Source organism: Streptomyces sp. 147326, from assembly GCF_045000215.1.
Classification (GTDB): domain Bacteria; phylum Actinomycetota; class Actinomycetes; order Streptomycetales; family Streptomycetaceae; genus Streptomyces.
The window spans coordinates 4,805,001-4,861,238 of record NZ_CP134201.1 but is presented as its reverse complement, the minus strand read 5'-3'; the positions used below and the strand labels follow the sequence as shown (position 1 = coordinate 4,861,238).

The following is a 56,238-nucleotide window of genomic DNA, read 5'->3' as shown; positions in this document are numbered from 1 at the left end:
CCGCGTGCAGCTCCACCCCGCCCGGCACCTGCGCCGCCACCGCCGCGCCCAGGGCGCCGACCCCGCAGCACAGGTCCAGCACCACCGCACCGGGCCGGGCCAGCACCACCGCCTCCTCCACCAGGAACTCGGTGCGCCGGCGCGGTACGAAGGCCCCCGCGCCCACTTCCATGCGCAGACCGCAGAACTCCGCCCAGCCCACCACGTGTTCCAGCGGCTCGCCGCCCACCCTGCGGGCCAGCAGCTCCGCCAGGTGGCCGTCGTCCCGGGCGGCGCCGGTCAGCAGCTCCGCCTCCTCCTCCGCGAAGACACAGCCGGCCGCGCGCAGGGACTCCACAAGTGACGTCAACAACCTCAGTCCTCAGTTTTCCAAGACGGTGACCTCGATGCGCTCCGGCCGGACCGGATCCGCAAGGAGGTCCATGGCGACCATACGGTCGCCATCGACCACGAACCCCATGACCGCAACGGCCTTGCCGCCCGGCCGACGATCTCCCGCTGCCGACCCCTACCGGAGGGGCGCCGGCGCCCCTCCCCGCACCCGCCGCCGCGCGCACCCCGCCAGCTGCCGCGCGGCGGCCGGGCTGCACTCCACGACCGGCGCGATCTCGTCGAAGGGCAGGCCGAACAGGTCGTGCAGGACGAACGCCAGCCGCTCGGCGGGCTCCAGTTGCTCCAGTACGACGAGCAGCGCGAGCCCGACCGAGTCCGCCAGCAGCGCCTCCCGCTCCGGGGCCGGCGGCGGCTCCGCGGAGCCGGCCGGGGCGGTGCGGGAACGCAGCCGCTCCAGGCAGACCCGGGCGACGACGGCGGTCAGCCAGCCCCCCAGATCGTGCGCCCGGCCGGGGTCCGCCCGGGCCAGGCGCGACCACGCCTCCTCGACGGCCGCCTCCGCCGCGTCCAGCGAGCCGAGCATCCGGTGGGCCACCGCCCGCAGGTGCCCGCGCCTCTCCTCGAACCGCGCCGCAAGGTACTCGCCGTCGCCGGTCATGCCGGGCTCCCCTCGTCCGTACGTCCACATCCGCCACCACGCTGACCGCACGCGGCCCGCGATTGTGACCGGAGGGGAAAGGGACGGTACGGGTCAGAAGATGTCCGGGCACCACGGCCGGCGGGCCGTACGGAACACCGCGTCCGCCAGGGCGACCGCCCCCGGCCGCTCCTGCGTCACCCGGCCGAGCGCGGCCAGCCGCACCGCGGACTCGTCGCCGAGGTACAGGGAGCCCAGCGCGGACACGTCCAGCCGCAGGTCCGCCGCCGCCTCGGTCCGCTCGCACGCGCCGGTGCCCGCGTCCAGCCGGTAGCGGCCTGCCGCCGGTCCCGTCCCGTCGGTGACCTCCAGTACGAGCACCCCGGGCGCCTCGTACGTCCGTGCGCTCAGCGCCCGTACGACGTCCAGCACCCGCACCCACAGGAAGTCCGCGGAGGTGACGATCCGGGCCGAGCGCGGGTCGGGCAGCAGCTGCGGGACGAGGTCGTCGGGGGCCCGGTAGCCGGTGCGGACCTTCAGCACCCAGTCGATCGAGCAAAGGAACTGCCACAGCGCCCGCTCCGCCTGCGGGGTGAGCGCCAGCAGGTCGCGGACCTGCACGGTGTTCTGCGGGACCTTCGCGTCCGTCCAGTGGTCGTCGGCCCGGTACGAGGCCAGCCCGGCCACCTCGCCCGCCGCCGTGCGGTACACCGCGAAGAACTTCTCCTTGTGCGGGCGGTACGAGATCTGCTCCAGGCCGGTCACCAGCCGCCACCAGCGCTCGTTCCGGCCGATCATGCCGGGCGTGCGCGCCCGCAGCCGCTCGTGCAGCTCCGGGCCGACCTGCCGGACCTCGGCCTCGTCCACGAGGTCGATCCGCCCGCCGTCCGCGGGCGCCGACAGCCGCCGGTCCAGTCCGGTGCGCGGTACGTCGATCTCCCATTCCGCGAGGGAGGTGGCGGGCCCGAACCCGTACCGCCCGTAGATCGGGTACTCGGCGGCGATCAGCATCGCCAGCACGTCGCCGCGCGCCCCGGCCGCGGCGAACTCGGCCGCCATCATCCGGGTCAGCAGGCCCTGGCGGCGGTGGGTGGGCAGCACGCCCACGTTGGATATCGCGGTGGAGGGGACGGCGGCCCCGCCGGGCACGGTCAGCTCCTTCGCGAAGGAGCGGAAGGCCGCCACGCAACGGCCGGTGCCGGTGTCGAACGCGCCCTGGGTGCGGGCGAGATCGGTGTGCTTGGCCCGCTGGGCCACGTCCGAGTCGGTGTCTCTGGCCGTGTTCAGGAACCCGGTGTTCACGGTTCGCAGCCAGTCGGGGAGTTCGGATTCGGCGATCGGCCGGACGTCAGCACTCATAGCGGGCCACGCTAACCGCCCGACCGGCGCCAGTCGCCCGAATTTTTACGCCAGCAGGTCGTCCACCTGCGCCTCTCCCTCCCGGTACCGCCGGGTGATCTCCGTGCTGCAGTCGTCCGCCGTCCGCTGGAGCTGCTGCCGGCGCCGCGAGACCTGCTGCTCGTACCGCACCAGCCGCCCCATCCCGTCGTGGAGTTCGCCGTCCGTGCGGGCACCCAGGTCCGAGAGCTCCACGTCGGACAGCATCTCCGCCGCCAGCAGCCGGTACTCCTCGCTGTGCGGGGTGCCGAGCGTGACGTGCCGGGCGGAGGCGCTGCGGCTGGAGGGAGCGTCGGCGAGGATCACCGAGAGCCGGTCCACCACCGGCGCCTCGAGGTCGGTCCGGCGGGCGAGCTCGGGGTCGCTGCGCCGGGCGAGCTCGGCGCGCAGGATGTCGATGCGGCCCTGGAGCAGTCTGCGGACATAGCTCAGATCGGCCTCGTCGCGCTGCGCGTCACGGCGCAGCGCGCGCAGCTCCGGCAGCCCGAGCGCGGTGGTCGGGGCCGGCGGGCCCTGCGTCTCGGCCGTGCGCTGCGCGGGCGGTCGTACCGCGGCAGCTGCGATGGAAGCGGGTGATGCAGGTACGGAGGTACCAGAAGTATTCATACGAACGAGTCCGTCCCCTCGACCGGTGCGGCGCACCCGCACCGCCTGCGTGCATCGTGCCACTCTCCGTGGCCCCGATGCAGTCCCACTCCACCCGATCGGCCCCGGACGGGTGCACGGCTGGTACACAGGTGGTATGCGAGCTGTGGTGCAGAGGGTGGACGGCGCGAGCGTCGTCGTGGGCGGCGAGACCGTGGGCGAGATCGTCGGCGAGGGACTGTGCGTGCTGGTGGGGGTGACGCACGACGACACGCCGGAGAAGGCGGCGGTGCTGGCCCGCAAGCTGTGGTCGGTGCGGATCCTGGAGGCGGAGAAGTCCTGCGGTGACGTGAACGCGCCGCTGCTGGTGATCTCCCAGTTCACGCTCTACGGCGACGCGCGCAAGGGCCGCCGCCCCACGTGGAACGCGGCGGCGCCGGGCCCGGTGGCCGAGCCGCTGGTCGACGAGGTCGTGGCGCAGCTGCGCGCGCTGGGCGCGACGGTGGAGACGGGCCGGTTCGGCGCGGACATGCGCGTCTCGCTGACCAACCACGGCCCGTTCACCATCGTCATCGACGTCTGACCGTCGTGGCCCCCTCAGGGACCCTTCGGGGCCCCTCAGGGGGCCACGACGACCTCCTGTGCGGCGGCCGTCTTCCCGGCCAGCAGCGGGGCGTCGACCGGCACGTTCCGCTTGACCAGCGCGAGCGCGATCGGGCCCAGCTCGTGGTGGCGGACGGCGGTGGTCACGAAGCCCAGCTGGCGGCCCTCCTCCCCGTCGGCGGCGAGCCGGACCGGGGTGCCGTGCGCCGGGAGCAGCACCTCGGAGCCGTCCAGGTGCAGGAAGACCAGGCGGCGCGGCGGCTTGCCCAGGTTGTGGACGCGGGCCACCGTCTCCTGCCCGCGGTAGCAGCCCTTCTGCAGGTGCACGGCGGTGCCGATCCAGCCCAGCTCGTGCGGGATGGTCCGGTGGTCGGTCTCCAGACCGAGCCGCGGCCGGTGCGCCTCGACGCGCAGGGCCTCGTAGGCGAGGAGGCCCGCGGCCGGGCCGTGCGAGGCCGCGAAGGACTCCAGCTCGGCGCGCGGCAGGAAGACGTCGCGGCCGTGCGCGGTCTCCCGTACGACGTGCTCCTTGGCGACCTCGGCGATGGAGCCGGCCGGCAGGTGCACGACCGCGAACTCCTCGGTGCGGTCGGCGACTTCGACGCGGTAGAAGAACTTCATGGACTCCAGGTAGGCGATCAGCTCGCCCTGGGTGCCCGGCTCCACGTGCGCCCACGTGGTCTCGCCGTCGTCGACGAGGTACAGCGCGTGCTCGATGTGGCCGTTCGCGGAGAGGATCAGCGCCTCGGTGGCCTGCCCGGCCGGCAGCCCGGTCACGTGCTGGGTGATCAGCAGGTGCAGCCAGCTCAGCCGCTCCGGCCCGGTGACGGTGACGACCCCGCGGTGCGAGAGGTCGACGAAGCCGCGCCCGTCGGCGAGGGCGCGCTGTTCGCCGTACAGCTCGCCGTAGTGGGCGGCGACGCCCTCGTCGCGGCCTTCGGCCTGCACGGCGCCGGGGAGATGGAGCAAGGGGCTGCTGGTCATGGGACCAAGCGTACGACCCGGCTACGCCTGGGCGGCACGCTGTCGGGCCGCGCACTTCTTGCACAGGCCGAAGATCGCGAAGTGCTTCATGTCGGTCTCGAAACCGAAGGTGGTACGGAGCTTCGCCGTGAACTCGGCGGCGATGTCCACGTCCGCCTCGATGACGTCGCCGCAGTCGCGGCAGACCAGGTGGATGTGGTGGTGCCGGTCGGCGAGGTGGTAGGTGGGGGCCCCGTGCCCGAGGTGGGCGTGCGAGACCAGCTTGAGCTCCTCCAGGAGCTCCAGGGTCCGGTAGACCGTGGAGATGTTGACCCCGGAGGCGGTCTTGCGCACCTCCACGAGGATCTCGTCCGGAGTCGCGTGCTCCAGGGCGTCGACCGCTTCCAGCACGAGCTGGCGCTGCGGTGTCAGCCGGTATCCGCGCTGCCGCAGGTCGCTCTTCCAGTCAAGGCCTGGAGTTCCATCGGTGCTCTCGGTGCTCACCACCCCGCCAGTGTATGTGTGCGAAGGGGACCGCGGGCGAGCCCGCGGTCCCCTTTCGTGCACAGCCTGTGGACGCCGCGCTCAGCGGAAGAAGGCGATGCCGTCGTCCGGCATGTCCGGGAGGTTGCGCGCCATCTCGGCGACCTCCTCGGGCGTGACGACCTTCTTCAGCTGGGCCGACATGTACGGACGCAGCTCGACGTCGGGGGTGGCCTTCTCGCCGACCCACATGAGGTCGCTCTTCACGTAGCCGTAGAGCCGCTTGCCGCCGCTGTACGGGCCGGAGGCCGCGGTGCGGGCGACGGCGTCGGTGACCAGGTCGATCTGCGGCTTCTGGTCGGCGAGCTCGCCGTACCAGACCTCGACGACGCCCTGGTCGCGGACCATGACGATCTCGACCTTGCGGTCCTTGTCGATGCGCCAGTAACCGGACTCGGACTCCAGCGGCCGCACCTTGTTGCCCTCGGCGTCGAGGACCCAGGTGTGGGAGGTGTACTCCAGGAAGTCCCGGCCGTCGTGGCTGAAGACGACCTCCTGGCCGAAGTTGCACTTCTCCTCACCGGGGAAGTCGAAGACTCCCGCACCCTCCCAGTTGCCGAGGAGGAAGGCGAGGGGGACGAGGCCCGGGTTCAGGTCGGACGGGATCTGGATCATGAATGGCTGCTCAGGCGATCTGTGGGAGGGGTTCCGGGGCGGTCTGCCGAGCCGACGCTCAGCGCTGACCCTGGTACAGCTTCTTGACGGCCAGGCCGGTGAAGGCCATGACGCCGACGCAGACCAGGACCAGCAGGGAGGTGAAGACTGCCTCAAGCACGGGGTGCTCCTCGGAATCGTTTCGGGGCTGTACGGGGCCGGTCCCCAAGCCTACTGGCCCGGGGACCGGCGCACGGTGTGAGGTGGGCCGTACCGGTCACCCCCCGGCGGTCGGCCCGGCCGTCAGCTCAGCAGCTGGCTCTGCAGGATCACCGTCTGGTGGAAGGGGACGGGGGCCACCTCGCCCTTGCGGGACTGGATGACGACGGCCAGGACGTCACCCGCCTGGAGGCAGCCGAGCTCCGTCTGCTCGTCGCCGAGGACGGGCTTCGCCTCCTGGTACACGCTGATGTCGTTGTTGTCGAAGACGGCCGCGCCCGGGAAGTCCAGGAGGAGGGTGTTGCTCTGCGTGTTCTTGGCCTTGTTCCAGGCCTCGTCCAGCTCCAGGACCGAGACGTCCTTCAGCCGCGTGTTGGTGTCGCACCCCTTGAAGGCGTCCGCGAAGCCCGACGCGTGGAAGCGCAGCAGGTACACGCGGGTGCTCGTGCCGTCCGGCATCGTCCAGCCCCGGCCGACGATCTGCCGCAGCCCGTCCCATTCGAAGGACTGCTTCAGCTGCTCGCGCGCATCGGGCGCGTACTCCTCCAGGAAGGCGTCGGGCGACACCATCCCGTCCTTGTCCGCCTTGAGCGCGCCCTCGGGCTTGGCACCCTCGGGCGCGGACAGGAGGAGGCCGTTCAGCGCCGCGTAGTGCGTCCCGTCCTTGTTGTCCGAGCCCTGGGCCAGGGGCGCGCCGGCGGGCAGCGCCGGCTTGGAGAGCACCGGGAACGTCCAGCGGCCGTCGCCCTCGGTGGACAGGCCGGGGATGTCGGTGCGCTCGGGCCGGGCGATCCCGTACGCGGCCCCGGTGCCGACGGCGGCGAAGACGGTGACGGCGGCGGTCCAGCGCAGGGCGGCGAACAGCTTGCGGCGGTCCTTGGGCGGGGCCGGCGGAGCCGCCCAGACGTCGGGCGCGTCCCCGGGAGCCACCGCGGGCGAGCCCTCGGGGGCGGAGGCGGCCGGGACCTCCGGCGTGGGGGCGACCTCGGGAGCCGGCTCGGGAGCGGCGGCCTCCGGAGCGGTGGTGTTCTGCTCGGTCACACGGACTCCCCGGGGGACTTGAGGTGGTTCATCTGCTGCTGGAACAGGCCCGCGGCGTCCTTCACCGCGAATCCCTGGGACCCGTACATCCGGAAGCTCACCAGCACGTCTCCCTGGACGGCCACGCAGTCGAGAGCGTCGACCTTCTCCTTCTGCGCCTCGAAGATGGAGTCCAGTGAGCATTTGGCCTCGGGGAACCCGTCCACCTTCGGCGCGTCCTTGTCGCCGCCGGTGAGGTCGAGGAGCTTCTTGGCGAACTCGCCGAACTTCGCGAGCTGCTGGGGGTCGGCCTGGACGAGCTGGACCTCGGCGACCGAGCGGCCGCCGCCGTCCCGCCGGGCGTAGCTGCGCCCGGCCAGTCCCTTGAGCTTCAGGTCCGCCAGCGCCTTGTCCCGCTCGTCGCGCTCGCTGCCGGACAGGCCCGTGTGGGCGTCCTTGAAGATCTGCAGCGCCCGCTCGCCCGAGACGTAGTAGTCGTTGCCCTCGGTGTCGACATCGGGGCCGAGCCAGTAGCCGACGGGCAGCGGCAGCAGCTTGCCCGTGAGGTCGTTGGGCGGCACGGACGGCACCGGGGCCGCCGAGCCGGTGGACGCGCGGTCCGCGGGCATCCAGTACCGCGTCTGCGCGGTCCGGTCGGCGTCCGCGAGCACGGCCGCGCCCCAGAGGGCGGTGCCCGCGAGGACGACGACGCCCACGGCCGCCGACACCAGCGCAACCGTCCTGCGGTTCGCCTTGCGCGCCGGCCCTGCAGCGGCCGACGGCTCCTGCCCGGCCTCCTGCCCCGCCTCGGGCTCGGCCGGCACGGCGTCCGGCACGGCGGCCGGCACGGCGTCGGTCACGGCGGCCGGCACGGCGTCGGTCACGGCGTCGGTCACGTTCTGCTGCTCGCTCACAGCCGCTCCATCTGTCGCTTGGCCAGCTCGACCAGGTCGTTCTCGTCGATGTCGCCGCGGTTGTTCGTGTACTCGATGCTCATGACGATGTCCCCGCGGCGGACCACGGCACGGGAGCCGCGGACCGGGTGGTAGCCGGGCTTCTCGTGCGCTTCGGAGTCGATCCACAGGTGACCGAAGTCCGCCGGAACGCCCGGCACCTCCTTGCCCGCGTTGCCCGCGAACTTCTTGTTGGGCATGTAGCGCCCGATGCCCGCCTGGAAGTCCTCGGCCCCTCGGCGGTCCTGGAACTGGAGCAGGTGGATCTCGACGAAGTTCCGGTCCGCCTCGGACCACCGCACGGTGGCGATGCCCTTGATCTGTTGGCTGACGAGGTTGGCCAGGCCGTTGGCGGGGTTCTCGAAGTAGTCCACGGCGAACTCGTCCGTGGATCTGGCGCCCGAGAAGCCGTCCTTCGCGCCGCCCGGAGCGTCCAGCAGCTTCTTGGCCAGCTCCTCGTCCGCCTTGTGCCAGCGGTTGGCGTTGATGGAGCGCCGGCTCGACGATGCGTTCATCGCCTGCGGCTGCGGCGCGGCCATCACCTGCTGGGCCAGCGGCGGCAGCGGGGTGGGCTCGCGCTGGTACTGCACCGCGTATCCGGTGATCGTCCCGGCGAGGACGCCGAGTACGGCCGCGCCCGCGATCAGGAGGGTCGCCCGCCGCCCGCGGCGCGTGTCCGCAGTGCCCGGGTCCGGCGCGCTCTCCTCCTGTTTCGGCTGGTCAGGAGCGGTCTGTTCGTGTTCCAAAGGGGTCCCCCCGCAGGGCTGGAGGCACGGGTGGAATACCCGTGCGCTCCCATGACCCGTACCGGCGGGTAGCGGTTGTATGACGGCTTATTACATTCTTATCTCGCGAGCGCGTCAGTCCTCGTGGCGCCGCTTTCCGTCCAGTTCGTCCCACCACTCGTCGGACTTCGGATCGCCCGAGGGGTCGTCCCACCAGCGGTCGTCCGGGCCGCGCCGGTTGGCGACCATCGCGGCCACCGGCGGGATGACCATGGCGACCACGCACAGCGCCACCGCGGCCTCGACCGACAGCAGGCGCACGAAGGTCCAGGCGGAGACGAAGAGGACCAGGCATCCGCCCATGAGCAGGAAATAGGCGCGCCGGCGCCGGGCGTACATGACTCCAGCGTAGAGCGGCCGCCCGCGAACACAAGGCGGACGGCACGAAGGGCCGCACCCCGTCCAGTGGCGTCCAACCCCCTGGGGTGCGGCCCTCCGGCCGATCTATCGAGCGATCACACGTGCGGTGCTCAGACCGCGATCGCCACGTCCGTCACGCCGCCGGCCTCGGCGACCACGACGGCACGGTCCGCCTGGGCACCCGGGACGAGCGCCCGCAGCGTCCAGGTGCCGGGAGCCGCGTAGAAGCGGAACTGGCCGGTCGCCGAGGTCGGGACCTCGGCGGTGAACTCGCCGCCGCCGTCCAGCAGCCGCACGTAACCGCTGATGGGCTCACCGCCCTTGGTCACCTGGCCCTGGATCGCGGTCTCACCGGGCTTGAGCGTCGCGAGGTCGGGCCCGCCGATCTGTGCTCCACACATGTTCTCTGTCCTGTCCTAGAGAGGTCGTACTACGGGGCGTCGCGTGCCCGGGATTACTTGTTGGGGCCGAGCTCGATCGGCACGCCGACGAGCGAGCCGTACTCGGTCCAGGAGCCGTCGTAGTTCTTGACGTTCGTCTGGCCCAGGATCTGGTGCAGCACGAGCCACGTGAGCGCGGAGCGCTCACCGATGCGGCAGTAGGCGATGGTGTCCTTCGACAGGTCGACGCCCTCGGCCTCGTAGAGGGCCTTGAGCTCCTCGTCGGACTTGAAGGTGCCGTCGTCGTTGGCGTTCTTCGACCACGGGATGTTGCGGGCGCTCGGCACGTGGCCGGGGCGCTGCGACTGCTCCTGCGGGAGGTGCGCCGGGGCGAGCAGCTTGCCCGAGAACTCGTCGGGCGAGCGGACGTCGACCAGGTTCAGGTTGCCGATCGCGGCCACGACGTCGTCGCGGAAGGCGCGGATGGAGGTGTCCTGGGCCTTGGCCTTGTACGCGGTGGCCGGGCGGCTCGGGACGTCCTTGCCGTCGACCAGGTCGCGGGAGTCGAGCTCCCACTTCTTGCGGCCGCCGTCGAGGAGCTTCACGTCCTGGTGGCCGTAGAGCTTGAAGTACCAGAAGGCGTAGGACGCGAACCAGTTGTTGTTGCCGCCGTAGAGGACGACGGTGTCGTCGTTGGAGATGCCCTTGGCGGAGAGGAGCTTCTCGAAGCCCTCCTGGTCCACGAAGTCACGGCGGACCGGGTCCTGGAGGTCCTGCTTCCAGTCGATCCGGACGGCGTTCTTGATGTGGTTCTTGTCGTAGGCGGACGTGTCCTCGTCCACCTCGACGACGACGACGTTCGCGTCGTTCAGGTGGGCCTCGACCCAGTCGGCGTCTACGAGGACGTCGCTGCGGCTCATGATGTTCTCCTCCGGGGCAGTGTGCGGCGGGGTGGTGCGGGTGACGCGTGCTGCGTGCCTAGCGGGTGCGCTCCGGATCCTGCGCGGGGAGGCGTCAGGTGATCAGGAGGCGGGTGCGGTCACGCGGGAAGGGCCGTAGGGCCGTCGTCCGGCTGATGGAGCGGATGCGCTCACAGGTCACATGGATCGACAGAGCATGGCGGCGACGCGACACAGGTCTACTGCCCGTCGCTTCGTGAGGTCCGCCTGCTGATGCTTCATAGCCATGGATCGTAGGGACGAATCGGCCGCCCTGTCACCGGTGTGTCATATTCCGAGACAGGATCGTCCGGATTCTGGGATGCAGGACCCCCGGGCGGCCGCCGCGCCGCGTCCGGGGGCCGCCGTACGGCCCGTCCTTCTGCGGATCGGACCGCACTGTCTCACGATCCGGCCACCACCACGTTCGAGCCGCCCAGCGTGAGGTGCACACCGGCCTCGTCCGAGGTCAGGGCCGAGAGGTGGAGCCCGGCCGGCATGCCGACCTCGAGGTTGCGCTCGAAGTCGGTCTTCTTGCGGATCAGCTTCTCGACCCCGGGTATGCCCGAGCCCGGCACCTCGTCGGCGCGCACCCGGACGAGCTTGCCGCCCTTTCCGTCCGGCGCGTCCACGAGGGAGATCGTCGACACCACGCTGTGCGTCACGGTCTTGCCGAGCACGTCGACGGCGGCACTGACCTTCACCTTGCCCGGCGCCCCGCCGTAGGTGAGGGTCGCGCCGGTCTGCGAGGCCGCGGTCAGGTCCGCGTACGTGATGCGCCCGGTGCCCTCGGCCCGCTCGGCGGTGCCGCCGCTGTAGTCACTGTTCAGCTTCACGCTGCGGAAGCTCGCGTCGAGCTCCGAGAGCCGCGTCTTGCGGCCCTCGGCGACGACCTCGACACCTCTGAGCTTCAGGTCGACCCGGTCCAGTTCGTGGCTGAACGCCTGGGTCAGGAAGGGGAATCCGCGGATCTCCACTTCCGAGCTGCCGGCCAGGCCCTGGCGGGCCTGGATCTTGTCGGCCAGCTGGTTCTCGACGTAACCGGCGGCCCATCGGTCCACACCGGCGAAGATCGCCCCCAGCACCACTCCGATGATCACAACGATCCGCAGAGCACGCACGTGCCCTCCCCCTACTAGTCGGTACGAGCGATCTAGTGGACCATGTGCGCCCGTCAGCGGAACGTCAGCCCACCACCCGGCCGATCAGGTACGCGGCGGGAGCGGCGGCCGCGAGCGGCAGCGCGACACCGGCCGTCATGTGCACGAACTTCGACGGGTAGTCGTACGCCGCCACCCGCAGCCCGATCAGCGCGCACACGCCGCAGACCAGGCCGAGCAGCGCCCCGCCCACCCCGACGGAGGTCATTCCGCCGACCGCGATGCCCGCACCGGCGGCCGCGGCCAGCGAGACGCCGACCGAGGGGGCGGTGGGCAGCGGCAGCGCACGGGCGAAGACGGCGACCGCCACGGCGGCCGCGCCGACCGTGACGGCGGCGGAATCGGCGGCCAGGTAGCCGGCGCAGATGATGGCGAGCGCGGCCGAGGCCACCGAGGCCATCAGCCCGTACATCCGCTCGTCGGGATCGGCGTGGCTGCGCAGCTGGAGGACGAGGGTGAGCAGCACCCAGGCGCCGAGGGTGCCGACGATCGCGCCGGGGCCGTACGTACGGTCCACCGCGAGCACGGCCGCGTCGGCGACCAGGGCCCCGGCGAAGGCGAGGGCGATGCCCTGCCGGGCCGGCCACATGCCGTTGAGGCGGAACCAGCCGGCCGCGGTGAGCCCCTGCAGGGCGATCAGCGGCACGAGCAGGGCGTACTGCCCGAGGGCGGCGGCCACGGCGAGCAGCAGGCCGAGGGCGGCGGTCAGTAGGGCCGACTGCGGGCCGGGGTCGATGATCGGCGACCGGCCTTCGGCGCGGGCCTGGGCCGGGTCGACGGCGCGCAGGGTGTTCCCGGCGAGCGTGGGCGGGGACCAGGCGGTGACCTCCACCGCTTCGGCGCCGTCCTCGGCCGGGGCCGGGGCGGCAGCCGCCTGCGGCGGCAGGTAGGCCGTCTGCTCGGCGGCGGCCTCGTCCATGCGCTCCGCGCCGGGCACCGGCGGCAGGTACGCGGTCTCCTCGACGGGGGCCTGGGACTGCGCGGGACCGGGATACGGCGGCAGATAGGCCGTCTCGGCGGCCGCGGCGGGCACCGCCCCGCCCTGGCCGCCCTGGGACCAGTCCTGAACGGCGGCCGGAGCCGGGGCCTGCACCTCGTCGCGGAACCAGCCCTCCGGGGCGGCCGGCTGCTGCGCCGGGCCGGGATACGGCGGCAGGTACGCGGTCTCCTCGACGGGGGCCTGGGACTGCGCGGGACCGGGGTACGGGGGCAGATAGGCCGTCTCGGCGGCCGCGGCGGGCATCCCCGCGCCCTGGCCGCCCTGGGACCAGTCCTGGACGGGAGCCGGCGCCTGGGCCGGGACCTGCATCTCGTCGCGGAACCAGCCCTCCGGAGCCACGGGCTGCTGCGCGGGCCCGCCGACCGCCGGGTACTCGTACGGCGCCGCGTAGGAATCGGCGGACCCGGCCACGGAACCGTCCGGCCAGGACCCACCGGCACCGCCGGCCGGAGCCTGGGGCTGCTCCTGCGCCTGGGCGGCCGGGGCCTCCTCGCGGAACCAGCCCTCGGGCGCCACCGGCTGCCCCGGCACCGCGCCCAGCGCCGGATACACCGGCTGGTGGCTGGTGTCCCAGGTGTCGGACTGCCAGGTCTGGGTCCCGTACGGGTCCTGCTGCTGCGCGTACTGCTGCCGCCGCAGTTCGTGCAGCTCGTGCTGCTCCTGCTGTTCCCGCTGCTGCTGGTGTTCTTCAGGCGTGCTCATCGGCTCCCGCTCACCCGCCCGCGAACGGGGGAAGCACCTCGACGGTGCCCCCCTCGGTCAGCAGGACGGAATCATGCGGGCGCTTGCCCACAGGCTCGTCGTTCACGAGGAAGGAGCAGCGCAGCAGCACCCGGGTCAGTTCCCCGGGGTGGCGCTCCCGCACGGCGTCGAGCGCCTCGGCCAGTGTGCGCGCCGCGTACGGCTCCTCCGCCGTCTTGGCCGCGGCCTTGGCCGCCGCCCAGTAGCGGATGGTTCCGGTTGCCACTGCAGCTCCTATCGTCGGCTCTCTACCGTCGGCCTCCATGATGGCCCCTCCGGCCGTCCGCCCCGGCGTGCACCGACGCGTCGCGCGTGCGCCCGGGCGACCCCGCGTCACCGCCCGGCGGGCCGCCGATCCGGTGAAACCGGGGCATACGCATGGGACGGGCGTGGCAGAACCCACAGGAGGGGATGTCGAAGATGCCTCGGCCACGCACGGGCGGGTGGGCTATTCTGCTTGGCGAGAGGATCCGGGCAACGTTGCCCCCGGGTCCTTTTGTGCTTTCAGCGCGTTGAACGAACCGAGAACAGTGGTATCCATGCGGACCCCAGGGCGCGGGGACCGCAGGGGTGCCAGGCAAGACGTACGAAGCAGTACCGCGCACGTCCTCGACGGGACCGAGGAGGAACCGACGTGATGGACCAGCGAACCGTGCACCGTCCGACCCGGGCAGGTGGTCGGTCATGAGCTCACTCCTGCTGCTCACCAACGCGCTGCAGCCCTCCACCGAGGTGCTGCCCGCACTCGGGCTGCTGCTGCACAACGTCCGGGTGGCGCCGGCCGAGGGCCCGGCCCTCGTGGACACCCCGGGTGCCGACGTCATCCTCGTGGACGGCCGCCGCGACCTGCCGCAGGTGCGGTCGCTGTGCCAGCTGCTCCGCTCCACCGGGCCCGGCTGCCCGCTGATCCTCGTCGTCACCGAGGGCGGCCTCGCGGCCGTCACCGCCGACTGGGGAATCGACGACGTCCTCCTGGACACCGCCGGCCCGGCCGAGGTCGAGGCGCGGCTGCGGCTGGCCACCGGCCGTCAGCAGCTGGGCTCGGACGACTCCCCGATGGAGATCCGCAACGGCGACCTGTCGGTCGACGAGGCGACGTACTCCGCCAAGCTCAAGGGCCGGGTGCTGGACCTCACCTTCAAGGAGTTCGAGCTGCTCAAGTACCTCGCGCAGCACCCGGGCCGGGTCTTCACCCGCGCCCAGCTGCTGCAGGAGGTCTGGGGCTACGACTACTTCGGCGGCACCCGGACCGTGGACGTCCACGTACGGCGGCTGCGCGCCAAGCTCGGTCCCGAGCACGAGTCGCTGATCGGCACGGTCCGCAACGTCGGCTACCGCTTCGTCACGCCGGAGAAGGTCGAGCGGGCGGCGGCGGAGGCCGCGGCCCAGGCGGCGGCCAAGGCCGCCGCACAGGCCACCGCCCAGACGTCCGCGCAGCCGGCCTCGGCCGTCACCCGATCGGCGGAGGAGCCCGCGATCGTCCACTCGGCAGGACGGCCTGCCCAGAGGTAGGTCACCCCGCGTAGACTGCCGCGCGTGGCCAAGGTGACGCGGGATGACGTGGCACGACTTGCGGGTACGTCTACCGCCGTCGTGAGCTACGTCATCAACAACGGACCCCGGCCGGTCGCCCCGGCCACGCGCGAGCGTGTCCTCGCCGCGATCAAGGATCTGGGCTACCGCCCGGACCGGGTCGCCCAGGCGATGGCGTCGCGGCGCACCGACCTCATAGGCATGATCGTCCCCGATGCACGTCAGCCGTTCTTCGCGGAGATGGCGCACGCGGTCGAGCAGGCCGCCGCCGAGCGCGGGAAGATGGTGCTCGTCGGCAACTCCGACTACCGCACCGAGCGCGAGGTCCACTACCTGCGGGCCTTCCTCGGAATGCGGGTCTCCGGCCTGATCCTGGTCAGCCAGGGCATGAGCGAGCAGGCCGCCAGCGAGATCGAGGCCTGGGACGCGCGGGTGGTGCTGCTGCACGAGCGGCCGGAGGCGATCGACGACGTCGCCGTCGTCACCGACGACATCGGCGGCGCCCAGCTCGCCACCCGCCACCTGCTCGAACACGGGCACGAGTACGTCGCCTGCATCGGCGGCGTCGAGAACACCCCGTCCGTCGGCGACCCGGTCGCCGACCACGTCGAGGGCTGGCGGCGGGCCATGCAGGAGTCCGGCCGCTCCATCGAGGGCCGGCTCATCGAGGCCCCGTACAACCGCTACGACGCGTACACGGTCGCCCTGGAGGTCCTGGCCCGGCCCGACCGGCCGACGGCCATCTTCTGCGCCACGGACGACCAGGCGATCGGTGTGCTGCGCGCCGCGCGGGAGCTGCGCATCGACGTGCCCGGGGAACTGGCCGTGGCCGGCTTCGACGACGTGAAGGAGGCGGCCCTCACGGACCCGCCGCTGACCACGATCGCCTCGGACCGCCCGGCGATGGCCCGCGCGGCGGTGGACCTCGTGCTGGACGACGGCCTCCGCGTGGCCGGATCCCGCCGCGAACGCCTGAAGCAGTTCCCGTCGGCCCTGGTGATCCGCCGCTCCTGCGGCTGTCGCTGACGCCGGTCCCGCAGCCTCACCGTGCCCGGGCCCGAACCCGCGGCTGCGGCTGCGGCCCGGCCAACAGCGGGCCCTACAAGGGGCATACGAGGTTCTGTCGGGCTTCTCAGGTCAGGCTCAGGAAGCTCTCATCATCGGCGAGCAGAGTCAGAGCCATGACCGACAGCTTCCGCCGCGAAGGCGAGTACCCCCAGGACCGCCCCACTCCGCACGCGCCCTTCGGCGAGGACTGGCAGCACGGGCGTGACCGGCTGGCCCAGGACACGGCGGCGGGGGCGTACCCGCCGCCGCCCTCGTACCCGCCCGCCGCACCCGGCTGGCACGAGGCGCACCAGCCCCCGGTCATCCGCGGCGAGACGGTCCCCGCAGGCGGCGGTCCCCGCCAGCCCGCGCACGCCGCCGCCCCCGCGCCCCGCGCGAAGCGGCCCGTGGCCCTGCTGGCGGCCGTCGCGCTCGCCGCGGCCCTGGTCGGCGGCGGCACCGCGGCCGCCGTCCAGCAGCTGATGGTCCACCAGAACGGCGGCGCCGGCGGAGTCAACGGCACCAACGTCTCGCAGAGCACCGGCACGGGCGCCGGCACCGTCTCCGGCGTCGCCGAACAGGTCAGCCCCTCGGTCGTCCGCATCGACACCCGCACCGCGTCCGGCCAGGGCACCGGCTCCGGCATCGTCGTCACCGCCGACGGCGAGATCGTCACCAACAACCACGTCGTGAGCGGCGCCTCCGAGATCCAGGTGACGATGAGCGACGGCAAGAAGTACAAGGCCGCGATCGTCGGCACCGATCCCGACAAGGACCTGGCCCTGATCAAGCTGCAGGGCGCCGGCGGCCTCAAGCCCGCCAAGCTGGGCGACTCCGGCAGCGTCAAGGTCGGCGACCAGGTCGTCGCCATCGGTTCCCCCGACGGCCTCACCGGCACCGTCACCAGCGGCATCGTCTCGGCGCTGAACCGCGAGGTGAAGGTGGCGAAGTCCGAGCAGCAGTCCCCGCAGGGCCGGCAGCAGGACGGCGACGGCTGGCCCTTCTCCTTCGGCGGCCGCGAGTTCAACGGGGACACCGGCTCGGACACCACCTCGTACAAGGCCCTGCAGACCGACGCCTCCCTCAACCCCGGCAACTCCGGCGGCGCCCTGGTCAACATGAACGGCGAGATCGTGGGCATGCCCTCCGCGATCTACTCCCCCTCCTCCGGCGGCTCCGCCGCGGGCAGCGTCGGCCTCGGCTTCGCCATCCCCGTCAACACCGTCAAGGCCGACCTGGACTCCCTCCGCAAGGGCGGCCCCGGCGGTTCGGGCTCCTCCGGCTCCGGCTCCTCCGGCAGCGGCTCCGCCGCCAACGGCTTCGGCACTTCCTTCTGACGCGTCCGTGCGAGGCTGGAAGCGCCGTCACCCGTCGCACTCCACGGCCGACCACCACCCCTGGGAGACCCATCCATGATTCCCGCCGAAGGCGAAGCGCGGATCCTCGTCGTCGACGACGAACCGGCCGTACGCGAGGCCCTGCGCCGCAGCCTCGCCTTCGAGGGGTACGCCGTGCAGACCGCCGTCGACGGGCTCGACGCCCTCGACCGGGCGGCCTCGTACTCCCCCGACCTGATCGTCCTGGACATCCAGATGCCCCGGATGGACGGGCTGACCGCGGCCCGCCGGCTGCGCGCCGCCGGCAGCGTCACGCCGGTGCTGATGCTGACCGCCCGCGACACCGTCGGCGACCGCGTCACCGGCCTCGACGCGGGCGCCGACGACTACCTCGTCAAGCCCTTCGAGCTCGACGAGCTCTTCGCCCGCGTCCGCGCCCTGCTGCGCCGCAGCTCCTACGCGGCCCCGCAGGCCGGCGGCGAGAGCCACGAGGACGCCCTGACCTTCGGCGACCTGCGCATGGACCTCGCGACCCGCGAGGTCACCCGGGGCGGGCGCCCGGTGGAGCTGACCCGTACGGAGTTCACGCTGCTGGAGATGTTCCTCGCGCACCCGCGCCAGGTCCTGACCCGCGAGCAGATCCTCAAGACCGTCTGGGGCTTCGACTTCGAGCCCAGCTCCAACTCCCTGGACGTGTACGTGATGTACCTGCGCCGCAAGACCGAGGCGGGCGGCGAGCCCCGCCTCGTCCATACCGTGCGCGGGGTGGGCTACGTCCTGCGCGCCGGCGAGAGCGGGCCCGAGTGAGCCCGACCGCCAGGTTCCGCGCGCTCCCGCTGCGCTCCCGGCTCGCCCTCCTCGTCGCGGTGGCGGTGGCCCTGGCCGTGGCCACGGTGTCCGGGGTGTCCTGGGTGATGGTGCGCGCCCAGCTCGGCAACCAGCTGAACCAGTCCCTGATGTCCACCAACCCGACGGATCAGGTCCTGGACCGGCTGCGCCAGGGCCGCTGTCCGGCGCCCCCACCGGCTCAGGTCCAGCAGGACATCGCCGAGAAGCTGAATGCGACGGTCCAGATCGTCACCGCGGACGGCGGCCACTGCTGGGTGAGCGGGCAGACCGACCTGCCGGTCACCGCCGCGGACAAGGAGGTGGCGGCCGGCCGCAAGGCCAAGGTCCTGCACGACGCGACGACCGACAACGGCGTCGCGATGCGCGTCTACACCTTCGCGGCGCGGACCGAGCTCGGCGGCCCGATCTTCGCGGTCTCGGTGGCGCGGCCGCTCGCCGACGTCGACAAGCCGCTGTCCACCCTGGCCTGGGTGCTGCTGCTCGTCTCCGCCCTCGGGATCGCCGGCGCCGGCGCGGCCGGCCTGTGGGTGGCCCGTACGGGACTGCGGCCCGTCGACGAACTGACCGACGCCGTCGAGCACATCGCCCGCACAGAGGACCTCACCGTACGGATCCCCGACGAGGGCGACGACGAGATCGCCCGCCTGTCGCGGTCCTTCAACTCGATGACGGCGGCCCTCGCCTCCTCGCAGGACCGGCAGGCCCAGCTGATCGCCGACGCCGGGCACGAGCTGCGCACCCCGCTGACCTCGCTGCGCACCAACATCGAGCTGCTGGCGCGCAGCGAGGAGACCGGCCGGGCCATCCCGCCCGACGACCGGCGGGAGCTGCTGGCCTCGGTCAAGGCGCAGATGACGGAACTGGCCTCGCTGATCGGGGACCTCCAGGAGCTGTCCCGGCCGGACCCGGCCTCGCCCGGCCCGCTCGGGGTGGTCGCCCTGCACGAGATCGCCGGGGCGGCGCTGTCCCGGGCCCGGCTGCGCGGTCCGGAGCTGAGCTTCGACTCGGACCTGGCGCCCTGGTACGTACGGGGCGAGGCGGCGGCGCTGGAGCGGGCGGTGGTCAACGTCCTCGACAACGCGGTGAAGTTCAGCCCGCCGGGCGGCGCGGTCGAGGTGACGCTGCGGGCCGGCGAGCTGACCGTACGGGACCACGGGCCGGGCATCCCGGCCGAGGACCTGCCGCACGTCTTCGAACGGTTCTGGCGGTCCCCGTCGGCCCGCGCCCTGCCCGGCAGCGGGCTGGGCCTGTCGATCGTGGCCCGTACGGCGGCCCGCGCGGGCGGCAGCGCCGAGCTGCGGGCGGCGGCCGACGGCGGCCCCGGCACGGAGGCGGTGCTCCGCATCCCGGGGGCGCCCACCCCGCCGCCCGCCGATCCGTCAGTTGTGCCGGATCAGTGAGGAGACCAGGCCGGAGCGTGTGTTCGGGAAGTCCATCGGGACGATGCCGAGCCCGGTCCGGCCGGCCAGTTCACCGCCGTCGACGAAGCCGTGCACCTGCGGGTTGAGGCGGTCGGAGTTCCAGCGCGGCGGCATGTAGGCCGAGGTGCTGACGTAGTTCACGAAGAGCTTGCCGGGCTGCTGGACGGCCTTGCGGAAGTGGTTCTCGATCTTGCCGCGCTTGGCGAAGGGCTCGGCGTTCCAGTCGTCCTGGACGTCGAAGACGTTGCCGTCGCCGTAGCGCAGGCCGGGCAGGCCGCCGTTGTCGGCGAGCAGGACCACCTTGCCGCGGGCCTGGCCGAGGGTGGGCAGGGTGTCGGCGATCCGGAACAGCGGGCGCCAGCCGCGGTGGTCGAGGTAGTCGTCGAAGACGGCGCGGAAGGTGGCGTCGCTATCGGTGGAGTACTCCTGCTTGAGGCGCATCAGGACGGTCTCGGAGGGGTGCGCGGCGAGGAAGTTCGCGCAGGCCACGAGGACGTCCCCGAACATCAGGTCCTGGAAGAAGGCCGCGTGGTGGATCGCGAACGACCCGCCCGTGACCCGGCAGCGGACGTCGAGGAAGCGGATGCCGGAGTCGAGCTGCTGGGCGATCGAGCTGTTCTGGCAGGCGACGTAGAGGCCGCCCTTGGTGGCGCCGGAGTCGTGGGTGCCGGGGATGGTCATCCGCTGGAGGGCGGTGGAGTCCCCGAGGCCGGCCATCCAGTCCTGGGTACCGAGGGCCGCGGCCGAGGCCGGGGCCGTCCCCGCGGCGCCCAGTCCCAGCGCCGTGCCCGCCGCCAGCGCTCCGGCCAGGAACGCCCGTCTGCCCATGCCGCTGCCCATGCCGTTGTCCACGCCCATGCCCGCCCCTTTGCCGACCCGGTGATGGGACGGGATTATGGCGTGGACACCTCAAAATAGGTACCCGTCGGTAGCGGTCGGTCCCGCCCCGGCCCCGCGGCCTCAGCCCTCGAGCAGGTCCACCATCGTCCGCAGCCCCTGGACGAGCTCCCGGCCGCTCGGCGCGCCCTCCGGATCGGTCAGGCACTGGACCATCACCCCGCTGAGCAGCGCGATGTGCATCGAGCCGAGAGCCCGTACGTCCGCCTCGGACACCTCTTCGGGCGGCACCCCGCGCAGGACCGCGGCCACCATCCGCCGGTTGCGGCGCTGCTCCTCGGCCAGGATCGCGAGCAGCTCGGGCGAGGACTGCGCGTGCACGAAGGCCTCGACGTTGGCGGTCCAGAGCCAGCGCATGTCGGCGAAGTCCCTGATCTTGCGGTCCCAGGTGTCGGCGTACCGCTCCGCGGCGGTGTCCCCCTGCCCGGCGAGCCGACCGGACCCCGCGGCCCATTCGTCCATGGCGGCGAAGAGCGCCTGGTTGAGCAGCGCCTCCCGCGATCCGAAGTGGTAGCCGATCGCGGCCATGCTCACCTGCGCCGCCGAGGCGATGTCGCGCACGGTCGTGCGCAGGTACCCCTTCTCCTCCAGGCAGCGGCGCGCTCCGGCCAGCAGGTCCTCGCGATTTCCCATGCCGGGATCGTATCCGCGCGGACTTTTGGGCAAGTGCGCTACACAATCGTATTGCGCACTTGCCCAAATCCTGGCAGGGTGGGGCCATCGCAAGATCCACGAGCCCACGGGAGGCACGAGCCATGCGCCACGAGCTGAAGATCGACGACCGGACCCTCTCCTACCTGGACTTCGGCGGTCCCGGCCGTCCGCTCCTCGCCCTGCACGGCGGCATGTCCGAAGCCCTCGCCTTCACGGGGCTTGCCGCCGCCCTCGGCGACGGATGGCGGGTCATCGCCCCCGACCAGCGCGGCCACGGCGAATCCGGCCGGGCGCCCGACTACCGCCGCGAGGGCTACGTCAGCGACGCCGTCGCCCTCCTCGACCACCTCGGCCTCGACGCCCCCGTGACGCTCCTCGGCTACTCCCTCGGCGGGCACAACGCCTACCACCTGGCCGCCGCCCACCCCGACCGGATCTCCGCGCTCATCGGCGTGGACACCACCATCGAGATCCGCGTCCCCACGGGGCCGAACTGGTACGACTTCCTCCACGGCCTCCCCTACACCGCCCCCACCCGCGAGGAACTCCTCGCCGCCGCCGGGCCGGCCGGCGCGCCCTTCATCGCCGACGGAATGCGCCCCCTCCCTGACGGAAGCGGCTGGCGCCTGGCCTACCACCCCCAGGACATGCTCGACTCCATCCGGGAGTGCCACGGCGACCACTGGGACGCCTGGCTCGCGAGCACCTGCCCGGCCCTGCTGATCCACGGCACCCGCAGCCAGGCGCTCACGCAGGCCGCGGCCGACGCGATGGTCGCCCGGCGCCCGAAGACCTCGTACACACCCCTCGACGGCGACCACTTCGTGCCGTTCACGGACCCGGAGGGATTCCACGCGGCCGTCGGGACGTTCCTGGCGACCCTCTGACCCCCGCTCCACGGGGGTGCGCGGGGGAAAGCCGAAGGGGCGGCGGGCCGACCGGCCCACCGCCCCTTCGATCGCGCTCTGCGCGGGTGTTACTTGACGACGGTGATCCGGTTCGCCGCCGGCACGGCGATCGGGCTGGTCGCCGAGGAGTTGTTCGTCAGGTAGGCGTTGAAGCAGTCCAGGTCGGACGCGCCCACGAGCTTGTTCTTGTGCTCCTTCAGGACGGTGAAGCCGTCACCGCCGCCCGCGAGGAACTCGTTCATCGCGACCCGGTAGGTCTTGGCGGGGTCGATCGCCGTGCCGTTCAGCTTCACCGAGTCCACGACGATGCGGTCCACGCCCGTCTTCGTCAGGTCCAGGGTGTACGTGAAGCCCTTCGACACCTGCAGGATCTTCGGGTTCGCACCGTTGACCGGGCCGCTGACCTGCTGCTGCAGCGCGGTGATCAGCTGCGCGCCGGTCAGGTCCACGATGTTCATCATGTTGGTGAACGGCTGGACCGTGAAGGACTCGCCGTACGTCACCACGCCGTCGCCCTCGTCACCCGAGGCCTTGTAGGCGAGGTCCGAGCGGATGCCGCCCGGGTTCATGACGGCCAGCTGCGCGCCGCCCTTGTCCGCCGGGGCCAGCGCCTCGAGCTGCGCGTCGGCGATCAGGTCGCCGAGCGGCTTCTCGGGAGCCTCGGAACCGCGGCCCGGGATGTCGGCCGCGATGAAGCCCTGCGGACGGTTGGCGATCGGGGCCGCGAGGGTCTTCCAGCGGTCGATCAGCTCGGTCATGTCCGGGGCCTTGGGCTGCTCCCGGGTGACGACCTTGTTGACCGGCTTGGGCGAGGCGACCGGCGTACGGACGATGTCCTTGGTCTGCCGGTCGTAGGTGAGGGTGGTGTCCGTGAACAGGCGGCCGATGGAGGCGGCCGAGGTCACCGTGCGCGGGTTGCCCGCCGGGTCCGGGATGTTGCAGGCGTACGCCTGGTGCGTGTGGCCGGTGACCAGCGCGTCGACCTTGGAGTCCACGTTCTTGGCGATGTCCACGATCGCGCCCGAGATGCCGGCGCCGGCACCCGGGACGTTGCAGTCGTAGTTGTAGGCGCCGTTCGCGGGCAGACCGCCCTCGTGGATCAGCGCGACGATCGACTTCACGCCCTGCTTGTTCAGCTCGGCGGCGTACTTGTTGATCGTCTCGATCTCGTCGCCGAACTTCAGGCCCTTGACGCCCTCGGCGGTCACGACGTCCGGAGTGCCCTCCAGGGTGACGCCGATGAAGCCGATCTTCACGTCGCCCTTCTTCCACACGAAGGTGGGCGACATCAGCGGACGCTTGGTCTTCTCGTCGGTGACGTTCGCGGCGAGGTACTGGAACTGGGAGCCCGTGAACTCCTTGCCGAACTCGTAGCAGCCCTCGACCGGGTGGCAGCCGCCGTACGCCATGCGCCGCAGCTCGGTCTTGCCCTCGTCGAACTCGTGGTTGCCGACGCTGGTGACGTCCAGGTCGAGCTTGTTCAGCGCCTCGATGGACGGCTCGTCGTGGAAGAGACCGGACAGCATCGGGCTGCCGCCGATCATGTCACCGGCCGCGGCGGTCACGGAGTACTCGTGGCCCTTGCGGGCCTCGCGCAGGCTGGTCGCGAGGTACTCGACCCCGCCCGCGGGTATGGCCTTGGTGGTGCCGTCGGCCTGACGTTCGGTCACGGTGCCGGAGGAACCCTGCGGGGGCTCCAGCGTGCCGTGGAAGTCGTTGAACGACAGCATCTGCACGTCGACGGTCCGGCTCTTGGCCGCACCGCCACCACTCGCGGCACCGGCCGGCAGAGCGGCGGCGACCATGGCCCCGGCCCCGGCCGTGACGGCGAGGGCGGCGAAGGTCAACCGGCGGTTTCGGCGGTGCCGTTGTGGCGTCGCTGACATTTAGTCCCCTTTGCGGACAGCGATGAAGCTTGGGAGGTCCGGGGAAGCCTATGGTCAACGCGCGTAGCTCTACCAGGGGGTAACGGGTATCGCGTTGGTTACGCGCAGAAGACGGACAGACCCCGCGCCCGCACTCCGCCCGCCGCCCGCCGCGGTCGTAGGCTCGTGCCATGACTGACGCAGCAGCGGCCCTGGAGCCGGGACGGCAGATTCAGACCCTCGACGAGCTGACGGAGGAACAGGCCGGCGCCGTACTCGACCTGATCGAGGACGCGGCGCGTACCGACGGCACCACCGCCGTGTCCGAGCAGGGACGGCTCCAGCTGCGCGGCGGGCCGCGCGAGGGGATCCGGCACTTCCTGCTCACCGAGGGCGGCCGGCTCGCCGGATACGGACAACTGGAGGACACCGACCCGGTGGAGGCCCCCGCCGCAGAGCTCGTCGTGCACCCGGCCCTGCGCGGGCGCGGGCACGGCCGGGCGATGGGCATGGCCCTGCTGGCCGCCTCCGGGAAGCGGCTGCGGGTATGGGCCCACGGCGGCAAGTCGGCTGCCCGCCACCTCGCGCAGGTGCTCGGCCTGACCCTCTTCCGCGAGCTGCGCCAGCTGCGCCGGCCCCTGGCCGACGCCGACCCGCTGCCGGAGCCCGCGCTCCCGCCCGGCGTGACCGTACGGACCTTCGTGCCCGGCACCGACGACGAGGCCTGGCTCGCGGTGAACGCGGCCGCCTTCGCCCACCACCCGGAACAGGGCTCGCTGACCCAGCGGGACCTCGACGACCGGATCGCGCAGCCGTGGTTCGACGCCAAGGGCTTCTTCCTCGCGGAGCGCGACGGGGAGCTCGTCGGCTTCCACTGGACGAAGGTCCACGCGGCGGAGCAGCTGGGCGAGGTCTACGTGCTCGGCGTCCGCCCGGGCGCCCAGGGCGGCGGCCTCGGCAAGGCCCTCACCGCGGTCGGCCTGCGCCACCTGGCGGCCCAGGGCCTGCCGACGGCCATGCTCTACGTCGACGCCGACAACCCGGCCGCCCTCGCCGTCTACGAGGGCCTCGGCTTCAGCACCCACGAGGTCGACCTGATGTACCGCACGGAAAGCTGACCCGAGGCCGCGCCTCAAACGCCGGCGAGGCTGTCTCCAGCCCCGCCGGCACGAACCCAGCCCCGCCGGCGCTCGAGGCGCGGGGTCCGGGGCGGAGCCCCGATCCTTCAGCCCCGCCGGAGTTTGAGGCGCGGGTCCGGGCAGCGCCCGGCGGGGGCCCGGGGGCAGCGCCACCGGCAACGGCGCCGCACCCGGCACGCCGGGGACGCACGCTCCGCCCCCGCCACCCCGCCGGGAGGCGACTCGTGCACCAGCCGGAGCCGGGAAGCCACACGCCATTAACCGGGCATTAAGACGCGCTTGCGACTCTCCCCCCATGCAGCCCCGACTCCGACTGACGGCCGACACTTCCGACGCGCCCGTCCTCCCGCGTGCGCGGAAGAATGGAGTCATGAGCCACAAGCCCAGCGCAGGCCCCACCGAGGTCCCCGCCCAGCACCCGTCTCACACGTCCGCCGCAGGCCCGGCGTCCGGTACCGCCGCCGCCAAGGCGACCGGCCCCGCCAACGCCGTGACCGGGGCCCACGCCCGCATAGGCTCCATCTCCGCGCACCGCCCGCACGTCGACCTCGAGCCCGATATCGACGCCGACCTGGACGCGTACGACGACAAGGACGGCGGCGAGCTGCCCCCGGGCCGCTTCCTCGACCGGGAGCGCAGCTGGCTCGCTTTCAACGAGCGCGTCCTGGAGCTCGCCGAGGACCCCACCACGCCCCTCCTGGAACGCGCCAACTTCCTGGCGATCTTCGCGAGCAACCTGGACGAGTTCTTCATGGTCCGGGTGGCCGGCCTCAAACGGCGTATCGCGACCGGTGTCGCCACCCGTTCGGCCTCGGGCCTGCAGCCCCGCGAGGTGCTGGACCTCATCTGGACGCGCTCGCGCGAGCTCATGGCCCGCCACGCCGCCTGCTTCCAGCAGGACATCTCCCCGGCGCTGGCCGAGGAGGGCATCCACCTCATCCGCTGGCCCGACCTCACCGAGAAGGAGCAGGCCCGCCTCTTCACGCTGTTCCGGAACCAGATCTTCCCGGTGCTGACCCCGCTGGCCGTGGACCCCGCGCACCCCTTCCCGTACATCTCCGGCCTCTCCCTCAACCTGGCCGTCGTCGTACGCAACCCGGTCAGCGGCCACCGCCACTTCGCCCGGGTCAAGGTCCCGCCGCTCCTCTCCCGCTTCCTGGAGGCCTCCCCGCAGCGCTACGTCCCGCTGGAGGACGTCATCGCCGCGCACCTGGAAGAGCTCTTCCCCGGCATGGAGGTGCTCGCGCACCACATGTTCCGCGTGACCCGCAACGAGGACCTGGAGGTGGAGGAGGACGACGCCGAGAACCTCCTCCAGGCCCTGGAGAAGGAACTCATGCGGCGCCGCTTCGGCCCGCCCGTGCGCCTGGAGGTCGAGGAGTCCATCGACCCCGGCGTACTGGACCTCCTCGTGCAGGAGCTGAACGTCAACGCCTCCGAGGTGTACCCGCTGCCCGGGCCCCTCGACCTGACCTCCCTCTTCGGCATCGCCGCCCTGGACCGGCCCGAGCTGAAGTACCCGAAGTTCGTCGCCGGCACCCACCGGGACCTCGCCGAGGTCGAGTCCGCATCCGCGCCCGACATCTTCGCCGCCCTGCGCGAGCGGGACGTCCTGCTGCACCACCCGTACGACTCCTTCTCCACCTCGGTGCAGGCCTTCCTGGAGCAGGCCGCCGCCGACCCGGACGTCCTCGCGATCAAGCAGACGCTGTACCGCACCTCCGGCGACTCCCCGATCGTGGACGCCCTGACCGACGCCGCCGACTCCGGCAAGCAGGTCCTCGTACTCGTCGAGATCAAGGCCCGCTTCGACGAGCGGGCCAACATCAAGTGGGCGCGCAAGCTGGAGGAGTCCGGCTGCCACGTCGTCTACGGGCTCGTCGGCCTCAAGACCCACTGCAAGCTGTCCCTCGTCGTCCGCCAGGAGGGCGACCAGCTGCGCCGCTACTCGCACGTGGGCACCGGCAACTACCACCCCAAGACGGCCCGGCTCTACGAGGACCTCGGCCTGCTCACCGCCGACCCGCAGGTCGGCGCGGACCTCTCCGACCTCTTCAACCGGCTGTCCGGCTACTCGCGCCGCGAGACCTACCGCCGGCTCATGGTGGCGCCCCGCTCGCTGCGCGACGGACTGATCGCGCGCATCGACAAGGAGGCCGCCCACCACAAGGCCGGTCGCCCCGCCTACGTGCGCCTCAAGATGAACTCGATCGTCGACGAGGCGCTGATCGACTCGCTCTACCGGGCCGCCCAGGCGGGCGTGCCCGTCGACATCTGGGTGCGCGGCATCTGCGCCGTGCGCCCCGGAGTCCCCGGGCTCTCGGAGAACATCCGGGTCCGCTCGATCCTCGGCCGCTTCCTGGAACACTCCCGGGTCTTCGCCTTCGGCAACGGCGGCGAGCCCGAGGTGTGGATCGGCAGCGCCGACATGATGCACCGCAACCTCGACCGCCGTATCGAGGCACTGGTCAGGGTCGCCGACCCGGCCCACCGCGCGGCACTGGACCGGATGCTGGAAACCGGTATGTCCGACGCCACCTCCTCCTGGCACCTGGGCCCGGACGGCGAGTGGACCCGGCACAGCACGGACGCGGAAGGCCAGCCGCTGCGGCACGTACAGGAGACGCTCATAGACGCCCGGAGGCGCCGGCGTGGCTCAGCCAAACCATGACCCGATTACGGCCACGGCGGACGCAGGTGACGTGCTCGGCACGTACCTGCGTTCCCAGGCCACCGCTTTCCTGCGCGCGATGCGCATACACGATGAAGGCGCAGCGAGCGGGGCCGACGCCGCCGACGGGAGCGATGCGGCGCGCAGCCTGCGGGGGGCCGCGCGCCGGATCAGCGGATCCCTGGCCACCTTCCGGGTGGTGACCGAGTCCTCCTGGGCCGACGGGCTGCGCACCGAGCTGGTGTGGCTGTCCTCCACGCTGGCCGACGAGCACGCGTACGCCGCCCGGCTGGCCCGGCTGATGGACGCCCTGCACCGGCTGTCGGGATCCCCCGAGCTCCCGGCGCCGCGCGGCACGGCCGGGGCGCTCACGGTGGGCTCGGCGCGCGCCGGCGCGCTGCTGGAGCGCCAGCTCACCCTGGCGCGTACGCGCGCCCACTCGGCCACGCTGCAGGCGCTCGGCTCCTCCCGCTTCCACGCGGTGGCGGACGCGGTGGCCGTGCTGGCCTCGGAGGTCCCGCTGGACTCCGTGGCGGCCCGGGGGCGGGTCGGGGACGTCCTCGTCCCCCTGGCAGAGGTGGCCGAAAACCGACTGTCGGCGGCGGTCGCGACGCTGCCCCCGTGCCGCGGCTCGGAGGCGGCGCCGAGTCCGTACAACGCCGACCACGACGGGCTCTGGCACGAGGTACGCCGCCTCCTGCGGGTCCACCGGTACGCCCGGGAGGCGCTCGGCGAGGACGTGAGCCGGCCGGCGGCCGCAAACGAGGCCCTGGACCGCCACCGCGACGCGGCGGAGGCGGCGGCCGCCTCGGCGACGGCGGCCCGCACCCCCCGCATCGCCCCGGCGACGGCGTACGCACTGGGCGTCCTGCACGCCGACCAGCGCCACGAGGTGGAGGCGGCCCGGCTCGACTTCCAGCACCTGTGGCTGCGGGAACCAGCGGTCACACCGCGATAACGGGCGGATAACGGATGATGACATCCGTGTACGAACGGACGGGAACGCACCGGGTCGTCCGCCACGGTTCACCGTCCGTTCACTCGGGCCGGTCGGCTGCTTCACCTGTTCTGCCTAATTTCGGTGATGCACGGAGCGAGTCGCCGGGAAACCGAGCAGCTCAGCCGAGCAAACCGACGTAGTCCTCTTCGCACGCCGCCCCGATACAGAAAGCGGCCGGCGGCTTCTGGAAGGAACACCCGAAAGTGAAGCTTCAGCGCAAGAACATGCTTCGTGCCTCCGCCCTCGGGGCGCTTGTCGTGTCCGGCGCCCTGGTCCTCACGGCGTGCGGCTCGGACGACAACACGAAGACCGCCGACGGATCGGCGAAGCCCTCCGCGGCCGCCGCCGGCGACATCAAGTGCGACGACGCCAAGGGCAAGCTCCTGGCCTCGGGCTCTTCCGCGCAGAAGAACGCGGTCGAGCTGTGGATCAAGAACTACATGGCCGCCTGCTCCGGCGTCGAGGTGAACTACAAGTCCTCCTCCTCCGGTGAGGGCATCGTCGCCTTCAACCAGGGCACCGTCGGTTTCGCCGGCTCCGACTCGGCGCTGAAGCCGGAGCAGGTCGAGGAGTCGAAGAAGATCTGCACCGGTGGCCAGGGCATCAACCTGCCGATGGTCGGTGGCCCCGTCGCCCTCGGCTTCAACGTCGCCGGCGTGGACAAGCTGAACCTCGACGCCGCCACGACCGCCAACATCTTCAACGACAAGATCAAGAAGTGGGACGACGAGGCGATCAAGAAGCTGAACCCGGGCGTCACGCTTCCCTCCACCGCCATCCAGGCCTTCCACCGCTCCGACGACTCGGGCACCACCGAGAACGTCACCAAGTACCTGAAGGCCGCCGCCCCCGACGCCTGGCCGCACGAGGCCGCGAAGAAGTGGGCCGCCCCGGGTGGCCAGGCCGCCTCCGGCTCCGCCGGTGTCGCCGCCCAGGTCAAGCAGGTCGACGGTGCGATCGGCTACTTCGAGCTCTCGTTCGCCAGCTCGCAGGGCATCAGGACCGTCGACCTGAACACGGGCGCCGCCGCCCCGGTCAAGGCCTCCGGTGAGAACGCCTCCAAGGCCATCTCCGCCGCCAAGATCGCCGGCACCGGCTCCGACCTGGCGCTGAAGCTCGACTACACCACCAAGGCCGAGGGCGCCTACCCGCTGGTCCTGGTCACGTACGAGGTCGTCTGCGACAAGGGCAACAAGGCCGAGACGCTCCCGACCGTCAAGTCCTTCCTGAACTACACCGCCTCGGACGCGGGCCAGAAGCTCCTCCTCGAGAACGGCTACGCGCCGATCCCGGCCGAGATCAACACGAAGGTCCGCGAAGCCATCAACTCGCTGGGCTAAATCCTGACCCCCGTGGTGTCGGCCGCCCCCGTCCGGGCAGCCGACACCCGGGGACCCTTCCCCTTCACCCGGGGGAAATCCGGTGCACCGCCGCCAGGGGCCTGCCCCCACTCAGACCGGAAAGATCATGGCTTCCACCACACCCACCCAGATAGACACGGCTCCGCCTGTCGCCAAGAGCGGAAGGTCCACCGGCCGCGCCGGTGACAAGATCTTCGCCGGGCTCTCCAAGGGATCCGGCATCCTGCTCCTGGTGATCATGGCGTCGATCGCCGCCTTCCTCACCTACCGTGCCTCGATCGCACTGTCGAAGAACGAGGGGAACTTCCTCACCACCTTCGACTGGAACGCGTCGGCCAACCCGCCCGTCTTCGGCATCGCCGTCCTGCTCTTCGGCACCGTCGTCAGCTCGATCATCGCGATGGCCATCGCGGTTCCGATCGCTGTCGGCATCGCCCTGTTCATCTCGCACTACGCGCCGCGCAAGCTGGCCGCGCCCCTCGCGTACGTGGTCGACCTGCTGGCCGCCGTGCCGTCGATCATCTACGGCATCTGGGGCGCCCTCTTCCTCGTACCGCAGCTGAACGGCCTGAACCTCTGGCTCGACGAGTACCTGGGCTGGACGTACGTCTTCGAGAAGACCCAGATCGGTGTCGCCCGCTCGCTCTTCACCGTCGGCATCCTGCTCGCGATCATGATCCTGCCGATCGTGACCAGCGTCAGCCGCGAGGTCTTCCTCCAGGTCCCGCGCATGAACGAGGAGGCCGCCCTGGCCCTCGGCGCGACCCGCTGGGAGGTCATCCGGATGTCGGTGCTGCCGTTCGGCCGCTCCGGTGTCATCTCCGCCTCGATGCTCGGTCTCGGCCGTGCACTGGGCGAGACCATGGCCGTCGCGACCGTCCTCTCCCCGAGCTTCCTGATCTCGTTCCACGTCCTGAACCCGGGCGGCGGCACCTTCGCGCAGAACATCGCCGCGAAGTTCGACGAGGCCAACGAGTTCGGCCGGGACGCGCTGATCGCCTCCGGTCTGGTCCTCTTCCTGCTCACCCTGCTGGTCAACGGTGCAGCTCGCCTGATCATCGCTCGCCGCAAGGACTTCTCGGGGGCGAACGCCTGATGAGCCACGCACTCCAGGACCAGCGGCCCGCCCGGGCCCCCAAGTCCGCCGCCCCCGCCAGCCTCACCCGGGGCGGCCTGCCCCGCTGGGCCCCGGCCGGCATCGCGGTGCTCTCGACCGCCCTCGGCTGCGGCATCGGCCTCGCCCTGGACCTCCACAGCAAGGTGCAGTGGGGACTGCTCGCGGCCCTCCTGTTCGTCGTCATCACGTACACCGCGAGCGCGGTCATCGAGAACCGGCGTCAGGCCAAGGACCGCGTCGCGACCTCCATGGTGTGGGTCTGCTTCGTCCTCGCGGTCGTCCCGCTGCTCTCGCTGATGTGGACGACGATCAGCCGCGGCCTGGAGCTCCTGACCGGGAACTTCCTGACGCACTCCATGAACGGCGTGACCAGCTTCGACGAGGGCGGCGGCGTCTACCACGCGCTGCTCGGCACCATCGAGCAGGTCGCCCTGGCCACCCTGATCGCTGCTCCGATCGGCCTGCTGACCGCCGTCTACCTGGTCGAGTACGGCCGGGGCTCCCTCGCCAAGGCCGTCACCTTCTTCGTCGACGTCATGACCGGCATCCCCTCCATCGTCGCGGGTCTGTTCATCCTGACGACCTGGAACCTGATGCTCGGCTTCGGCCCCTCCGGCTTCGCCGGCGCCATGGCCCTGTCGATCCTGATGATGCCCGTCGTGGTCCGCTCCACCGAGGAGATGCTCAAGCTCGTCCCGAACGAGCTGCGCGAGGCCGCCCTCGCCCTCGGCGTGCCGAAGTGGCGCGTGATCCTCAAGGTCGTGCTCCCCACCGCGATCGGCGGTATCGCCACCGGTGTCATGCTGGCCGTGGCCCGCATCGCCGGTGAGACCGCGCCGATCATGCTGCTGGTCTTCGGTACCCAGCTGATCAACGCCAACCCCTTCGAAGGCGCCCAGTCCTCGCTCCCCCTCTACATCTGGGAGCAGTACAAGGTCGGCAGTGAAGCCTCCTACGACCGGGCCTGGGCCGCAGCCCTCGTACTGATCGCCTTCGTCATGATCCTCAATCTGGTGGCCCGCGGCATCGCCCGCTGGAAGGCCCCGAAGACCGGTCGCTGACGCGACTGTATGAAAGCGAAGTGACCCCTCATGGCGAAGCGAATCGACGTCAGCGGACTGTCCGCCTTCTACGGCACCCACAAGGCCATCGATGACATCTCGATGACCGTGGAGCCCCGCTCCGTGACCGCCTTCATCGGCCCCTCCGGCTGCGGCAAGTCCACCTTCCTGCGCACCCTCAACCGCATGCACGAGGTCACCCCCGGTGGCCGCGTCGAGGGCAAGGTGCTCCTGGACGACGAGAACCTGTACGGCGCCGGCGTGGACCCGGTCGCGGTCCGCCGCACCGTCGGCATGGTCTTCCAGCGCCCGAACCCCTTCCCCACCATGTCGATCTTCGACAACGTGGCGGCGGGCCTGCGGCTGAACGGCAACTTCAAGAAGTCCGAGCTCACGGACATCGTGGAGCGGTCCCTCATGGGCGCCAACCTCTGGAACGAGGTCAAGGACCGCCTGAACAAGCCCGGCTCGGGCCTCTCCGGCGGCCAGCAGCAGCGTCTGTGCATCGCCCGCGCCATCGCGGTCGAGCCCCAGGTCCTCCTGATGGACGAGCCCTGCTCGGCCCTCGACCCGATCTCCACCCTCGCCATCGAGGACCTGATCGGCGAGCTCAAGGAGCGCTTCACGATCGTCATCGTGACGCACAACATGCAGCAGGCGGCCCGCGTCTCGGACCGCACCGCCTTCTTCAACCTCTCGGCGGTCGGCCAGCCCGGCAAGCTCGTCGAGATCGACGACACGGACCGGATCTTCTCGAACCCGTCCGTGCAGGCGACCGAGGACTACATCTCGGGCCGCTTCGGCTAAACCGGGATGTGCAAGCGTCCTGCGGTGCTGCATGGCGGTGCCACCGCAAGGCGAAAGAAAGAAAAAGGGCCGGCTCCCCCTGGGTGGGGGGAGCCGGCCCGCTTTCGTTCCCGCGTCATGCTTCCCGTGTCCTACACGAAGGCGAGGTTCACGATCCAGAAGCAGAGCGCGGCGACCAGGGCCGCGGCCGGCATCGTGATGAACCAGCCCAGGACGATGTTCTTGGCGACGCCCCAGCGGACCGCGTTCACGCGCTTGGTCGCACCCACGCCCATGATCGCCGAGGTGATGACGTGGGTGGTGGAGATCGGCGCGTGGAAGAGGTACGCCGAGCCGAACATGATCGAGGCGCCCGTGGTCTCGGCCGCGAAGCCCTGCGGCGGGTCCAGCTCGATGATCTTGCGGCCGAGCGTGCGCATGATGCGCCAGCCGCCCGCGTACGTACCCAGCGACAGCATCACGGCACACACGATCTTGACCCAGACCGGGATCGCGTCGTCGGCGCTCTGCACATCGGCGATGACCAGCGCCATCACGACGATGCCCATCGTCTTCTGCGCGTCCTGGAGACCGTGGCCCAGCGCCATGGCGGCCGCCGACACGGTCTGCGCGATACGGAACCCGTGCTTGGCCTTGTGCGGGTTGGACCGGCGGAACATCCACAGGATGACCACCATCACCAGGTAACCGGCGACCAGACCGACGACCGGCGAGGCGAACATCGGGATGACGACCTTGTCGAGCACCCCGCTCCAGATGACACCGGTGCCGCCGGCCAGCGCCGCGCCCACCATGCCGCCGAAGAGCGCGTGCGACGAGGACGAGGGCAGGCCGAAGTACCAGGTGATCAGGTTCCAGACGATCGCGCCGACGAGCGCCGAGAAGAGGATCCACATGCCCCGGTCGCCGTGGGGCGTCTCGATCAGGCCCTCGCTGACCGTCTTGGCGACCCCGCTGCCCAGGAAGGCACCGGCGAGGTTCATCACGGCGGCCATCGCCAGCGCCGCGCGCGGGGTCAGCGCCCGCGTCGAGACGGAGGTCGCGATCGCGTTCGCCGAGTCGTGAAAACCATTCGTATACGTAAAGCCGAGCGCGACACCGATGGTCACGACCAGAGCGAAGGTGTCCACGAGGTTCAGGACTCCTTGACCGCGATGGTCTCCACCGTGTTCGCAACGTGCTCGAACGCGTCGGCCGCCTCTTCGAGCACGTCGACGATCTGCTTGAGCTTCAGCACCTCGATGGCGTCGTACTTGCCGTTGAAGAGCTGCGCGAGCAGCTTGCGGTGGATCTGGTCGGCCTGGTTCTCAAGACGGTTGACCTCGATCCAGTACTCGGTGAGGTTGTCCATCGTCCGCAGGTGCGGCATGGCCTCGGCGGTCAGCTCGGCCGCGCGCGCCAGGACCTCGATCTGCTGCTCGACACCCTTGGGGAGCTCTTCCACGTTGTAGAGGACGACGAGGTCGACGGCCTCCTCCATGAAGTCCATGATGTCGTCGAGCGAAGAAGCCAGGTTGTAGATGTCCTCGCGGTCGAACGGCGTGATGAAGGAGGAGTTCAGCTGGTGGAAGATCGCGTGGGTCGCGTCGTCCCCCGCGTGTTCCGCTGCCCGCATCCGCTCCGCGATCTCGACCCGGGCGGAGGAGTCCGCTCCGAGCAGTTCCATGAGGAGCTTGGAGCCCGTGACGATGTTGTCCGCGGATGCGGCGAACATGTCGTAGAAGCTCGTCTCCCTGGGGGTCAGACGAAATCGCACGTGAGGTCCTCGGGGTGCATCGGATTCGGTCAGGCTGATGCTAGGCGCATCCCCCGGCCACGGCTAACCGGCCGTTCCCCAGTGTCCTCCATCAGGCAGAGTGAGGACCACGGACCCCTGCCCCTTGGGCAGCGGCCCAGTATCTTATACCCATGAGGGGTATGCATCCCTCATTCAGGACCATGGGAGGACGCATGACGACCATCGAGGCGGAGGGTTCCGGAGCCGACGCGCCCCACGACGGCGGAGCGGTCCACGGCTACCACCACCAGAAGGACGAGCACCTCAAACGACTGCGCCGGATCGAGGGCCAGATCCGCGGCCTGCAGCGGCTCGTCGACGAGGACGTCTACTGCATCGACATACTCACCCAGGTCTCGGCGAGCACGAAGGCCCTCCAGTCCTTCGCGCTCCAGCTGCTGGAGGAACACCTGCGCCACTGCGTGGCCGACGCCGCGGTCAAGGGCGGCACCGAGATCGACGCCAAGGTCGAGGAAGCCACCAAGGCCATCGCCCGCCTGCTGCGCACGTAGCGGGGTCCGTGGCGGAGCCCCTGGGGGCACCTCCCGGCGACAGCCGGGGAAGACACGACGGTCAGCCCGACCAGATGCCCATCAGCACCTCGTCGATCCGGTCCTGACTGAGCCGCTCCTCCACCGCCGCCGACGCCGCGATGATCAGCTCACCGCACAGCTCGATCTCGGCGAGGGCCACGTGGTCCTGCACCGTCGTACCGCCTGCGGGAGTCACGCGTGTCACCTCAGTCTGCCGTCTACGGTCATCGACGCTCGGGCCCGGCTTCTCAGCGTAGGGACGCCATGGCCCGCGGCACATGACACGGATGGACCATTTCCGGATACCGGCCCATGGCCCGATCGCACCGCCCACCCTCCGCCCGCCCCACTACTCAGCGATCTTCCCGGCGTAAATGTCCCCACTTGCCGGCAATACGACGGTCACCGGCGTCCCGAACCCGTACAGCAGCGTGGTCGACGAGACATCGATCACGCCATTGTTGACGTACGTGAAACGGTGCCGGACCTTCCGCAGACGCCCCTGCTCGTCCAGGTAGACGTCGAACGGCACGGTGTCCTTGCTGAACCCTTTCGCCGCGGCCTCCAGCGCCCCCCGCACCTCCGCCGACGCCCTGCCCGCGGCCCGCCCGATGTCGGTGGTCCCCCGGTAGTGCCGCACCTTGGTGCCCGCGACCTCGGTCTCCCCCACGTACGTCACCTCCTGCGCGCCCCGCAGCAGCTCGGCCGCGACCAGCGGATCGGTGGCCCCGCCCGTGACCAGGTTCCCGTCGGCGAGGGTCGTCGTGTCGACCCGGACCCACTTGTCCGCGGGGACGCCGGCGCCGCGGTTCTTCATGTAGAGCGCGCCCGGCACGAGCAGCTCGGTGATGGGCCGGTGCTCGTCCTCGCCCTTCACATCGGTCGGGAGCATCACCAGGAGCTGGCCCATCCGGTTCTTGAAGTCGACCCCGCCCTCACCGCGGATCGTGACCCGGGTCCCGCCCGTGGCCATCTCCATCGCCGTACGGGCCCGGGCGCTGCCCGTCTTCGTCAGCGCGTCGGCGGCTCCGCGGACCACCGCCGCCGCGTCCGCCTGAGGGCGCCCGTCGCTGCCGCCGCCCGCGCACCCGCTCATCGCCGTGACCGCCAGGGTGACGCCGGCAGCGAGCACCGCCTCACCCGCACGTCCGGGCCGCCGCCTGTGCTGGTGAACCACCATCGCCTGCCAACCCCCAACGCGTGACCGCTGCTTGCCCGAGGCCCCCACCCGCTCCGCTTAACGAGGTCCGGGGTTTCCCGTCACGGGGGCGCACCTCCCCCGGCGGCGGCCCGCCCCGGGTACCGTGGGGGTGTGGAACCGCACACCGACGCGACCCTGGTCCCTCCGCCTGCCTCCGAGCCGCTCCCGCGGCAGACGTCACAGCCGCAGCCATCGACCGGCCACACCACCTCCACCGCCGAACGCGGAGCGTTCTCCCTGGCGGTCTGCACCTGCGGCTGGTCGGGACCGGCCCGCCGCTCCCGCGACCTGGCCCGCAAGGACGCCGCCCGGCACCCGGCGGGCTGACGCAACGGCTCCGGCGAGGGGCGGCGGCCGAGGACCGGAGGCCGAGGATCCAGGGCCGGGGGCCGGGGGTCAGGGGCCGGGGGTCAGGGGCCGCGGGGAATCCCTAGCCCGTTCGGACGGCCCGGCTGGCCGGGTCGGGGCGCAGCGAATGCCCTTGATTCATGCCAGGATCCGCAGCCCGCCTCACGGCCCTCCTCTGGGCCCTGCTCATCGCGTTCGCCCCGGCCGCCGCGGCCTGGGCCAGGCCCGTGGGCTCGGCGGACAGCCCGGCCGACGTGGCCCTGGCCATCGGGCTCACCTCCGCCGCGGCCGCGGTCACCGGTTGGTGGCTGCGCTCCCGGTACCGCCGCGACGGCGGCGACCCGTGACCCCCCCCCGGCCCCGCCGGTCGGCGGTCCGGGTGTGCTTCGGGGCGGCGGGGCTGTGCCTGCTGGTGGCCGCCCTGCTGGCCGTATGGAATGCGTACGCGCGGACCTGAGTCCGCGTCGGCCTCAGGCGGCGAGGTCGTTCTCGTGCGTGCGCTGCCCGGCGGGCGGGGTCTGGGCCTGCGTCGCGAGCCCGACCGGGCGGGGCACCGCCCGGCCCTTGGCCCGTACGAGCCGCCCGACGCGCCGCGAGCCGGCCACCGCCCGCACCACCGGGGTCAGCAGCGCCATGGCGAGCGGCGCGAGCACCAGCACCACGGCGGTGCCGAGCGCGAGGCCGCCGATGACGTCGGTCGGGTAGTGGACGCCCACGTAGACGCGGCAGAAACCTTCGGCGAGGGCCAGTCCGATCCCCAGGAAGCCGATCTTCCGGTTCGCCAGGAACAGACCCACGCCCAGGGTCATCGCGAGGGTGGTGTGGTCACTGACGAAGGAGAACTCGGTGTTCCCGATCCCCGCGCCGAAGCCGGGATCGAGCACCTGCAGGCCCTCGTGCTGCCGGAACGGCCGCTGCCGTCCGACGAATTCGCGCAGCGGTACGTTCACGAGGAGGGCCAGTCCGGCGGCCAGCGGGGCCCAGACCAGCGCGGCGAAGGACTCGACGGCCGTGGTCTCGTCCTGCCGGCGCGCACCGTGCCAGCACCACAACACCAGGAGCACCAGGGCCAGCAGGATCCCGTACTCACCGGCCAGGCTCACGACCCGGTCCAGCCATCCCGGAGCATGCCGGGCCGCTCCGTTGACCTCGTACAGCAGGCTGACATCCACGTTCGGCCCACCTGTTGTGAGTCCAGCCATGGTGATGCGGCCCCTTGCCCTTGCCGTGGTTCCTGTGCGGGCGCACCCCTGTGTGCGCCCCTTCGCCCCCCACTTGATCAACCCCCGCGCTCATGGAACGCCCGTTCTGGCGACTACGTTCCACTCTCCACCGAATGATCACTCCAACGTTATCGAAGAGAGACTCGTCGTCGCAGCTCAGGGCCTTGGCCTCACGGAGAGTTGCTACGGCGTCCGACCGGCCGCGGAACGGTCCGGAAGCGCCTGCGCACCATCCTTGGTCACCCGCGTCGCACCGAAGTAGTCGGGGGTGTCGATCTTGTCGAAGCGGATCACGGCACCGGTGTACGGGGCGTTGATCATGTACCCGCCGCCCACGTAGAGCCCGACGTGCCGGATCTCCCGAGAATTCGTCAGATCGTCGGAGAAGAAGACCAGATCACCGGGCAGCAGCTGGTCGCGCGGAGGATGGGACCCGGCGTTGTACTGGTCGTTGGCCACGCGCGGCAGCTGGATCCCCACCGTCTCGTACGCGGCCTTGGTCAGCCCGGAGCAGTCGAACCGCCCACCCTGGTCGGGCGTTCCGTTGCCACCCCACAGGTACGGCGTGCCGAGCTGCTTCTGCGCGAAGTAGATGGCCCCGGCGGCCTGTTGCGACGGCGCCACCCGCCCGACCGGCCGCGCGAAGCTCTTCTCCAGGGCGCGGATGGACTTCACGTAGCCCTGCGTCTCGCTGATCGGAGGCACGCCCCCGGCCTTGATCACGCGGTAGGGGCCGGCGTTGTAGGCGGCGAGCATATTGTCGGACCGATCCCCCGGCACCTGCGCGACGTCCTTGGCGAGTTGGCAGTCGTACGTGGCCGCCGAGGGGATGGCGTCCTTGGGATCCCAGATGTCACGGTCGCCGTCACCGTCACCGTCGACGCCGTACGTGGCCCACGTGCCCGGGATGAACTGGGCGATGCCACGCGCGTCGGCGTGACTGACCACGTCGGGCTTCCAGCCGCTCTCCGTGTAGAGCTGCGCCGCCAGCAGAGCCGGGTTGAGGGCGGGGCAAAGGTTTCCCCACTTCTCCACCAGCGGCTGATAGATCGCCGGAACCGACCCCTTGACCAGTCCGACGGCACCCTGCCTGCCGCTGTTCACCATCCCCGCCGCCGCCGAGTACGTCCCGACGACCAGCAGCGCGATGAAGGTCAGGCACACACCGATCCCGAGCCCGCTTGCCATCCAGAACTTGCGCACTCGTCAACACTGCCTCATGGAACGTCCCCTGACAGTGGATTCGTCAGCCAGACCCGGCACTATTTCACCGGAAAGCCGGTGCAATAGACGCTGCTGTACTCCTTGACCCCCCGGACCCGGTAGACCAGCACCGTCCAGTCACCCGGATCGTTGGCGAGCGGGATGCCCGGAAACCTCTTCGTGGTCCCCTCGTTGTCCACGAGCTGCGTGGCGAAGTCGTCCGGGTACGTGAGCTCCACCTCGCCGCCGGTGGCCTGCTCCTTGAGATCGACGGGCTTGCTGGTGTAGCCGATGCCGTGGTTGTAGTCGCGGACGAACTCGTACGGGCGCTGGGTGCTCTCGTCGATCTCGTGCGGAGCCTTGACCCCGACGGAGACGACGTAGGGGCCCTGCTCCGTGTTGTACGACTTCAGGTACACGCGGATCTTGACCTTGCCCGTGAACGTCTTCGCGTCCGGAGTGTCGGCGTCGACGACGGAACCCACCAGGAACTCCGCCCGCTCCTCCGCGGGCAGACTGCAGCCCCCACCGCCCGGACCGGCGCTGGTCCACAGGTCCCGCGACACCTTGTTCGGCTCGATGTGGTCGGGCACGGCCCCCGATCCGCTGCCGCCGCCCGGGGAAGAGGGGGCGGGGCTCGAAGCCGGCCGGCCCGAACCGGACGGCCCGGCCGCCCCGCCGGGCGTGGTCGCTCCGGTCGGCGCGCCCCCGGCCCGCCGCCCTCCTCCGTCCCCCTCCCCGTCCTTGTCCTGGAGGAACAGGTAGCCGCCCGTGACGAGGCCGCCCGCCACCAGACCGCCGACGGCCGCCAGCGCCCAGCGCGGCGGACGCCACGGGCCGGCGCCCTGGCCCTGATTCCGGTTCTGGTTCTGGTTCTGGTTCTGGTTCTGGTTCTGGTTCTGGTTCTGGTTCTGATTCTGGCCGGCGGGGACGTACGTCGGCACGTAGCCCGAGCCGGCCGGCAGCCCCGGACCGATCGTCGACGGCAGCCCCGGAACCTGCGCGGCCCCGCCCGCGGTCGCCGTCAGCGCCGCGTACACCGGGTCGTCGACCAGGGCCGAATCCACCGCGCAGCGCCGGATGATCTCGGCCAAGGCGGGGCGGGCCCCCGGCTCCGTCGCCACACACGCCCTGATGAGCGCGGCCAGGTCCGGCTCCACCCCGTCGACGTCGATCTCGCCGTGGACCGCCCGGAAGTGGACCGCGGTCGGCTCCCCCGTCCCGTACGGCGCCCGGCCCGTCGCCGCGTAGGCGAGCGTGGCGCCCAGCGCGAAGACGTCAGCGGCGTCCGCCGCCTCGCCCCGCAGCAGCACCTCGGGAGCCGTGTAGCCGGGGGTCCCCGGGGCGGTGCCGGCCTGCGTCAGAGCCGTCTCGGCCGCGCCCTTGGCGATGCCGAAGTCGATGAGCTGCGGCCCCTGCACGCCCAGGATGACGTTCTGCGGCTTGAGGTCCCGGTGCGTGACCCCGTACGCGTGCACGCTCGCCAGGCCCTCCGCCAGCGCGGCGAACAGCCTGCGGCACGCGGCGGCGGGCAGGGCTCCGTACGCGCGCACCGCGTCGCTCAGGGTGGGCCCGGCCACGTACTCGGTGGCGAGCCAGTAGGGCGGCGCCGCCAGCGACGCGTCGATCAGGTTCGCGGTGTACGCGGAGCGCACCGCGCGGACCGTCTCGGCCTCCCGGCGGAACCGCGCGAGGGCCTCCGGATGACCGGTGATCTCTTCTTTGATCACCTTGATGGCGACCAGCCGGCCGCCCGGCGACCGGCCGAGGTACACCTGCCCCATGCCACCGGCGCCGAGCCGGGCCAGCAGTACCTGCGCCCCGATGTGCGCGGGATCCGTGTCTCTCAGGGCCTCCATTCGCACGAGCCTGCCACACGCATACCCCGCCCCTGACAAGGGGGTTGGCTTGCCAGGACGGTCGTCGGGCGGTCGTCGGGGAAGGTATCCGGGGCGGCGTCCGGTGCGGCGTCCGGTGCGGCCGCTACCGGGGTGCGACGAAAAGACTCTGCGCGCTGCGCCCGATGGGCCCCTTCTCGTCGTGCAGCAGCGCGTCCGCGAGCCCGATCCCGGCCGCGTCCACACTCGTACGGGCCTCCACGCAGGCCCATTCGCCCACCGGGTGGCGGTGGAGATGGACCGTCAGGTCACCGTTGATGAAGACGTAGCGCCCGAAGTCCATTACCGAGCTGATGCCGTTGCCCGAGTCGGCGGCGATCAGCACCCGGTCCAGCGGCCGGGTCTCCTCCCCGGCGACGAGCGGCACCTTCATCCGCATCCAGCAGGTGCCCGGACCCGGCTCGACGAAGGCGCCCTCGGTGAACCGGGTCTCCATGGCCGAGTGGTAGCCCGTCTCCCACGGCACCGGGAAGAACGGCGTCACGTCCACCTCCCCGGGCGGCGGCAGCTGCGGCCCCGGCACCACGGCCGGCACCGCCTCCTCGGCGACCCGGATCCGCAGGGCCCGCGCCAGCATCACGGGCGCGGCGCCCGCCGGGGCGAGCGTGGCCTCGACCACCTCGGTGCTGCGCCCGGCCCGGAGCACGCTGGTGGTGATCTCCAGCGCGCCGATCGGCACCGGGCGCAGGATCTCGTACGTGATCCGGGCGATCCGCATGTCCGCGCGCGCACCCGGCCGCTCCTCGACGGCCCGCCCGAGCAGCGCGGCCGGCGGCCCGGCGTGCTGCGAGCCCGGGTCCCACGGCCCGCGCGTGTACTCGGTGGCGGTGAACCGCCCGGCATCAAGTCGTTCGAAGAACCCCTCGGCAGCGCCCATGCCCCGCACGCTACCGACAGGTAACCGAGTCCACAACGGCCGTCAGAGGGCCTCGGCAAGCGTCGGCGAGCGTCAGCGGGCGTCGGCGACCGTCAGCGGGCGAACCCCAGCCCCAACCCCAGCCCCACCAGCACCGACCCGATGGCCCGGTTCAGCGTCTTCTGCGCCTTCAGCATCCGGTCGCGCAGCCGCGAGTCGGAGAAGAACAGCGCCACCGCCCCGAACCAGCCCAGGTGCGCCGCCGACATGAACAGCCCGTAGCCCGCCTGCTGCCACACCGGGGTGTCCGGGTTCACCACCTGCGTGAAGGTCGACACCACGAACAGCGTCGTCTTCGGATTGAGCACATTGGTCAGGAACCCCGACCGCATCGCCCCCAGCGGGCTGAGCTGCGGCTTCGACTCCAGGTCCACGGACACCTCGGCCCGCGCCCGGAAGGTCCGTATCCCGATCCACACCAGATAGGCCGCACCCGCCAGCTTGATCGCGGTGAACAGCGCGGTGGAGCTGGCGATCAGCAGGCCGACCCCGAGCATCGTGTACGAGACGTGGACCAGGACGCCGGCCGCGACCCCGGCGGCGGCGAACAGCCCGGTGGGCCGCCCGTAGAGGTAGCTGTTGCGGACCACCATGGCGAAATCGGCGCCGGGACTGATCACGGCGAGAAGAGTAATAACGGCGACTGCGATCACTTCGGTCATGAGCCGATGCTCACGCCCACCCCTCTCCGGATCAACCCCGTCCGCCACCAGCAGACTTGGGGAATGACCACGCACCCACGCCCCCTCCCGCTCTCCCTCTCCCCCTACCGCCCCGCCGAGGACGGACCCCTGCTGCGCGCATGGGTGAAGACCCCCGCCGAGCTGATGACCTGGGCAGTCCCCGCCTTCACCTGGCCCCTGGACGACGCCCAGCTCGCCGCCTATGCCGCCGAGCCCGGCCGGCACACGTGGACCGCCGTGTCCCCCGGCGACCACCGCATCGGGCACGTCTCCGTCGCCGGCACCCGCCTCGGCCGCGTACTGATCGCCCCCGAGCAGCGTGCCCTGGGCCTCGGCCGGGCCCTCGTCTCCCAGGTCGTCGGCCTCTGCTTCGGCGAGCTCGGCCTGCCGGAGATCAGCCTCGGCGTCTGGGCCCACAACACGGCGGCGATCCGCATCTACGAAGACCTCGGCTTCCGCACCGAGCAGGTCCTCGAGGACGTGGAGAAGGTCGACGGCGCCCCCTGGACCGCCCACCAAATGCGCCTCACCGCCCCCACCCGGTAACAATGGACAGGTGCCGAACCACCTCCCCCTCCCGCTCCCCCTCCTGGAAGCCGACTGCGCGAACTGCTTCGCGCTCTGCTGCGTGGCCCTGCCCTTCGCCAAGTCCAACGACTTCGCGGTGAACAAGCCCGCCGGCACCCCCTGCAAGAACCTCCAGCAGGACTTCCGCTGCGGAATCCACACGCGGCTGCGCGACACGGGCTTCCGGGGGTGCACGGTCTTCGACTGCTTCGGGGCGGGCCAGCAGGTCTCCCAGGTCACCTTCGGCGGCCGCGACTGGCGCGCCCACCCGGAGACCCGGGGCGAGATGTTCGAGGTCTTCCCGGTGATGCGGCAGCTGCACGAGCTGCTCTTCTACCTCGCCGAGGCCCTCACCCTCCCGGACGCCGCCCCGCTCCACACGGAACTGCGCCGCATGCTCGCGCAGACCGAACAGTGGACCCGCGCCGACGCCGAAGCCCTCACGGCCCTGGACATCACCCCGCTCCGCCAGGAGATCAACACCCTCCTGCTCGAAACCAGCGAGCTCGTACGGGCCAAGGTGCCGGGCCGCAAGAAGAACCACCGCGGCGCCGACCTGATGGGAGCCCGCCTCGCCGGGGCCGACCTGCGCGGCGCGAACCTCCGCGGCGCCTATTTGATCGCCGCCGACCTCCGCCGCGCCGACCTCCGCACGGCCGACCTGATCGGCGCCGACCTCCGCGACGCCAACCTCCGCGGCGCGGACCTCCGCAACGCCGTCTTCCTCACCCAGCCCCAACTGAACGCCGCCCAAGGCGACCCCACCACCCAATTCCCCCCCACCCTCACCCGCCCCACCCACTGGACCTGAGCGCCCAGCCCCGCCCGCGCTCGAGGGGCGGGGTCCGGGGCGGAGCCCCGATCTTTCAGCCCCGCCGGCGTTTGAGGCGCGGGGGCCCGGGGGCAGGGCCCCCGGCAACGGCGCCGCACCCGGCCACGGCCCCGGCCCCGGCCCCGGGCCACCCCACTTCCCCCAGCCCACCCCTAGGCAACCCATGCCAAAAACCCCCGCACGGCGGCGAAATACCCCTCCGGATCCCCCACCCGCACCACATGCCCCGCCGGCAACTCAACCATCCGCACCCCCGCCCTCCCCACCGTCATCTCCCGCGCATGCTCCGCCGACAGCACCCCGCTCCGATCCCCCCGCACCAGCAGCGTCGGCTTCCGCACCCTCAGCCAGTCCCCCCAGTGGTCCCCGTTCAGCCCCCGCTGGGACTCCACCATGTCCTCCACCTCGAACGCGGTCCCCCACCCGTCCTCGTACTCCTGCAGGGACCCCGCCAGGTGGGGAGCCGCGCTCCCCACCCCCGCCAGGAACCCGTCCCGGGTCACCGCCCGCCGCGGCCACGCCCGCGCGAACGACAGGTCGTCGTCGACCACCGCCCCGATGTCCTCGACCACGACCGCCCGCACCAGCTCCGGCCGCCGCGCGGCGAGCTGGTACGCGTTCACCCCGCCCAGCGAATGCCCCAGCACCACCGCCGGCCCCAGCCCCAGGTGCTCCAGCAGGGCCGCCGCGTCCGCGACGTACCCGTCCCGCGTGTACTCCCCCGCCCGGTCGGACTGCCCGTGCCCCCGCTGGTCCAGGGCGATCACCCGCCACGCCGGACCCACCTCCCGGGCCAGGTCCTCGAAGACCGCCCCGTCCTGGAAGTGCCCGTGCAGCGCGAGCAGCGGCGCCCCCGGCCCCCCGAAGTCCGTGTGGACGAGCCGCCGCCCGTCCTCGGTCCGCATCACCCCCGGCAACGGCCCCAGCTTGTCGATCACCCGCTGCCGCAGCAGCTGATACTCCTCCCAGCGCCGCCCCAGCCGCCCGTCCGGCCGCTTCACGACCCGCCCCGGCGTGACCGTCTCCCCCCGCCGGAACTGCTCCCGCGTCAGGTCGACCCGTACGCCCCCGGGCAGCAGGTTCCACCAGTGGTAGCCCTCCTGTCGGCCATCGTGGAACACCTCCCCCAGCACGAGCTCCCCGCCCACGAGGTCCTGCACGACCAGCGCGGTGATGTCGCACTGCCCCCAGGCCGGATTCTCGGGGCTCCAGGGCACCTTGCTGATGTCGGCCGGCGCGGAGGTCTCCGCCGACCATCCCGCCCGGACGGCCGCCTCGAGATCCGCGAGAGTCCATGGAGTCGTCATGCTCCCCAGCCTCCCGCACCCCACTGACAGCGCCGCCGACAACGGGTGGACGAAACATCGGACAAATGTCGGTGAGTCGGCCCAACGACACGCGACCCCACTGCCCCGAACGGCCGCCGCGCGCCCCACCCGTACGCCGAGACGACAATCATTGCCCGGCGTCACCCCTCGTGATACACAGAGTGACCGCATGTTCTTGCGCATGCACACCGCCCCTGCCCAGGTCAGAGCGCGGAGGCCGGGCGCGGTCCGCGAGATCGGGTAAAGAGAGCCGTCAAGTCGACGACGGCGGCGGTTTCATCAGCGAAGATAGTGCGTAACCCCTGCCGTCGGGCAGTGGGCTTCCGGAACTACCCATACAGGGGCGGTGAGTTACATGATCCTGGCAGCCGAAAAGGGCGACATCACCACCATCATCGGCGGAATCGCCCCGAACTGGGGGCCGTTCGGCAGTCTCGGCAACGAAGCGAAGGTCATGATCGAGGTGGTCATGGCCGTGGCGATCCTCCTGTGCCTGGGCATCGCCATCTGGGGGGCGGCCAAACAGCGCATCGGCGCGACCGCCCTGCGCGACACGTTCAGCGCGGAACAGGGCAAGGGCCTGATCGTGGCCGGCCTCACGGGCGTCTTCATCATCGGCTCCCTGGGCACCCTCTTCACCATCGTCTACGGAATGGCCGTCTAGCCGGGCCACACCGCGGCCGTACCTGATGAGGACTCACCACACCGCGCCTACGCGGGAACCAGCGCTACCGTCGTACGACGCGGAGGGGGCCGACACGGAATGAGCAACGACGACCAGTACGGCGGCAGCCACGGCGAGGTCGGCGGCACGGGCCAGACCCGCACCCGCCTCCCGGACTCCCCCGCCGACCCGTACGGCCCCACCCGCCGCACCCCCCGCGCCGCCCGCAGCCTGGTCACGGTGGTCGGCGTGGTGGTCCTCCTGATCGCCGCCATCGCGTTCGCGAACCAGGCTCCCGACACCCCGTCGGACCCCTCCTCCGACAAACCCCCGGCATCCTCCTCCACCACCCCGACAGGCACCTCACCGGTGATGGAGAAGAACGCCGGCGTGCCCTCGGGCTTCGCCCAGGACCAGCAGGGTGCGCAGTCGGCCGCAGCCAACTTCGCCGTGGCACTGGGGTCTGACGGCATGTTCAACGCGACGAGGCGCCGGGCCATCGTGGACGCAATCACGGAGGAGAACAGCCGCACCAAGCTCCAAGCCGGGTTCGACGCCGACTACTCGGCGGGCCTGCTCGCCCAGATCGGCCTCACGAAGGACGGACTGGCCCCGACGGGCTCCACCTTCGTCAGCCGGACCATCCCGGCGGGGACCAAAGTGAACAACTTCGGCAACGGGTCTGCTTCGGTCGACGTGTGGTGCATCGGCATGTTCGGTCTGACCGGCGACAAGTCCACTCGCCCCGTCACCAGCGGCTGGTTCACGATCTCGATGACGCTCAAGTGGAACGGCTCCGGCTGGAAGGTCGTCGAAACCTCACAGAAGGACGGCCCCACCCCAGTCACCGGCGACACCCCGGTATCCACCTCCGAGGAGATCGGCGGCGCGGTCACCGAATTCGGAGGGTTCACCTATGCCCGGTAACCACCGGCCGTCGCTCCGAAGGATCGGCGCGCTCACCGCGGTCCTCCAGACCGCGGTCGTTCTGTTCGCGGCGCGCGCGACGGCCGCGCCCGATCCCACCCCTACGCCCACGCCGACGCCGTCGGCGAGCAAGGACCCTTGCTCGCTGATCGCCGGTCCCGCCAAGGAGTACTGCGAGCGCGGCGAAGGCGGCGGCGGAGCCCCCCGCACAGGCCTAGCGCCCAGCGACCCGGCCGACGCCCTCAACCCCCTCGCCTCCCTCGCCCGAGGCTGCGCAGACGCCGCCTCCTGGATCGTCACCAAGCTCAGCGAAGCGGTCAACGGCTCGGCCGAAGTCGACTTCACCAACCCCGCCTTCCTCAAGCAGTACTCCGTCGTCTTCGCCGCCTCCACCATCCTCACCCTCGTCCTCTGGCTCTTCGCCGTCGCCAAGCGAGCCGTCCGCGGCGTCCCCCTCACCACCGCCATGTCCGAAGCCATCGGCTTCCTCTGGCTCACGGTCCTCGCCTCCGCCTTCACCCCCCTCGTCCTCTACACCGTCGTCTCCGCCACCGACGGCGTCACCGAGGTCATCGCCTCCGCCACCGGCGGCCAGACCGACGTCTTCTTCGGCTCGTTCTCCGAAGCCCTCAAGAAGGGCGACGACATCGGCGGCGGCCCGATCATGCTGATCGTCGTCGCGCTCGTCACCGTCCTCGCCGCCGGCGTGCTCTACCTGGAGCTCTTCATCCGGGCCGCCCTCCTCTACGTCGGCGCCCTCCTCGGCGTCGTCGTCTACTCCGGCCTCGTCGACCGCAACCTCTGGGGCCACGTCCGCCGCTGGGCCGGCATCATGATCGCCGTCATCCTCGTGAAGCCGGTCATCGTCATCGTGCTCGGCCTCGCCGGAGCCCTGACCGGCGAAAAGGGCCCGAACGCCTTCTCCGCCGTCGTCACCGGCCTCGCCATCATCCTCCTGGCGATCTTCGCCTCCGCGATGATCTACCGCTTCGTCCCCGGCTTCGGCGACGAGATCGCCTCCGCCCGCTCCAACCGCAGCAAGGCCACCGACGGCGCCCAGGCCGCAGCCGTCATCAGCTCCCCGGCCTCCCTCGTCTCGCAGGGCATCAAGACGCACAGCAGCCGCGGCGCCCACCGCGGAGGCGACGGCGGAGGCGGCAACAGCGCGCCCCGCCCCGCCAACCCCCTCTCCGGAGGCGTGGCCGCCCACAGCAGCCGCCCCACCTCCGGCGGCGGAGCCGGCGGCGGATCTGTCCCCTCCGCCGCACCCGCACCCCGCACGAGTTCGAGTACGAGGAACACAGGAGGTGACGGGCGTTGACGACCCAGTCCCACCAGCTGCACCCGGTCGCGCCCCGCCGCACGTATCTCATCGGCCGCGCCCGGCCGAACGCGATCGTCGGCAAGAACCGCGAGACCGGCGAGATCGCCCTGATCATCGCCGGGGCGTTCTTCGGCATGATGAGCGGACTGCTCGTCCCCGACCTCACCCTGCGCATCGTCAGCCTCGCCGGCTTCCCCATGCTCGCGCTCGCCGCCGTGTACGTCCCGTACAAGGGCCGCACCTTCTACCGCTGGTTCGAGATCAGCCGCAGCTACAAGCGCACCCTGCGCCGCGGCACCACCTACCGCTCCGGCGCCATGGAAGCCGGCGTCCGCGCCGTCGACGGCCGCGAGGTCGAGGTCGGCCCGCCCCCCGGCATCGGCCGGATCAGCTGGCTCGCCGCCCCCTTCGGCCCCGACGAGATCGCCGTCCTCCTCCACGCGGACCGGCGCACCGTCACCGCCGCCATCGAGATCGAGGGCCCCGGCGTCGGCCTGCGCGACAGCGAGGACCAGGAGGCCCTCGTCGACCGCTTTGGCACCCTCCTCAAGCACGTGGCCAACGGCGACGGCTTCGTCACCCGCCTCCAGATGCTCGCCCGCACCCTGCCCGCCGACCCCGACGCGCACGCCAAGGACGTGGCCCAGCGCGGCGACACCCGGGCCCCCGGCTGGCTGCGCGAGTCCTACGACCAGCTCCAGTCGATGGTGTCCACCTCCTCCGAGCAGCACCGCGCGTACCTCGTCGCCTGCATGCACTACACGCGCGAACTCGCCGCCGAGGCCCACACCATCGCCCGTGCCGCCACCCCCCACAAGGGCCGCAAGCTCGACCGCGACGCCGGCCTCGCCATCGTCATGGCCCGCGAGCTCACCGACATCTGCGCCCGCCTCGCCGAAGCCGACATCCGCGTCCGCCAGCCGCTGGGCCAGGGCCGGCTCTCCTCCCTCGTGCACTCCATGTACGACCCGGACCACCCCATCGACCACATCCAGGCCATGACCAAGCGCAACGCCTGGCCGGCCGAACTCGACGCCGTCGAGCCCACCTTCCTCCAGGCCAAGACCCGCGAGTCCTCCACCCGCGCGCCCTGGTGCCACGCCACCGCCTGGGTCAAGGAGTGGCCGATGACGCCCGTGGGCGTCAACTTCCTCGCCCCCCTCCTCGTCCACACCCCCGACGTCATCCGCACCGTCGCCGTCACCATGGACCTGGAGCCCACCGAGGTGGCCATCGAGCGGATGCTCACCGAGAAGACCAACGACGAGGCCGACGCCTCCCGCGCCGCCAAGATGAACCGCACCGTCGACCCCCGCGACATCGCCGCCCACGGCCGGCTCGACCAGAGGGGTGAAGATCTCGCGAGCGGTGCGGCCGGAGTCAATCTGGTCGGGTACATCACGGTGTCCTCGCGTTCGCCCGAAGCCCTCGCCCGCGACAAGCGGACGATCCGCGCCTCCGCGGGCAAGTCCTACCTGAAGCTGGAATGGTGCGACCGCGAGCACCACCGCGCCTTCGTCAACACCTTGCCGTTCGCCACCGGCATCCGACGCTAGCTGGAGGGAAGTGCCGCCCATGCGAGATCCCATGTCCGCCCTGACGGACGCCTTCACCAGCTTCCTCTTCGGCAAAGTCGAGACCACGCGCCTGCCCGTACGCACCTCCACCGGGCAGGCGCAAGCCGTCTACCTGCCCACCGCCGCCCCCGGGCTCGGCGACTCCGGCGTCATCATCGGCCGTGAGGTCTACAGCGGCAAGGGCTACATCTACGACCCCTTCCAGCTCTACGGGCAGCAGCTCCCGGCCCCCCACTGGCTGGTCCTCGGCGAATCCGGCAACGGCAAGTCCGCCCTGGAGAAGACGTACGTCCTGCGCCAGCTCCGCTTCAAGGACCGCCAGGTCGTCGTCCTCGACGCCCAGGGCGAGGACGGCGTCGGCGAGTGGAACCTGATCGCCCAGCAGCTGGGGATAACCCCCATCCGCCTGGATCCGATCGCCGCGAACGACGACGGCATCCGCCTCAACCCCCTCGACCCGGCCATCACGACGACCGGGCAGCTCGCGCTGCTCCGGACCATCATCGAGGTGGCCATGGGCCACGGCCTCGACGAGCGCGCCGGCTTCGCCCTCAAGGTCGCCCACGCCTACGTCGTCGACACCATCCGCGACCGCCAGCCCGTGCTCACCGACATCGTCGAGCAACTGCGCCACCCCGAGGCCGAATCCGCCCTCGCGATGAACGTCGACATAGACGATGTCCGGGCCTGGGGCCTCGACGTGGCCCTGGTCATCGACCGTCTCGTCGACGGCGACCTGCGCGGCATGTTCGACGGCCCCACCACCGTCGGCATCGACCTCGACGCCCCGCTGATCGTCTTCGACCTCTCCCACATCGACCGCAACTCCATCGCGATGCCGATCCTCATGGCGATCGTCGGCGTCTGGCTGGAGCACACCTGGATCCGGCCCGACCGCAAGAAGCGCATCTTCCTCGTCGAAGAGGCCTGGCACATCATCAACAGCCCGTTCGTGGCCCAGCTGTTCCAGCGCCTGCTGAAGTTCGGCCGCCGCCTCGGCCTGTCCTTCGTCGCCGTCGTCCACCACCTCTCCGACGTCGTCGACGGCGCGGCCGCCCGTGAGGCCGCGGCCATCCTCAAGATGGCCTCGACCAGAACCATCTACGCCCAGAAGGCGGACGAGGCCCGCGCCACCGGCCGGGTCCTCGGCCTCCCCCGCTGGGCGGTCGAGATCATCCCCACCCTCACCCCCGGTATCGCCGTCTGGGACGTCAACGGCAACGTCCAGGTGGTCAAACACCTGATCACCGAAGCCGAACGCCCCCTCGTCTTCACGGACCGCGCCATGACCGAATCCTCCGCCCCCACCCTCCTCTCCGAAGACATGCTGGCCGCCGAACTCGAAGCGGAGGAACGCGCCCTGTCCATCGAACGCAGCCGCGGCAACGGCGGCCCGGGTTCCGCGACCACGGTGGCCTGACCATGCACGACGCACGACGTACGGAGTCCCCCGCGCGCGGCGGCGGCATCCCGGACGGCCTGCTGGTCGGCCTCCTGGCCTTCCTCCTCGGCCTGGCCGTCCTCGTCTGGACGGCCACCGGCCTGGCCGCCGTCTTCGCCAAGGGCGCCTGGCCCGACACGGTCACCTTCACCCGGACCCCGGAGGCCGTGCGCGCCCTGATAGCGGAGCCGCACGACGTCGCCGCCGCCTGGCCGGACACCGACCCGGCGGCCCTCTCGGGCTGGGGGCTGTTCTGGGGCCTGTTCGTCAGCCAGCTCCTGGTGATGTTCGTGCTCACCGTCTTCGCCATCGGCGTGATCGCCCGCACCAAGTCCCGCCGCGCCCTGGCCGGGCAGGCCGCCCTGGACCCCGTACCGCAGAAGACCCCGCACCCGGAACCCGCCCGGCGGCACGTTCCGGCCCAGCCCGCGGCAGCTCCGGCGGCCGCTCAAGGCCCCGGAGGCAACCCGGCCACGGCCATCGCAGCCGCGGCGCCCCTCTCGGCCCCGCCGGCGTTCGAGGCGCTGGGGGCGCCCCCAGCGGTAGCTGGGGGAGGGCCCGGGGGCAGCGCCCCCAGCGGCTCCGCCGCACCGTCCGACGAGGCCTACCGCTACGGCTTCGGTTACGCCCCCCAGCCGACGGCAGCCGCAGCCACCACCCTCCCGCCCACCACCTCCGCGGCGAACGGCCTCATCTACGCCAGCCCCGACGACCGCCTGCGCGCCGCAAGCCACCGCATCGGGGAGGCCGAGGGCGCAGCCCTCATCGTGACCTCCTCCCCCACCCTCTGGGCCGAGACCAAGGACGCCCGCGCCAAACTCGGCCCGGTCCTCCTCTACGACCCCTCGCACCTGTGCGACACGCCGGCCCGCATGCACTGGAACCCCGCCGAAGGCTGCGCCGACCGCGACACCGCCGCAGCCCGCGCGATCGCCCTGCTGGCCCCCGTACGCCCGCAGGCCCGTATGGACGCCGCGGTCGCCGACACGGCGGAAACGCTCCTGCGCAGCTGGCTCCAGGCCGTCGCCCTCGACGACCGCCCGTTCAAGCAGCTCCACCGCTGGACCCAGGGCAACGGCGCCCAGGACCCGGTCCGCATCCTGCGCACCCACCCCCAGGCCGCCCCCGGCGCGGCTGGCGAGCTGGAGAGCGCCCTCACCGCCCATCCCGAACGCCGGGAACTGGCCCAGAACCTGACGGCCCGGGCCCTCTCCTGCCTCACCTCGATCCACATCCGCGAGGCCTGCAACCCCAACCGAACAGATGCACTCACCCTGGCATCGTTCGTGACCGAAGGGGGCACCCTCTACATGGTGGGTGAACCTCTGGAGGATCCCCGCACCCACCCGGGTGCGATGCCCCTGCTGACCGCACTCGCCTCTCACGTGGTCGAGCACGGCCGCCGCATGGCCGCACGGTCATCCCACGGTCGGCTCGACCCACCACTGTCCCTGGTCCTGGACGACGTGGCCGCCGTGGCCCCGATCCCCCAGCTCCCGGAACTCCTGGCCCAGGAGCCCCTCCCCCTCCTCGCCCTGTGCCGCAGCCGCGAACAGGCCCGCTCCCGCTGGCCCGACGCGGACCTGCCCTAAGGCCTCGGGACCACGAACTCCAGCTCCATGGCGGTCGGGTCGCTCTCCAGCGGCACGCGCACACCGCTGTGCTGGAACCCGATGCGCCGGTAGAAGGCCTGCGCCCGCTCGTTCCGGTCGTGCACGTAGAGCCGTACGCGTTCCAGCGCGGGCCCCTCCAACGACCAGGCCCACTCCAGTCCTGCCCGGAACAGCTCCTCGGCGAGCCCGGTGCCCCGCTGGCCCTCACGGACGAAGACGCCGACGACGTGCCCCTGGGTCGTCTCGATCTCCCGGTCGAGGAAATCCGTGGTGCCGAGCTCCTCGACGAGCACGGTCACGGACCCGTTCCACACCCCGTCGGGCCCGACGGCCACGAACTGCCGTACGGCCCGCCCGGAAGCGGCGCCGGCGGCCCGCTCCTGCCAGAAACTGTCGGGCCGGGCCTCGGCGAGCTCGGCGGTGTCGAGGAAGGCAATGGGCGCGGCAGGATCGTGGAGCGAGGCGATCCGCAGCTCCTTGACCTTCTCCCACTCATCGTCGCGCACCGGACGTATCACATGCTGGATGTCACTCATGGTTGGTGATGCTAGCCAGCAGCGCGTGCACACTGCATCCATGAATCCGCACGTCAAGACCCTCAGGCACATGCACGGTTAAACGCAGAAAAGCCCCGCACCGGACCCGGAGGTCTGGTGCGGGGCTTCCGCAATGATTGTTCGGCGGCGTCCTACTCTCCCACAGGGTCCCCCCTGCAGTACCATCGGCGCTGAAAGGCTTAGCTTCCGGGTTCGGAATGTAACCGGGCGTTTCCCTAACGCTATGACCACCGAAACACTATGAAATTTGAACGCTGGCATGAACACAGCTGTTCGTTATTTCAGAACTAACACAGTGGACGCGAGCAACTGAGGACAAGCCCTCGGCCTATTAGTACCAGTCAGCTTCACCCGTTACCGGGCTTCCACATCTGGCCTATCAACCCAGTCGTCTACTGGGAGCCTTACCCTCTCAAGGAGGTGGGAATACTCATCTTGAAGCAGGCTTCCCGCTTAGATGCTTTCAGCGGTTATCCCTCCCGAACGTAGCCAACCAGCCATGCCCTTGGCAGGACAACTGGCACACCAGAGGTTCGTCCGTCCCGGTCCTCTCGTACTAGGGACAGCCCTTCTCAATATTCCTACGCGCACAGCGGATAGGGACCGAACTGTCTCACGACGTTCTAAACCCAGCTCGCGTACCGCTTTAATGGGCGAACAGCCCAACCCTTGGGACCGACTCCAGCCCCAGGATGCGACGAGCCGACATCGAGGTGCCAAACCATCCCGTCGATATGGACTCTTGGGGAAGATCAGCCTGTTATCCCCGGGGTACCTTTTATCCGTTGAGCGACGGCGCTTCCACAAGCCACCGCCGGATCACTAGTCCCGACTTTCGTCCCTGCTCGACCCGTCGGTCTCACAGTCAAGCTCCCTTGTGCACTTACACTCAACACCTGATTGCCAACCAGGCTGAGGGAACCTTTGGGCGCCTCCGTTACCCTTTGGGAGGCAACCGCCCCAGTTAAACTACCCATCAGACACTGTCCCTGATCCGGATCACGGACCGAGGTTAGACATCCAGCACGACCAGAGTGGTATTTCAACGATGACTCCACCCCAACTGGCGTTGAGGTTTCACAGTCTCCCACCTATCCTACACAAGCCGAACCGAACACCAATATCAAACTGTAGTAAAGGTCCCGGGGTCTTTCCGTCCTGCTGCGCGAAACGAGCATCTTTACTCGTAGTGCAATTTCACCGGGCCTATGGTTGAGACAGTCGAGAAGTCGTTACGCCATTCGTGCAGGTCGGAACTTACCCGACAAGGAATTTCGCTACCTTAGGATGGTTATAGTTACCACCGCCGTTTACTGGCGCTTAAGTTCTCAGCTTCGCACGCCCGAAAGCGCACTAACCGGTCCCCTTAACGTTCCAGCACCGGGCAGGCGTCAGTCCGTATACATCGCCTTACGGCTTCGCACGGACCTGTGTTTTTAGTAAACAGTCGCTTCTCGCTGGTCTCTGCGGCCACCCCCAGCTCACGGAGTAAATCCGATCACCAGTGATGGCCCCCCTTCTCCCGAAGTTACGGGGGCATTTTGCCGAGTTCCTTAACCATAGTTCACCCGAACGCCTCGGTATTCTCTACCTGACCACCTGAGTCGGTTTAGGGTACGGGCCGCCATGAAACTCGCTAGAGGCTTTTCTCGACAGCATAGGATCATCCACTTCACCACAATCGGCTCGGCATCAGGTCTCAGCCTTAATGAGGGACGGATTTGCCTACCCCTCGGCCTACACCCTTACCCCGGGACAACCACCGCCCGGGCTGGACTACCTTCCTGCGTCACCCCATCGCTTACCTACTACAAGTCTGGTTCGTCGGCTCCACCACTTTCCTTTCCCCGAAGGGTCCGGAACGGCTTCACGGACTTAGCATCGCCTGATTCGATATTGGGCGTTTCAAAGCGGGTACCGGAATATCAACCGGTTGTCCATCGACTACGCCTGTCGGCCTCGCCTTAGGTCCCGACTTACCCTGGGCAGATCAGCTTGACCCAGGAACCCTTAGTCAATCGGCGCACACGTTTCTCACGTGTGTATCGCTACTCATGCCTGCATTCTCACTCGTGAACCGTCCACAACTAGCTTCCGCTGCTGCTTCACCCGGCACACGACGCTCCCCTACCCATCACAGCGGGCGTTGGCCCTATTGCTGCAATGACACGACTTCGGCGGTACGCTTGAGCCCCGCTACATTGTCGGCGCGGAATCACTTGACCAGTGAGCTATTACGCACTCTTTCAAGGGTGGCTGCTTCTAAGCCAACCTCCTGGTTGTCTCTGCGACTCCACATCCTTTCCCACTTAGCGTACGCTTAGGGGCCTTAGTCGATGCTCTGGGCTGTTTCCCTCTCGACCATGGAGCTTATCCCCCACAGTCTCACTGCCGTGCTCTCACTTACCGGCATTCGGAGTTTGGCTAAGGTCAGTAACCCGGTAGGGCCCATCGCCTATCCAGTGCTCTACCTCCGGCAAGAAACACACGACGCTGCACCTAAATGCATTTCGGGGAGAACCAGCTATCACGGAGTTTGATTGGCCTTTCACCCCTAACCACAGGTCATCCCCCAGGTTTTCAACCCTGGTGGGTTCGGTCCTCCACGAAGTCTTACCTCCGCTTCAACCTGCCCATGGCTAGATCACTCCGCTTCGGGTCTAGAGCGTGCAACTCAATCGCCCTATTCGGACTCGCTTTCGCTACGGCTTCCCCACACGGGTTAACCTCGCTACACACCGCTAACT

At 70.8% G+C, this 56,238-nt stretch carries 56 protein-coding genes and 2 rRNA genes (2 of these 58 running past the window's edge); 25 read left to right on the top strand and 33 right to left on the bottom strand.

Annotated elements, in window-relative coordinates:
• The 4 genes from RIU97_RS22240 to RIU97_RS22225 form a co-directional block, all read right to left on the bottom strand.
• Positions 1-352, bottom strand: partial view of a putative protein N(5)-glutamine methyltransferase gene (locus tag RIU97_RS22240; RefSeq protein ID WP_404959352.1) — the beginning only. The gene continues 413 nt to the left of window position 1, outside the view; only the first 352 of its 765 coding nucleotides appear in the window; it begins with the start codon at positions 350-352; its stop codon lies off the left edge, out of view.
• 156 nt (positions 353-508) lie between these two features.
• Positions 509-991: a sigma factor-like helix-turn-helix DNA-binding protein gene (locus tag RIU97_RS22235; RefSeq protein WP_404959351.1), complete on the bottom strand. Its 483-nt coding sequence runs from the start codon at positions 989-991 to the stop codon at positions 509-511.
• 93 nt (positions 992-1,084) lie between these two features.
• Positions 1,085-2,329 carry a GNAT family N-acetyltransferase gene (locus tag RIU97_RS22230; RefSeq protein ID WP_404959350.1) on the bottom strand — a complete coding sequence of 415 codons (1,245 nt, stop codon included), beginning with the start codon at positions 2,327-2,329 and terminating at the stop codon, positions 1,085-1,087.
• Between the two features lie 45 nt (positions 2,330-2,374).
• Positions 2,375-2,974 (bottom strand): AmfC protein, encoded by a 600-nt coding sequence (locus tag RIU97_RS22225; RefSeq protein WP_404959349.1) that lies wholly within the window; start codon positions 2,972-2,974, stop codon positions 2,375-2,377.
• Positions 2,975-3,110: 136 nt separating this feature from the next.
• Here RIU97_RS22225 and dtd point away from each other — a divergent pair, with 136 nt between their 5' ends.
• Positions 3,111-3,536 (top strand): D-aminoacyl-tRNA deacylase, encoded by a 426-nt coding sequence (gene dtd / locus RIU97_RS22220; RefSeq protein ID WP_404959348.1) that lies wholly within the window; start codon positions 3,111-3,113, stop codon positions 3,534-3,536.
• 35 nt (positions 3,537-3,571) lie between these two features.
• Here the strand turns inward: dtd and RIU97_RS22215 are convergent, their stop codons facing one another.
• The 13 genes from RIU97_RS22215 to RIU97_RS22155 all read right to left on the bottom strand — a co-directional run bounded on the left by RIU97_RS22215 (position 3,572) and on the right by RIU97_RS22155 (position 13,438).
• Positions 3,572-4,540, bottom strand: a complete 969-nt coding sequence (locus RIU97_RS22215; RefSeq protein WP_404959347.1) for a YgfZ/GcvT domain-containing protein — start codon at positions 4,538-4,540, stop codon at positions 3,572-3,574.
• 21 nt (positions 4,541-4,561) lie between these two features.
• Complete coding sequence (locus RIU97_RS22210; protein ID WP_319724902.1) at positions 4,562-5,026, bottom strand: Fur family transcriptional regulator; 465 nt, start codon at positions 5,024-5,026, stop codon at positions 4,562-4,564.
• A gap of 78 nt (positions 5,027-5,104) precedes the next feature.
• Positions 5,105-5,677: an FABP family protein gene (locus RIU97_RS22205; RefSeq protein ID WP_030659031.1), complete on the bottom strand. Its 573-nt coding sequence runs from the start codon at positions 5,675-5,677 to the stop codon at positions 5,105-5,107.
• A 282-nt stretch (positions 5,678-5,959) separates the two neighbouring features.
• Entirely contained in the window at positions 5,960-6,916 is a 957-nt protein-coding gene (locus RIU97_RS22200) for a hypothetical protein (RefSeq protein ID WP_404959346.1), read from the bottom strand.
• Positions 6,913-7,809, bottom strand: coding sequence for a hypothetical protein (locus tag RIU97_RS22195; RefSeq protein WP_404959345.1), 897 nt, complete (start codon positions 7,807-7,809; stop codon positions 6,913-6,915). Before RIU97_RS22195 ends, RIU97_RS22200 begins: the two co-directional genes overlap by 4 nt.
• Complete coding sequence (locus RIU97_RS22190) at positions 7,806-8,594, bottom strand: hypothetical protein (RefSeq protein WP_404959344.1); 789 nt, start codon at positions 8,592-8,594, stop codon at positions 7,806-7,808. The genes RIU97_RS22195 and RIU97_RS22190 overlap by 4 nt, the downstream gene beginning before the upstream one ends.
• A 114-nt stretch (positions 8,595-8,708) precedes the next feature.
• On the bottom strand, positions 8,709-8,972 hold the full coding sequence (locus RIU97_RS22185) for a DUF3099 domain-containing protein (protein ID WP_383569620.1): 264 nt from the start codon (positions 8,970-8,972) through the stop codon (positions 8,709-8,711).
• Positions 8,973-9,103: 131 nt separating this feature from the next.
• Positions 9,104-9,394 carry a DUF1416 domain-containing protein gene (locus tag RIU97_RS22180; RefSeq protein ID WP_030718391.1) on the bottom strand — a complete coding sequence of 97 codons (291 nt, stop codon included), beginning with the start codon at positions 9,392-9,394 and terminating at the stop codon, positions 9,104-9,106.
• A gap of 53 nt (positions 9,395-9,447) precedes the next feature.
• Positions 9,448-10,293 carry a sulfurtransferase gene (locus RIU97_RS22175; protein ID WP_404959343.1) on the bottom strand — a complete coding sequence of 282 codons (846 nt, stop codon included), beginning with the start codon at positions 10,291-10,293 and terminating at the stop codon, positions 9,448-9,450.
• A 177-nt stretch (positions 10,294-10,470) separates the two neighbouring features.
• Positions 10,471-10,554 carry a putative leader peptide gene (locus RIU97_RS22170; protein ID WP_350206375.1) on the bottom strand — a complete coding sequence of 28 codons (84 nt, stop codon included), beginning with the start codon at positions 10,552-10,554 and terminating at the stop codon, positions 10,471-10,473.
• A 161-nt stretch (positions 10,555-10,715) separates the two neighbouring features.
• Positions 10,716-11,432 (bottom strand): DUF2993 domain-containing protein, encoded by a 717-nt coding sequence (locus tag RIU97_RS22165; RefSeq protein ID WP_404959342.1) that lies wholly within the window; start codon positions 11,430-11,432, stop codon positions 10,716-10,718.
• 64 nt (positions 11,433-11,496) lie between these two features.
• The gene (locus tag RIU97_RS22160) at positions 11,497-13,173 is read right to left on the bottom strand and encodes a hypothetical protein (protein ID WP_404959341.1); all 1,677 of its coding nucleotides are present in this window, start codon (positions 13,171-13,173) and stop codon (positions 11,497-11,499) included.
• A gap of 10 nt (positions 13,174-13,183) precedes the next feature.
• A complete protein-coding gene (locus RIU97_RS22155) occupies positions 13,184-13,438 on the bottom strand; it encodes a MoaD/ThiS family protein (protein ID WP_383569611.1) in 255 nt (84 codons plus the stop codon).
• A gap of 458 nt (positions 13,439-13,896) precedes the next feature.
• Here RIU97_RS22155 and RIU97_RS22150 point away from each other — a divergent pair, with 458 nt between their 5' ends.
• The 5 genes from RIU97_RS22150 (at position 13,897) to RIU97_RS22130 (ending at position 19,378) form a co-directional block, all read left to right on the top strand.
• Positions 13,897-14,724 (top strand): response regulator transcription factor, encoded by an 828-nt coding sequence (locus RIU97_RS22150; RefSeq protein ID WP_404959339.1) that lies wholly within the window; start codon positions 13,897-13,899, stop codon positions 14,722-14,724.
• A 24-nt stretch (positions 14,725-14,748) separates the two neighbouring features.
• Positions 14,749-15,771 (top strand): LacI family DNA-binding transcriptional regulator, encoded by a 1,023-nt coding sequence (locus RIU97_RS22145; protein WP_404959337.1) that lies wholly within the window; start codon positions 14,749-14,751, stop codon positions 15,769-15,771.
• Positions 15,772-15,926: 155 nt separating this feature from the next.
• Positions 15,927-17,129, top strand: coding sequence for a S1C family serine protease (locus RIU97_RS22140; protein WP_404959335.1), 1,203 nt, complete (start codon positions 15,927-15,929; stop codon positions 17,127-17,129).
• Positions 17,130-17,204: 75 nt separating this feature from the next.
• A complete protein-coding gene (locus RIU97_RS22135; RefSeq protein WP_404959333.1) occupies positions 17,205-17,936 on the top strand; it encodes a response regulator transcription factor in 732 nt (243 codons plus the stop codon).
• The gene (locus tag RIU97_RS22130) at positions 17,933-19,378 is read left to right on the top strand and encodes a sensor histidine kinase (protein WP_404959331.1); all 1,446 of its coding nucleotides are present in this window, start codon (positions 17,933-17,935) and stop codon (positions 19,376-19,378) included. Before RIU97_RS22135 ends, RIU97_RS22130 begins: the two co-directional genes overlap by 4 nt.
• Here RIU97_RS22130 and RIU97_RS22125 read toward each other — a convergent pair.
• Entirely contained in the window at positions 19,358-20,257 is a 900-nt protein-coding gene (locus RIU97_RS22125; RefSeq protein WP_404959329.1) for a phosphatidylinositol-specific phospholipase C, read from the bottom strand. The two genes, RIU97_RS22130 and RIU97_RS22125, sit on opposite strands and share 21 nt — an antisense overlap.
• Positions 20,258-20,359: 102 nt before the next feature.
• Positions 20,360-20,929, bottom strand: a complete 570-nt coding sequence (locus tag RIU97_RS22120; protein ID WP_404959327.1) for a TetR/AcrR family transcriptional regulator — start codon at positions 20,927-20,929, stop codon at positions 20,360-20,362.
• A 122-nt stretch (positions 20,930-21,051) separates the two neighbouring features.
• Here RIU97_RS22120 and RIU97_RS22115 point away from each other — a divergent pair, with 122 nt between their 5' ends.
• Positions 21,052-21,837 carry an alpha/beta fold hydrolase gene (locus RIU97_RS22115; RefSeq protein WP_404959325.1) on the top strand — a complete coding sequence of 262 codons (786 nt, stop codon included), beginning with the start codon at positions 21,052-21,054 and terminating at the stop codon, positions 21,835-21,837.
• An 89-nt stretch (positions 21,838-21,926) separates the two neighbouring features.
• On the opposite strand, the gene RIU97_RS22110 is transcribed toward RIU97_RS22115, so the two are convergent.
• Positions 21,927-23,744 (bottom strand): bifunctional metallophosphatase/5'-nucleotidase, encoded by a 1,818-nt coding sequence (locus tag RIU97_RS22110; protein ID WP_404959323.1) that lies wholly within the window; start codon positions 23,742-23,744, stop codon positions 21,927-21,929.
• A gap of 170 nt (positions 23,745-23,914) precedes the next feature.
• Between RIU97_RS22110 and mshD the strand changes: the two genes are divergently transcribed.
• From mshD to pstB, 7 genes are all read left to right on the top strand, one after another.
• Complete coding sequence (gene mshD / locus RIU97_RS22105) at positions 23,915-24,841, top strand: mycothiol synthase (RefSeq protein ID WP_404959321.1); 927 nt, start codon at positions 23,915-23,917, stop codon at positions 24,839-24,841.
• 391 nt (positions 24,842-25,232) lie between these two features.
• Positions 25,233-27,533 carry an RNA degradosome polyphosphate kinase gene (locus RIU97_RS22100; protein ID WP_404959319.1) on the top strand — a complete coding sequence of 767 codons (2,301 nt, stop codon included), beginning with the start codon at positions 25,233-25,235 and terminating at the stop codon, positions 27,531-27,533.
• Entirely contained in the window at positions 27,514-28,491 is a 978-nt protein-coding gene (locus tag RIU97_RS22095; protein WP_404959317.1) for a CHAD domain-containing protein, read from the top strand. Before RIU97_RS22100 ends, RIU97_RS22095 begins: the two co-directional genes overlap by 20 nt.
• A gap of 245 nt (positions 28,492-28,736) precedes the next feature.
• Entirely contained in the window at positions 28,737-29,873 is a 1,137-nt protein-coding gene (gene pstS / locus RIU97_RS22090; RefSeq protein ID WP_404959315.1) for a phosphate ABC transporter substrate-binding protein PstS, read from the top strand.
• 127 nt (positions 29,874-30,000) lie between these two features.
• On the top strand, positions 30,001-30,990 hold the full coding sequence (pstC, locus tag RIU97_RS22085) for a phosphate ABC transporter permease subunit PstC (RefSeq protein ID WP_393750816.1): 990 nt from the start codon (positions 30,001-30,003) through the stop codon (positions 30,988-30,990).
• Positions 30,990-32,072, top strand: a complete 1,083-nt coding sequence (pstA, locus tag RIU97_RS22080) for a phosphate ABC transporter permease PstA (protein WP_404959312.1) — start codon at positions 30,990-30,992, stop codon at positions 32,070-32,072. The genes pstC and pstA overlap by 1 nt, the downstream gene beginning before the upstream one ends.
• Before the next feature lie 30 nt (positions 32,073-32,102).
• Positions 32,103-32,879, top strand: coding sequence for a phosphate ABC transporter ATP-binding protein PstB (gene pstB, locus RIU97_RS22075; protein ID WP_404959310.1), 777 nt, complete (start codon positions 32,103-32,105; stop codon positions 32,877-32,879).
• Between the two features lie 131 nt (positions 32,880-33,010).
• Here the strand turns inward: pstB and RIU97_RS22070 are convergent, their stop codons facing one another.
• Both RIU97_RS22070 and RIU97_RS22065 read right to left on the bottom strand, forming a co-directional pair.
• Entirely contained in the window at positions 33,011-34,009 is a 999-nt protein-coding gene (locus tag RIU97_RS22070) for an anion permease (protein WP_404959308.1), read from the bottom strand.
• Between the two features lie 5 nt (positions 34,010-34,014).
• Complete coding sequence (locus RIU97_RS22065; RefSeq protein ID WP_033225924.1) at positions 34,015-34,635, bottom strand: DUF47 domain-containing protein; 621 nt, start codon at positions 34,633-34,635, stop codon at positions 34,015-34,017.
• Between the two features lie 194 nt (positions 34,636-34,829).
• On the opposite strand from RIU97_RS22065, the gene RIU97_RS22060 reads away from it, so the two are divergent.
• Positions 34,830-35,168: a metal-sensitive transcriptional regulator gene (locus RIU97_RS22060; protein ID WP_404959306.1), complete on the top strand. Its 339-nt coding sequence runs from the start codon at positions 34,830-34,832 to the stop codon at positions 35,166-35,168.
• A 61-nt stretch (positions 35,169-35,229) separates the two neighbouring features.
• Here the strand turns inward: RIU97_RS22060 and RIU97_RS22055 are convergent, their stop codons facing one another.
• Together RIU97_RS22055 and RIU97_RS22050 are read right to left on the bottom strand one after the other, a co-directional pair.
• The gene (locus tag RIU97_RS22055; RefSeq protein WP_327419582.1) at positions 35,230-35,385 is read right to left on the bottom strand and encodes a hypothetical protein; all 156 of its coding nucleotides are present in this window, start codon (positions 35,383-35,385) and stop codon (positions 35,230-35,232) included.
• A gap of 153 nt (positions 35,386-35,538) precedes the next feature.
• Positions 35,539-36,369 (bottom strand): hypothetical protein, encoded by an 831-nt coding sequence (locus RIU97_RS22050; protein WP_404959304.1) that lies wholly within the window; start codon positions 36,367-36,369, stop codon positions 35,539-35,541.
• A 132-nt stretch (positions 36,370-36,501) separates the two neighbouring features.
• On the opposite strand from RIU97_RS22050, the gene RIU97_RS22045 reads away from it, so the two are divergent.
• Both RIU97_RS22045 and RIU97_RS22040 read left to right on the top strand, forming a co-directional pair.
• A complete protein-coding gene (locus RIU97_RS22045; RefSeq protein ID WP_404959302.1) occupies positions 36,502-36,717 on the top strand; it encodes a hypothetical protein in 216 nt (71 codons plus the stop codon).
• Between the two features lie 161 nt (positions 36,718-36,878).
• The gene (locus tag RIU97_RS22040) at positions 36,879-37,085 is read left to right on the top strand and encodes a hypothetical protein (RefSeq protein ID WP_404959300.1); all 207 of its coding nucleotides are present in this window, start codon (positions 36,879-36,881) and stop codon (positions 37,083-37,085) included.
• 123 nt (positions 37,086-37,208) lie between these two features.
• On the opposite strand, the gene RIU97_RS22035 is transcribed toward RIU97_RS22040, so the two are convergent.
• From RIU97_RS22035 to RIU97_RS22015, 5 genes are all read right to left on the bottom strand, one after another.
• Entirely contained in the window at positions 37,209-37,940 is a 732-nt protein-coding gene (locus RIU97_RS22035) for a phosphatase PAP2 family protein (protein ID WP_404959298.1), read from the bottom strand.
• Positions 37,941-38,144: 204 nt separating this feature from the next.
• Positions 38,145-39,149: an NlpC/P60 family protein gene (locus RIU97_RS22030; protein ID WP_404962899.1), complete on the bottom strand. Its 1,005-nt coding sequence runs from the start codon at positions 39,147-39,149 to the stop codon at positions 38,145-38,147.
• 74 nt (positions 39,150-39,223) lie between these two features.
• Positions 39,224-41,023, bottom strand: a complete 1,800-nt coding sequence (locus RIU97_RS22025) for a serine/threonine-protein kinase (protein ID WP_404959296.1) — start codon at positions 41,021-41,023, stop codon at positions 39,224-39,226.
• A gap of 124 nt (positions 41,024-41,147) precedes the next feature.
• A complete protein-coding gene (locus RIU97_RS22020; RefSeq protein ID WP_404959294.1) occupies positions 41,148-41,939 on the bottom strand; it encodes a thioesterase family protein in 792 nt (263 codons plus the stop codon).
• A 92-nt stretch (positions 41,940-42,031) separates the two neighbouring features.
• Entirely contained in the window at positions 42,032-42,640 is a 609-nt protein-coding gene (locus RIU97_RS22015; protein ID WP_404959292.1) for a LysE family translocator, read from the bottom strand.
• A 63-nt stretch (positions 42,641-42,703) separates the two neighbouring features.
• On the opposite strand from RIU97_RS22015, the gene RIU97_RS22010 reads away from it, so the two are divergent.
• Together RIU97_RS22010 and RIU97_RS22005 are read left to right on the top strand one after the other, a co-directional pair.
• A complete protein-coding gene (locus RIU97_RS22010) occupies positions 42,704-43,207 on the top strand; it encodes a GNAT family N-acetyltransferase (RefSeq protein ID WP_404959290.1) in 504 nt (167 codons plus the stop codon).
• Positions 43,208-43,217: 10 nt separating this feature from the next.
• Positions 43,218-44,039, top strand: coding sequence for a pentapeptide repeat-containing protein (locus RIU97_RS22005; RefSeq protein ID WP_404959288.1), 822 nt, complete (start codon positions 43,218-43,220; stop codon positions 44,037-44,039).
• Positions 44,040-44,212: 173 nt separating this feature from the next.
• Here the strand turns inward: RIU97_RS22005 and RIU97_RS22000 are convergent, their stop codons facing one another.
• Positions 44,213-45,367, bottom strand: a complete 1,155-nt coding sequence (locus RIU97_RS22000; RefSeq protein WP_404959286.1) for an alpha/beta fold hydrolase — start codon at positions 45,365-45,367, stop codon at positions 44,213-44,215.
• Positions 45,368-45,743: 376 nt separating this feature from the next.
• Here RIU97_RS22000 and RIU97_RS21995 point away from each other — a divergent pair, with 376 nt between their 5' ends.
• The 6 genes from RIU97_RS21995 to RIU97_RS21970 all read left to right on the top strand — a co-directional run bounded on the left by RIU97_RS21995 (position 45,744) and on the right by RIU97_RS21970 (position 52,913).
• A complete protein-coding gene (locus tag RIU97_RS21995) occupies positions 45,744-46,052 on the top strand; it encodes a hypothetical protein (protein WP_008742356.1) in 309 nt (102 codons plus the stop codon).
• Positions 46,053-46,151: 99 nt separating this feature from the next.
• Positions 46,152-46,979 carry a hypothetical protein gene (locus tag RIU97_RS21990; protein ID WP_404959284.1) on the top strand — a complete coding sequence of 276 codons (828 nt, stop codon included), beginning with the start codon at positions 46,152-46,154 and terminating at the stop codon, positions 46,977-46,979.
• Complete coding sequence (locus RIU97_RS21985) at positions 46,969-48,300, top strand: hypothetical protein (protein ID WP_404959282.1); 1,332 nt, start codon at positions 46,969-46,971, stop codon at positions 48,298-48,300. The genes RIU97_RS21990 and RIU97_RS21985 overlap by 11 nt, the downstream gene beginning before the upstream one ends.
• On the top strand, positions 48,297-49,859 hold the full coding sequence (locus tag RIU97_RS21980) for an SCO6880 family protein (RefSeq protein WP_404959280.1): 1,563 nt from the start codon (positions 48,297-48,299) through the stop codon (positions 49,857-49,859). Before RIU97_RS21985 ends, RIU97_RS21980 begins: the two co-directional genes overlap by 4 nt.
• A 19-nt stretch (positions 49,860-49,878) precedes the next feature.
• On the top strand, positions 49,879-51,300 hold the full coding sequence (locus RIU97_RS21975) for an ATP-binding protein (RefSeq protein ID WP_319732619.1): 1,422 nt from the start codon (positions 49,879-49,881) through the stop codon (positions 51,298-51,300).
• Positions 51,301-51,302: 2 nt separating this feature from the next.
• Positions 51,303-52,913, top strand: coding sequence for a type VI secretion protein (locus tag RIU97_RS21970; RefSeq protein ID WP_404959278.1), 1,611 nt, complete (start codon positions 51,303-51,305; stop codon positions 52,911-52,913).
• Here the strand turns inward: RIU97_RS21970 and RIU97_RS21965 are convergent.
• The 3 genes from RIU97_RS21965 to RIU97_RS21955 all read right to left on the bottom strand — a co-directional run.
• Complete coding sequence (locus RIU97_RS21965) at positions 52,910-53,461, bottom strand: GNAT family N-acetyltransferase (protein WP_404962898.1); 552 nt, start codon at positions 53,459-53,461, stop codon at positions 52,910-52,912. The genes RIU97_RS21970 and RIU97_RS21965 overlap by 4 nt on opposite strands.
• 148 nt (positions 53,462-53,609) lie before the next feature.
• Positions 53,610-53,726: ribosomal RNA gene (rrf, locus tag RIU97_RS21960) — 5S ribosomal RNA — on the bottom strand.
• Between the two features lie 76 nt (positions 53,727-53,802).
• Positions 53,803-56,238: ribosomal RNA gene (locus RIU97_RS21955) — 23S ribosomal RNA — on the bottom strand; it runs 687 nt beyond the window's last position.

Bases quoted from the DNA above. Each gene is read 5' to 3' on its own strand.
- RIU97_RS22235 (WP_404959351.1), bottom strand. From the start codon at position 991: ATGACCGGCGACGGCGAGTACCTTGCGGCGCGGTTCGAGGAGAGGCGC.
- RIU97_RS22230 (WP_404959350.1), bottom strand. From the start codon at position 2,329: ATGAGTGCTGACGTCCGGCCGATCGCCGAATCCGAACTCCCCGACTGG.
- RIU97_RS22225 (WP_404959349.1), bottom strand. From the start codon at position 2,974: ATGAATACTTCTGGTACCTCCGTACCTGCATCACCCGCTTCCATCGCA.
- dtd (WP_404959348.1), top strand. From the start codon at position 3,111: ATGCGAGCTGTGGTGCAGAGGGTGGACGGCGCGAGCGTCGTCGTGGGC.
- RIU97_RS22215 (WP_404959347.1), bottom strand. From the start codon at position 4,540: ATGACCAGCAGCCCCTTGCTCCATCTCCCCGGCGCCGTGCAGGCCGAA.
- RIU97_RS22205 (WP_030659031.1), bottom strand. From the start codon at position 5,677: ATGATCCAGATCCCGTCCGACCTGAACCCGGGCCTCGTCCCCCTCGCC.
- RIU97_RS22185 (WP_383569620.1), bottom strand. From the start codon at position 8,972: ATGTACGCCCGGCGCCGGCGCGCCTATTTCCTGCTCATGGGCGGATGC.
- RIU97_RS22180 (WP_030718391.1), bottom strand. From the start codon at position 9,394: ATGTGTGGAGCACAGATCGGCGGGCCCGACCTCGCGACGCTCAAGCCC.
- RIU97_RS22175 (WP_404959343.1), bottom strand. From the start codon at position 10,293: ATGAGCCGCAGCGACGTCCTCGTAGACGCCGACTGGGTCGAGGCCCAC.
- RIU97_RS22170 (WP_350206375.1), bottom strand. From the start codon at position 10,554: ATGAAGCATCAGCAGGCGGACCTCACGAAGCGACGGGCAGTAGACCTG.
- RIU97_RS22160 (WP_404959341.1), bottom strand. From the start codon at position 13,173: ATGAGCACGCCTGAAGAACACCAGCAGCAGCGGGAACAGCAGGAGCAG.
- RIU97_RS22150 (WP_404959339.1), top strand. From the start codon at position 13,897: ATGAGCTCACTCCTGCTGCTCACCAACGCGCTGCAGCCCTCCACCGAG.
- RIU97_RS22140 (WP_404959335.1), top strand. From the start codon at position 15,927: ATGACCGACAGCTTCCGCCGCGAAGGCGAGTACCCCCAGGACCGCCCC.
- RIU97_RS22135 (WP_404959333.1), top strand. From the start codon at position 17,205: ATGATTCCCGCCGAAGGCGAAGCGCGGATCCTCGTCGTCGACGACGAA.
- RIU97_RS22125 (WP_404959329.1), bottom strand. From the start codon at position 20,257: ATGGGCGTGGACAACGGCATGGGCAGCGGCATGGGCAGACGGGCGTTC.
- RIU97_RS22120 (WP_404959327.1), bottom strand. From the start codon at position 20,929: ATGGGAAATCGCGAGGACCTGCTGGCCGGAGCGCGCCGCTGCCTGGAG.
- RIU97_RS22115 (WP_404959325.1), top strand. From the start codon at position 21,052: ATGCGCCACGAGCTGAAGATCGACGACCGGACCCTCTCCTACCTGGAC.
- RIU97_RS22110 (WP_404959323.1), bottom strand. From the start codon at position 23,744: ATGTCAGCGACGCCACAACGGCACCGCCGAAACCGCCGGTTGACCTTC.
- mshD (WP_404959321.1), top strand. From the start codon at position 23,915: ATGACTGACGCAGCAGCGGCCCTGGAGCCGGGACGGCAGATTCAGACC.
- RIU97_RS22100 (WP_404959319.1), top strand. From the start codon at position 25,233: ATGAGCCACAAGCCCAGCGCAGGCCCCACCGAGGTCCCCGCCCAGCAC.
- pstC (WP_393750816.1), top strand. From the start codon at position 30,001: ATGGCTTCCACCACACCCACCCAGATAGACACGGCTCCGCCTGTCGCC.
- pstA (WP_404959312.1), top strand. From the start codon at position 30,990: ATGAGCCACGCACTCCAGGACCAGCGGCCCGCCCGGGCCCCCAAGTCC.
- pstB (WP_404959310.1), top strand. From the start codon at position 32,103: ATGGCGAAGCGAATCGACGTCAGCGGACTGTCCGCCTTCTACGGCACC.
- RIU97_RS22060 (WP_404959306.1), top strand. From the start codon at position 34,830: ATGACGACCATCGAGGCGGAGGGTTCCGGAGCCGACGCGCCCCACGAC.
- RIU97_RS22050 (WP_404959304.1), bottom strand. From the start codon at position 36,369: ATGGTGGTTCACCAGCACAGGCGGCGGCCCGGACGTGCGGGTGAGGCG.
- RIU97_RS22040 (WP_404959300.1), top strand. From the start codon at position 36,879: ATGCCAGGATCCGCAGCCCGCCTCACGGCCCTCCTCTGGGCCCTGCTC.
- RIU97_RS22035 (WP_404959298.1), bottom strand. From the start codon at position 37,940: ATGGCTGGACTCACAACAGGTGGGCCGAACGTGGATGTCAGCCTGCTG.
- RIU97_RS22030 (WP_404962899.1), bottom strand. From the start codon at position 39,149: ATGGCAAGCGGGCTCGGGATCGGTGTGTGCCTGACCTTCATCGCGCTG.
- RIU97_RS22025 (WP_404959296.1), bottom strand. From the start codon at position 41,023: ATGGAGGCCCTGAGAGACACGGATCCCGCGCACATCGGGGCGCAGGTA.
- RIU97_RS22020 (WP_404959294.1), bottom strand. From the start codon at position 41,939: ATGGGCGCTGCCGAGGGGTTCTTCGAACGACTTGATGCCGGGCGGTTC.
- RIU97_RS22015 (WP_404959292.1), bottom strand. From the start codon at position 42,640: ATGACCGAAGTGATCGCAGTCGCCGTTATTACTCTTCTCGCCGTGATC.
- RIU97_RS22010 (WP_404959290.1), top strand. From the start codon at position 42,704: ATGACCACGCACCCACGCCCCCTCCCGCTCTCCCTCTCCCCCTACCGC.
- RIU97_RS22000 (WP_404959286.1), bottom strand. From the start codon at position 45,367: ATGACGACTCCATGGACTCTCGCGGATCTCGAGGCGGCCGTCCGGGCG.
- RIU97_RS21995 (WP_008742356.1), top strand. From the start codon at position 45,744: ATGATCCTGGCAGCCGAAAAGGGCGACATCACCACCATCATCGGCGGA.
- RIU97_RS21990 (WP_404959284.1), top strand. From the start codon at position 46,152: ATGAGCAACGACGACCAGTACGGCGGCAGCCACGGCGAGGTCGGCGGC.
- RIU97_RS21985 (WP_404959282.1), top strand. From the start codon at position 46,969: ATGCCCGGTAACCACCGGCCGTCGCTCCGAAGGATCGGCGCGCTCACC.
- RIU97_RS21975 (WP_319732619.1), top strand. From the start codon at position 49,879: ATGCGAGATCCCATGTCCGCCCTGACGGACGCCTTCACCAGCTTCCTC.
- RIU97_RS21970 (WP_404959278.1), top strand. From the start codon at position 51,303: ATGCACGACGCACGACGTACGGAGTCCCCCGCGCGCGGCGGCGGCATC.